The sequence below is a fragment of the Pseudomonas paracarnis genome, assembly GCF_904063055.1.
Classification (GTDB): domain Bacteria; phylum Pseudomonadota; class Gammaproteobacteria; order Pseudomonadales; family Pseudomonadaceae; genus Aquipseudomonas; species Aquipseudomonas paracarnis.
Window position 1 is genome coordinate 1 of record NZ_CAJFCN010000008.1, and the last position, 56,656, is coordinate 56,656.

The 56,656-nt window shown below is 58.4% G+C and carries 55 protein-coding genes and 2 tRNA genes (1 of these 57 cut by a window edge); 39 read left to right on the plus strand and 18 right to left on the minus strand.

Going from position 1 to position 56,656, the window contains the following annotated elements; genetic code table 11:
- The 5 genes from JMV15_RS28400 to JMV15_RS17605 all read left to right on the plus strand — a co-directional run.
- The coding region (locus JMV15_RS28400) for a hypothetical protein (protein WP_235991959.1) at positions 1–271 on the plus strand (271 nt) is incomplete at its 5' end.
- 182 nt (positions 272–453) lie between these two features.
- Positions 454–1,341, plus strand: coding sequence for a threonine/homoserine exporter RhtA (gene rhtA, locus JMV15_RS17590; RefSeq protein WP_038449645.1), 888 nt, complete (start codon positions 454–456; stop codon positions 1,339–1,341).
- A 163-nt stretch (positions 1,342–1,504) separates the two neighbouring features.
- On the plus strand, positions 1,505–1,786 hold the full coding sequence (locus JMV15_RS17595; RefSeq protein ID WP_003190182.1) for a hypothetical protein: 282 nt from the start codon (positions 1,505–1,507) through the stop codon (positions 1,784–1,786).
- 98 nt (positions 1,787–1,884) lie between these two features.
- Positions 1,885–2,616, plus strand: a complete 732-nt coding sequence (locus tag JMV15_RS17600; protein WP_038449643.1) for an SDR family oxidoreductase — start codon at positions 1,885–1,887, stop codon at positions 2,614–2,616.
- Positions 2,617–2,650: 34 nt separating this feature from the next.
- A complete protein-coding gene (locus JMV15_RS17605) occupies positions 2,651–3,241 on the plus strand; it encodes a 2-hydroxychromene-2-carboxylate isomerase (protein ID WP_038449641.1) in 591 nt (196 codons plus the stop codon).
- A 38-nt stretch (positions 3,242–3,279) separates the two neighbouring features.
- Here JMV15_RS17605 and JMV15_RS17610 read toward each other — a convergent pair whose 3' ends face one another.
- The 3 genes from JMV15_RS17610 to JMV15_RS17620 form a co-directional block, all read right to left on the minus strand.
- Positions 3,280–5,088: an aminopeptidase P family protein gene (locus tag JMV15_RS17610; RefSeq protein WP_032901925.1), complete on the minus strand. Its 1,809-nt coding sequence runs from the start codon at positions 5,086–5,088 to the stop codon at positions 3,280–3,282.
- 48 nt (positions 5,089–5,136) lie between these two features.
- Entirely contained in the window at positions 5,137–6,297 is a 1,161-nt protein-coding gene (locus JMV15_RS17615) for a cysteine desulfurase family protein (protein WP_014717820.1), read from the minus strand.
- A gap of 232 nt (positions 6,298–6,529) precedes the next feature.
- Positions 6,530–6,796, minus strand: coding sequence for a lipoprotein (locus JMV15_RS17620; protein WP_032904559.1), 267 nt, complete (start codon positions 6,794–6,796; stop codon positions 6,530–6,532).
- A 267-nt stretch (positions 6,797–7,063) separates the two neighbouring features.
- Between JMV15_RS17620 and JMV15_RS17625 the strand changes: the two genes are divergently transcribed.
- Entirely contained in the window at positions 7,064–8,161 is a 1,098-nt protein-coding gene (locus tag JMV15_RS17625) for a sigma-54 interaction domain-containing protein (protein ID WP_201491841.1), read from the plus strand.
- On the opposite strand, the gene JMV15_RS17630 is transcribed toward JMV15_RS17625, so the two are convergent.
- Positions 8,150–8,515 (minus strand): antibiotic biosynthesis monooxygenase, encoded by a 366-nt coding sequence (locus tag JMV15_RS17630; protein ID WP_019817256.1) that lies wholly within the window; start codon positions 8,513–8,515, stop codon positions 8,150–8,152. The genes JMV15_RS17625 and JMV15_RS17630 overlap by 12 nt on opposite strands.
- Positions 8,516–8,614: 99 nt before the next feature.
- Here JMV15_RS17630 and soxR point away from each other — a divergent pair, with 99 nt between their 5' ends.
- The gene (gene soxR, locus JMV15_RS17635) at positions 8,615–9,070 is read left to right on the plus strand and encodes a redox-sensitive transcriptional activator SoxR (RefSeq protein WP_014717816.1); all 456 of its coding nucleotides are present in this window, start codon (positions 8,615–8,617) and stop codon (positions 9,068–9,070) included.
- A gap of 74 nt (positions 9,071–9,144) precedes the next feature.
- On the plus strand, positions 9,145–9,603 hold the full coding sequence (locus tag JMV15_RS17640) for a VOC family protein (RefSeq protein WP_032901927.1): 459 nt from the start codon (positions 9,145–9,147) through the stop codon (positions 9,601–9,603).
- Between the two features lie 101 nt (positions 9,604–9,704).
- On the opposite strand, the gene JMV15_RS17645 is transcribed toward JMV15_RS17640, so the two are convergent.
- Genes JMV15_RS17645 through JMV15_RS17660 form a run of 4 tightly spaced genes read right to left on the minus strand, consistent with a single transcriptional unit; the run spans position 9,705 to position 14,176 of the window.
- Positions 9,705–10,937, minus strand: a complete 1,233-nt coding sequence (locus JMV15_RS17645) for an MFS transporter (RefSeq protein ID WP_038449639.1) — start codon at positions 10,935–10,937, stop codon at positions 9,705–9,707.
- The gene (locus JMV15_RS17650) at positions 10,934–11,650 is read right to left on the minus strand and encodes a 2OG-Fe dioxygenase family protein (RefSeq protein ID WP_019817257.1); all 717 of its coding nucleotides are present in this window, start codon (positions 11,648–11,650) and stop codon (positions 10,934–10,936) included. The genes JMV15_RS17645 and JMV15_RS17650 overlap by 4 nt, the downstream gene beginning before the upstream one ends.
- 4 nt (positions 11,651–11,654) lie before the next feature.
- Entirely contained in the window at positions 11,655–13,022 is a 1,368-nt protein-coding gene (locus JMV15_RS17655) for an ATP-grasp domain-containing protein (protein ID WP_038449637.1), read from the minus strand.
- Positions 13,019–14,176, minus strand: a complete 1,158-nt coding sequence (locus JMV15_RS17660; RefSeq protein ID WP_014717811.1) for a KamA family radical SAM protein — start codon at positions 14,174–14,176, stop codon at positions 13,019–13,021. Before JMV15_RS17660 ends, JMV15_RS17655 begins: the two co-directional genes overlap by 4 nt.
- 759 nt (positions 14,177–14,935) lie before the next feature.
- On the opposite strand from JMV15_RS17660, the gene JMV15_RS17665 reads away from it, so the two are divergent.
- Genes JMV15_RS17665 through JMV15_RS17700 form a run of 8 tightly spaced genes read left to right on the plus strand, consistent with a single transcriptional unit; the run spans position 14,936 to position 21,080 of the window.
- Positions 14,936–16,138, plus strand: a complete 1,203-nt coding sequence (locus JMV15_RS17665; protein WP_014717810.1) for a PepSY-associated TM helix domain-containing protein — start codon at positions 14,936–14,938, stop codon at positions 16,136–16,138.
- Positions 16,135–16,671: a hypothetical protein gene (locus tag JMV15_RS17670; protein WP_019817260.1), complete on the plus strand. Its 537-nt coding sequence runs from the start codon at positions 16,135–16,137 to the stop codon at positions 16,669–16,671. Before JMV15_RS17665 ends, JMV15_RS17670 begins: the two co-directional genes overlap by 4 nt.
- The gene (locus tag JMV15_RS17675) at positions 16,668–16,991 is read left to right on the plus strand and encodes a hypothetical protein (RefSeq protein WP_020301064.1); all 324 of its coding nucleotides are present in this window, start codon (positions 16,668–16,670) and stop codon (positions 16,989–16,991) included. Before JMV15_RS17670 ends, JMV15_RS17675 begins: the two co-directional genes overlap by 4 nt.
- A complete protein-coding gene (locus JMV15_RS17680) occupies positions 16,988–17,548 on the plus strand; it encodes a DUF6162 family protein (protein WP_014717807.1) in 561 nt (186 codons plus the stop codon). Before JMV15_RS17675 ends, JMV15_RS17680 begins: the two co-directional genes overlap by 4 nt.
- 19 nt (positions 17,549–17,567) lie before the next feature.
- Positions 17,568–18,488, plus strand: a complete 921-nt coding sequence (locus JMV15_RS17685; RefSeq protein ID WP_014717806.1) for a metal ABC transporter substrate-binding protein — start codon at positions 17,568–17,570, stop codon at positions 18,486–18,488.
- Positions 18,485–19,231 (plus strand): metal ABC transporter ATP-binding protein, encoded by a 747-nt coding sequence (locus tag JMV15_RS17690; RefSeq protein ID WP_014717805.1) that lies wholly within the window; start codon positions 18,485–18,487, stop codon positions 19,229–19,231. Before JMV15_RS17685 ends, JMV15_RS17690 begins: the two co-directional genes overlap by 4 nt.
- A complete protein-coding gene (locus JMV15_RS17695; protein ID WP_032901932.1) occupies positions 19,228–20,127 on the plus strand; it encodes a metal ABC transporter permease in 900 nt (299 codons plus the stop codon). The genes JMV15_RS17690 and JMV15_RS17695 overlap by 4 nt, the downstream gene beginning before the upstream one ends.
- Positions 20,127–21,080, plus strand: a complete 954-nt coding sequence (locus JMV15_RS17700; protein WP_038449634.1) for a metal ABC transporter solute-binding protein, Zn/Mn family — start codon at positions 20,127–20,129, stop codon at positions 21,078–21,080. The genes JMV15_RS17695 and JMV15_RS17700 overlap by 1 nt, the downstream gene beginning before the upstream one ends.
- Before the next feature lie 146 nt (positions 21,081–21,226).
- On the opposite strand, the gene JMV15_RS17705 is transcribed toward JMV15_RS17700, so the two are convergent.
- The gene (locus JMV15_RS17705; RefSeq protein WP_003190151.1) at positions 21,227–21,940 is read right to left on the minus strand and encodes a UTRA domain-containing protein; all 714 of its coding nucleotides are present in this window, start codon (positions 21,938–21,940) and stop codon (positions 21,227–21,229) included.
- A gap of 351 nt (positions 21,941–22,291) precedes the next feature.
- On the opposite strand from JMV15_RS17705, the gene JMV15_RS17710 reads away from it, so the two are divergent.
- From JMV15_RS17710 to JMV15_RS17745, 8 genes are all read left to right on the plus strand, one after another.
- The gene (locus JMV15_RS17710) at positions 22,292–23,368 is read left to right on the plus strand and encodes an ABC transporter substrate-binding protein (protein WP_014717801.1); all 1,077 of its coding nucleotides are present in this window, start codon (positions 22,292–22,294) and stop codon (positions 23,366–23,368) included.
- 177 nt (positions 23,369–23,545) lie between these two features.
- Positions 23,546–24,352: an alkaline phosphatase family protein gene (locus JMV15_RS17715; RefSeq protein WP_038449632.1), complete on the plus strand. Its 807-nt coding sequence runs from the start codon at positions 23,546–23,548 to the stop codon at positions 24,350–24,352.
- Positions 24,349–25,194, plus strand: a complete 846-nt coding sequence (locus JMV15_RS17720; RefSeq protein ID WP_014717799.1) for an ABC transporter permease — start codon at positions 24,349–24,351, stop codon at positions 25,192–25,194. Before JMV15_RS17715 ends, JMV15_RS17720 begins: the two co-directional genes overlap by 4 nt.
- Positions 25,181–25,981: an ABC transporter permease gene (locus tag JMV15_RS17725; RefSeq protein ID WP_003190144.1), complete on the plus strand. Its 801-nt coding sequence runs from the start codon at positions 25,181–25,183 to the stop codon at positions 25,979–25,981. Before JMV15_RS17720 ends, JMV15_RS17725 begins: the two co-directional genes overlap by 14 nt.
- Entirely contained in the window at positions 25,978–26,967 is a 990-nt protein-coding gene (locus tag JMV15_RS17730) for an ABC transporter ATP-binding protein (protein WP_019817262.1), read from the plus strand. Before JMV15_RS17725 ends, JMV15_RS17730 begins: the two co-directional genes overlap by 4 nt.
- Positions 26,968–27,000: 33 nt before the next feature.
- Entirely contained in the window at positions 27,001–27,654 is a 654-nt protein-coding gene (locus JMV15_RS17735; RefSeq protein WP_014717797.1) for an HAD family hydrolase, read from the plus strand.
- A gap of 361 nt (positions 27,655–28,015) precedes the next feature.
- Complete coding sequence (locus JMV15_RS17740) at positions 28,016–30,097, plus strand: carboxy terminal-processing peptidase (RefSeq protein WP_224796967.1); 2,082 nt, start codon at positions 28,016–28,018, stop codon at positions 30,095–30,097.
- Positions 30,098–30,214: 117 nt separating this feature from the next.
- Positions 30,215–31,984, plus strand: a complete 1,770-nt coding sequence (locus tag JMV15_RS17745; protein ID WP_038449628.1) for a bifunctional diguanylate cyclase/phosphodiesterase — start codon at positions 30,215–30,217, stop codon at positions 31,982–31,984.
- On the opposite strand, the gene JMV15_RS17750 is transcribed toward JMV15_RS17745, so the two are convergent.
- The 4 genes from JMV15_RS17750 to JMV15_RS17765 form a co-directional block, all read right to left on the minus strand.
- Complete coding sequence (locus tag JMV15_RS17750; protein WP_005786715.1) at positions 31,981–32,352, minus strand: hypothetical protein; 372 nt, start codon at positions 32,350–32,352, stop codon at positions 31,981–31,983. The two genes, JMV15_RS17745 and JMV15_RS17750, sit on opposite strands and share 4 nt — an antisense overlap.
- Complete coding sequence (locus JMV15_RS17755) at positions 32,349–32,687, minus strand: helix-turn-helix domain-containing protein (protein ID WP_014717794.1); 339 nt, start codon at positions 32,685–32,687, stop codon at positions 32,349–32,351. Before JMV15_RS17755 ends, JMV15_RS17750 begins: the two co-directional genes overlap by 4 nt.
- Before the next feature lie 96 nt (positions 32,688–32,783).
- Complete coding sequence (locus JMV15_RS17760) at positions 32,784–33,239, minus strand: YkvA family protein (protein WP_014717793.1); 456 nt, start codon at positions 33,237–33,239, stop codon at positions 32,784–32,786.
- 1,009 nt (positions 33,240–34,248) lie between these two features.
- Positions 34,249–34,989 carry an FKBP-type peptidyl-prolyl cis-trans isomerase gene (locus JMV15_RS17765; protein ID WP_003190133.1) on the minus strand — a complete coding sequence of 247 codons (741 nt, stop codon included), beginning with the start codon at positions 34,987–34,989 and terminating at the stop codon, positions 34,249–34,251.
- A 247-nt stretch (positions 34,990–35,236) separates the two neighbouring features.
- Here JMV15_RS17765 and JMV15_RS17770 point away from each other — a divergent pair, with 247 nt between their 5' ends.
- Complete coding sequence (locus tag JMV15_RS17770) at positions 35,237–37,045, plus strand: di-heme-cytochrome C peroxidase (protein ID WP_038449624.1); 1,809 nt, start codon at positions 35,237–35,239, stop codon at positions 37,043–37,045.
- 29 nt (positions 37,046–37,074) lie between these two features.
- A complete protein-coding gene (locus JMV15_RS17775; RefSeq protein ID WP_038452121.1) occupies positions 37,075–38,208 on the plus strand; it encodes a catalase family protein in 1,134 nt (377 codons plus the stop codon).
- Positions 38,209–38,297: 89 nt separating this feature from the next.
- Here JMV15_RS17775 and JMV15_RS17780 read toward each other — a convergent pair.
- Together JMV15_RS17780 and JMV15_RS17785 are read right to left on the minus strand one after the other, a co-directional pair.
- A tRNA-Asp gene (locus JMV15_RS17780) sits at positions 38,298–38,374 on the minus strand.
- Between the two features lie 19 nt (positions 38,375–38,393).
- Positions 38,394–38,469: transfer RNA gene (locus JMV15_RS17785), tRNA-Val, on the minus strand.
- Between the two features lie 979 nt (positions 38,470–39,448).
- Here JMV15_RS17785 and JMV15_RS17790 point away from each other — a divergent pair.
- The 13 genes from JMV15_RS17790 to JMV15_RS17850 all read left to right on the plus strand — a co-directional run bounded on the left by JMV15_RS17790 (position 39,449) and on the right by JMV15_RS17850 (position 52,559).
- The gene (locus JMV15_RS17790; RefSeq protein ID WP_042558395.1) at positions 39,449–40,297 is read left to right on the plus strand and encodes a transporter substrate-binding domain-containing protein; all 849 of its coding nucleotides are present in this window, start codon (positions 39,449–39,451) and stop codon (positions 40,295–40,297) included.
- A gap of 7 nt (positions 40,298–40,304) precedes the next feature.
- Complete coding sequence (locus tag JMV15_RS17795; protein ID WP_131672230.1) at positions 40,305–40,964, plus strand: amino acid ABC transporter permease; 660 nt, start codon at positions 40,305–40,307, stop codon at positions 40,962–40,964.
- A complete protein-coding gene (locus JMV15_RS17800) occupies positions 40,964–41,611 on the plus strand; it encodes an amino acid ABC transporter permease (protein ID WP_042558394.1) in 648 nt (215 codons plus the stop codon). The genes JMV15_RS17795 and JMV15_RS17800 overlap by 1 nt, the downstream gene beginning before the upstream one ends.
- Before the next feature lie 4 nt (positions 41,612–41,615).
- Positions 41,616–42,422 carry an amino acid ABC transporter ATP-binding protein gene (locus JMV15_RS17805; RefSeq protein WP_042558393.1) on the plus strand — a complete coding sequence of 269 codons (807 nt, stop codon included), beginning with the start codon at positions 41,616–41,618 and terminating at the stop codon, positions 42,420–42,422.
- Positions 42,419–43,651 carry a M20 family metallo-hydrolase gene (locus JMV15_RS17810; RefSeq protein ID WP_042558392.1) on the plus strand — a complete coding sequence of 411 codons (1,233 nt, stop codon included), beginning with the start codon at positions 42,419–42,421 and terminating at the stop codon, positions 43,649–43,651. The genes JMV15_RS17805 and JMV15_RS17810 overlap by 4 nt, the downstream gene beginning before the upstream one ends.
- A gap of 16 nt (positions 43,652–43,667) precedes the next feature.
- Complete coding sequence (locus tag JMV15_RS17815; RefSeq protein ID WP_042558391.1) at positions 43,668–44,378, plus strand: DUF1989 domain-containing protein; 711 nt, start codon at positions 43,668–43,670, stop codon at positions 44,376–44,378.
- Positions 44,379–44,460: 82 nt separating this feature from the next.
- On the plus strand, positions 44,461–45,066 hold the full coding sequence (locus tag JMV15_RS17820; protein ID WP_042558390.1) for a cupin domain-containing protein: 606 nt from the start codon (positions 44,461–44,463) through the stop codon (positions 45,064–45,066).
- Positions 45,067–45,562: 496 nt separating this feature from the next.
- Positions 45,563–46,570, plus strand: coding sequence for a BMP family protein (locus JMV15_RS17825; RefSeq protein ID WP_162184574.1), 1,008 nt, complete (start codon positions 45,563–45,565; stop codon positions 46,568–46,570).
- Positions 46,570–48,087 (plus strand): ABC transporter ATP-binding protein, encoded by a 1,518-nt coding sequence (locus tag JMV15_RS17830; protein ID WP_042558389.1) that lies wholly within the window; start codon positions 46,570–46,572, stop codon positions 48,085–48,087. Before JMV15_RS17825 ends, JMV15_RS17830 begins: the two co-directional genes overlap by 1 nt.
- A complete protein-coding gene (locus tag JMV15_RS17835) occupies positions 48,084–49,184 on the plus strand; it encodes an ABC transporter permease (protein ID WP_042558388.1) in 1,101 nt (366 codons plus the stop codon). Before JMV15_RS17830 ends, JMV15_RS17835 begins: the two co-directional genes overlap by 4 nt.
- Positions 49,174–50,100, plus strand: coding sequence for an ABC transporter permease (locus JMV15_RS17840; protein WP_042558387.1), 927 nt, complete (start codon positions 49,174–49,176; stop codon positions 50,098–50,100). The genes JMV15_RS17835 and JMV15_RS17840 overlap by 11 nt, the downstream gene beginning before the upstream one ends.
- A 38-nt stretch (positions 50,101–50,138) precedes the next feature.
- On the plus strand, positions 50,139–51,053 hold the full coding sequence (locus tag JMV15_RS17845; protein ID WP_223816864.1) for a polysaccharide deacetylase family protein: 915 nt from the start codon (positions 50,139–50,141) through the stop codon (positions 51,051–51,053).
- Between the two features lie 486 nt (positions 51,054–51,539).
- Positions 51,540–52,559 (plus strand): GlxA family transcriptional regulator, encoded by a 1,020-nt coding sequence (locus JMV15_RS17850; protein WP_169864294.1) that lies wholly within the window; start codon positions 51,540–51,542, stop codon positions 52,557–52,559.
- 89 nt (positions 52,560–52,648) lie between these two features.
- Here JMV15_RS17850 and JMV15_RS17855 read toward each other — a convergent pair whose 3' ends face one another.
- From JMV15_RS17855 to JMV15_RS17865, 3 genes are all read right to left on the minus strand, one after another.
- Positions 52,649–53,989 (minus strand): MFS transporter, encoded by a 1,341-nt coding sequence (locus JMV15_RS17855; RefSeq protein ID WP_042558386.1) that lies wholly within the window; start codon positions 53,987–53,989, stop codon positions 52,649–52,651.
- 297 nt (positions 53,990–54,286) lie between these two features.
- Positions 54,287–55,498, minus strand: coding sequence for a M24 family metallopeptidase (locus JMV15_RS17860; protein WP_042558385.1), 1,212 nt, complete (start codon positions 55,496–55,498; stop codon positions 54,287–54,289).
- A gap of 999 nt (positions 55,499–56,497) precedes the next feature.
- Positions 56,498–56,656, minus strand: the 3' end of a protein-coding gene (locus JMV15_RS17865; protein ID WP_052491505.1) for a type 1 glutamine amidotransferase family protein. 450 nt of this gene lie beyond the right edge of the window; the window shows 159 of its 609 coding nt (coding positions 451–609); its start codon lies beyond the right edge, outside the window; the stop codon is at positions 56,498–56,500.

Here is a 56,656-nt window from a genome sequence, read left to right on the forward strand (position 1 = left end):
AGGCGCGCATTCTACAGCAGCCTCATTTGCTGTCAAGTGGTTATTTTCAGAAGTTTTCGAAGATTTCTTCAACAACTTCAACCACTTGCGCTTGCGATCTCTCGTAAGCGGGAGGCGAATTCTACAGCGTTACACGCTGCTGTCAACACCTCTTTTTCAACTTCCTTTTGGCTTCGATGAACTGAAGCAACTTGCTGTCGAGAACTGCGTAACTCGTTGTTTACCAAGGAGTTTTCCGTTTCGACTGCGCCGGAAGTGGGGCGAATTATAGGCTTCCAGAATCTGCCGTCAACCCAATTATTCGGTTTTTCTATCAAAAACCTCGAAAAACCGATGCTTCCACTATATAGATAGCTATGAGTCAGCATTTGAGCAATATATTGCTCATTCATTGACAGTTAAGCATCATAGCGCCACGTATTTATCGATCATGACTTCGGAAGAACTACCGCAATGACCACCCCTCCTCGTAGCCTGGCATCCGCATTGTTTCCGATCGGCCTGCTATTGATCGCCATGGCGTCCATCCAATCCGGTGCGTCATTGGCCAAAAGCATGTTTCCTATTGTTGGCGCACAAGGCACCACTGCTCTACGTTTGATTTTCGCCAGTGTGATCATGCTGGTGCTATTACGCCCATGGCGCGCCACGCTGACGGCCAAGTCCTTGCGCACGGTGATCATTTACGGGATGGCGCTGGGCGGCATGAACTTCCTCTTCTATATGTCCCTTCGTACCGTACCGCTGGGGATTGCAGTAGCACTCGAATTCACAGGCCCGCTTGCCGTCGCTATCTATGCCTCGCGCAGAGCTGTCGACTTCCTGTGGATTGCCCTGGCGATCATCGGCCTGCTGCTGTTAATTCCGATGGGCGAGGCCAGTAGCGGTATCGACTGGGTCGGCGCAGCTTACGCACTGGGCGCAGGCGGATGCTGGGCCCTCTATATTTTATTCGGCCAAAAGGCTGGGAACGACAATGGTGTTCAGACCGCTGCACTCGGCGTGATGATTGCGGCCCTGTTCGTCGCACCGATCGGCATCGTGCATGCGGGCGCCGCGCTGCTGACGCCCGCCCTGATCCCTATCGCCATTGGCGTCGCAATTCTGTCCACCGCCTTGCCCTACACCTTGGAGATGGTCGCACTGACTCGCCTTCCCGCTCGCACATTCGGCACGTTGATGAGTATCGAACCGGCGTTCGGCGCCCTCTCCGGCCTGTTCTTTCTGCATGAGCATTTATCCCTGGCCCAATGGCTGGCCATCACCTGCATTATCCTGGCTAGCGTAGGCGCGACGTTGACGATGCGCAACGAATCCAAACCACTGGTGCCTGCCGACTGATCATCTTTAAAGCCAGCTCTGGTATTTGCCGCTCATTTAGGCCATGTTTAGGCCGTAACCGAATGTCATTCATGGAGAATTTCGACACGGACAGCATGAACGCTTCGCTCGAGAGCGAGTAAAGCGGCTCTGTTCTTTTGCAGGGCGGCTATTAAGGATGGGAATGAAACGAATTTTGATACTGTTGCTGGTTGTGGGCATCGCTGGCTGTGCTGCAACCACAAAAACAGAAGTGAAACGGGGTAAAAAAGGGCTGCATATCAACTGTTCAGGCCTGTCCTCCTCCTGGGACCAGTGCTACACCAGTGCAGCCAACTCATGCGGTGCCAAGGGCTACCGGGTGATAGCCAAATCCGGCGATAACTCCGAAGAGCCTGGGGACTATCCTTTCGGCCTCAACCCTGCCGGCTATACCAGCCGCAGTATGATCGTCATCTGCAAATAGCTGCCCGAGCAGTCTTTCCTGACTGCTCATCTTAAATTCAGGCCAGTTGCGGCCCGAAGGCTAAACTCCTGCTCGACCATCGAACCAATGGAGTTCCCATGCCGCACAACAAGAAAATCGTACTAGTAGTGGGTGCCGGTGACGCGACCGGTGGCGCCATAGCCAAACGCTTTGCCCGCGAAGGCTACATCGCCTGCGTCACCCGTCGCAGCGCCGACAAACTGCAGCCCCTGATAGACAGCATTCAGTTGGCGGGCGGTGAAGCCCATGGTTTTGCCTGTGATGCACGTAAAGAAGAGGACGTGATCGCTCTGGTCGAGCAAATCGAAACCGAGCTGGGACCTATTGAAGCGTTCGTCTTCAACATCGGCGCCAATGTGCCTTGCAGCATTCTGGAAGAAACCGCACGCAAGTACTTCAAGATCTGGGAGATGGCGTGCTTCTCCGGCTTCCTGAACGCACGGGAAGTCGCCAAGCGGATGGTCACGCGTAACCGCGGCACTATCCTGTTCACCGGAGCCACCGCCGGCTTGCGCGGAAGCGCGGGGTTTGCCGCCTTCGCCGGCGCCAAGCATGGGATACGCGCCCTGGCACAAAGCATGGCGCGGGAGTTAGGCCCGATGAACATCCATGTCGCCCATGTGGTGGTGGACGGTGCCATCGATACCGACTTCATTCGCGAGAACTTCCCGCAAAAATACGCACTCAAGGATCAGGACGCCCTCCTCAACCCTGACCATATTGCCGACAACTACTGGTTCCTGCATCGCCAGCCACGGGACGCCTGGACGTTCGAACTGGACCTGCGCCCCTGGAATGAAACCTGGTGACTCCCTCTATAACAATAATCAGTGAGTACAGACCATGAGTAAAACCCTGGAGTTCTTCTTTGATCTCGGCAGCCCCGCCACTTACCTGGCCTATACCCAGTTGCCGGCGCTGTGCGCTAAAACCGGCGCACAGGTGGTGTATCAACCGATGCTGTTGGGCGGTGTATTCAAGGCCACGGGCAATGCCTCGCCGATCATGGTGCCCGCCAAGGGGCGCTATATGCTCGATGACCTGGCGCGTTACGCCAAACGCTACAACGTGCCGCTCAGGTTCAACCCGCACTTTCCCATCAATACCTTGGTGCTGATGCGCGCCGTCACCGGCATTCAAATCCACCAGCCTGAGCGCTTCCTCGACTTCATCGACTGCCTGTTCCGCGCACTCTGGGTGGAAGGCCGTCACCTGGGCGACCCAGAGGTCGTGGCCAATGTGCTCACCGAACAGGGGTTCGATCCCGAGCAGGTACTGGCCCTGTCCAATGATGCAGCCGTCAAGGACGCTCTCAAGGAAAAAACCGAACAAGCCATTAAGCGCGGCGTGTTCGGCGCTCCCAGTTTCTTTGTAGGAAACCAGCTGTTCTTCGGCCAGGACCGCCTGGACTTTGTGCGTGAAGCCCTCAGCTAGGTGTTGATTGCAGCCGGCAATGCCTTGGCTGCAACCGATCAAATCGCCGCAGTGCGCACCTGCAACCATTCAAGCGCTGCACCATTGAGCAGCGGGCTCAAACGCTCACGCACCTGGGCGTGATACGCGTTGAACCATTCACGCTCATCCGCCGTGAGCAACGACGGCTCCAGGCAGCGGGTATCAATTGGGCACAGGGTCAGGGTTTCGAACTTGAGGAATTCGCCAAACTCGGTCTTGCCCGCTTCACGGTTCAACACCAGGTTCTCAATGCGCACGCCCCAACGGCCAGGGCGATAAGTACCCGGTTCAATTGAAGTAATCATCCCTGGCTGCATCGCCGTTTGTGGCGCCGCAGCAGCCTGATAGGCAATGACCTGCGGACCTTCATGTACGTTGAGGAAATAACCCACGCCGTGGCCTGTGCCGTGACCGTAGTCCACGCCTTCTGCCCATATCGGCGCACGGGCAATGGCATCCAGCAACGGTGAAAGAATGCCCTTGGGGAACTGCGCACGGGACAGAGCAATCACACCCTTGAGCACCCGCGTGCAATCGCGTTTCTGCTCCTCACTCGGTGTACCGATAGGCACCATCCGCGTGATGTCCGTGGTCCCGCCCAGGTATTGGCCGCCCGAGTCGATCAACAGCAAGCCATCACCTTCGATCAGCGCATGCTCTTCTTCGGTGGCGTGGTAATGCGGCATCGCGCCGTTGGCGTTGAAGGCGGCAATGGTGTTGAAACTCAGCGATACATAGCCTGGGCGGCGGGTACGTGCAGCGGTCAGGTGTTCGTCAATCGTCAGTTCGGTAATGCGCTCGCGACCCAGGGCGCTGTCGAGCCAGGCAAAGAATTCGCACAGCGCCGCACCATCCTGCTCCATGGCTTGGCGGATATGTTCCGCATCCGCCAGGCTCTTGCGGGATTTAGCCAGTGTGGTGGGGTTGAGGCCTTCAACCAGCTTGACGCCCGCGTCGAGGTTTTCCAGCAAGCCGGCGGTGACGCGGGCAGGGTCTACTTGCAAACTTGCGCCCGCCGGTACCGCTCGCAGCGCTTGCGCCACCTCGCTGTAATCACGCAGGGTCACGCCATCCTGCTCAAGCACCGCCCGCAGTTGCGCATCGACCTTGCCCAACGCCACAAACAAAGTGGCCTGTTGCTGATTGATCAAGGCAAAGGACACAAACACCGGATTGAACGACACATCAGCGCCGCGCAGGTTGAATAGCCAGGCGATGTCATCCAGCGTCGCGATGAAATGCCAATCGGCGCCCTTGTCTTTCAAACTGGCACGCAAGGCGGCCAGTTTCTCGCCACGACTGACGGTGGCTTGGGGCGGCAGATGCTGATAGATCGGCTGGTTCGGCAACGCTGGGCGGTCTTGCCAGACTTCATCGAGCACATCGATATCGGTACGCAGACGCGCGCCACGCTCGGCCAATTTGCCACCCAGGGTACGTGCCGAGGCCACGGCCATGACCGCACCGTCCACCGCCACCACGCCACCCTCAGGGGTTTGCTCGGCCAGCCACTCCAGCGGCCCGGGCTGACCCGGTTGCAGCTTCACCAGCTCGATACCGCTGCCCTTGAGCTCCTTGGTCGCCTGTTCCCAATAACGGCTATCCGCCCAGACCCCGGCGAACTCCGCCGTGACGATCAGAGTGCCCACCGAGCCATGAAAACCGGACAACCACTGGCGCCCTTGCCAGTAACCCGGCAAATATTCGGACAAATGCGGGTCCGCCGATGGCACCAGCAAGGCATGAATGCCTTCGCGGCGCATCAGTTCACGGGTGTGCGCCAGGCGCTGGGGAACCGTTCCATGGGTCAAAGGCTGCGTACTCATTGTGTCTCCTGCTAACCACTAATAATTGTTATGTACTGCGATGATAAATCAGACTGCCCAGAACGCTGGCGCACTCGCCAATGCGGCCTTGATCAACTGCGCGGCCTGGTCGATATCCTGTTCGGTGGTAAACCTGCCCAGGCTCAAGCGAATAGTGCGAGCGGCACTGCGAGCGTCATGCCCCAAGGCCAGAAGCACATGGGACGGCGCATTGCTGGCCGAATTGCACGCCGAAGTCGCGGAAAAGGCAATGCCTGCACTCAATGCGGCTGAATTGAATTCGCCTTCGCTGAAGGTAAGGCTCAATGTGTGTGGAATACGCTGGGTTGAGCTGCCATTAAGACGCAAGCCGGCAACCGACGCCAATTGATCCAGCAAGCGCTGGCGCAGCGCGACAATCGTGGCCTTCTCATCCTCGAAAGACGCCGCCGCCAGAGCAAACGCCGCGCCCATGCCGGCAATCTGATGAGTCGCCAGGGTGCCGGAGCGCAAACCGCCTTCGTGGCCCCCCCCGTGAATCTGCGCCAATACCTTCTGCTGCGCCCGAGGCCCGACATATAACGCGCCGATACCCTTGGGCCCATACAGCTTGTGAGCAGAGAACGACATCAAGTCCACCGGCCACCGGGCCAGGTCGATAGCCACTTTGCCTGCCCCTTGCGCCGCGTCCACATGGAACAACGCGCCGTGCTCACGTACCCGCGCACCAATGGCCGGGATATCGTTGAGGGTGCCCAGTTCGTTGTTGACCAGCATCAGCGAGACAAGAAAGGTATCCTCGCGCAAGGCTTCGCTGACCGCTTCGACGCTGATCAAGCCGTCTGCATCCGGTACCAGGTAAGTCACTGCCACTCCGGCTTCCTGCAATTGCCGCGCGGTGTCCAGCGTGGCCTTGTGTTCGATCTGGCTGGTGATGATATGCCCACCCGCCACACCACGGGCCTGGGCCACGCCCTTGAGCGCAAGGTTGTTGGATTCCGTGGCACCGGAGGTCCAGACTATCTGCTCGGGCTCGGCCACCACCAACTCGGCTACCTGGCGACGCGCCTGTTCAACCTTCTGCCGGGCCGCTTGGCCGAATGCATGGGAACTGGACGCAGGGTTGCCGAAGTGGGCGTTGAAACCCAGACACTCGACCATCACCTGGATAACTCGCTCATCCACCGGCGTGGTGGCGGCGTAGTCGAAATACAGCGGACGTTTATTCATGAGGTTAAAACTCGCAGAGCGTATTCCCAAGAACAGCGTCTCGGGGGGCATCGACCAGAACAGAGGTCGTCAGGTTTAACCGATCGAATGCCATTAAAGAAGGTAACTTTATTTAAATGTGCGTAGGAACGCTCCTGGAATTGAGCTTAACAGGCTGAAGTAGCCCCATGGCAAACAAAAAGCCCGAGGTTCCTTGTGGGAAACCTCGGGCTTTTTGCTGCATGAAGCGCGCTCAACTGGGCCGACCATGCAAAACCACGCTGCGCTCGGCGTTCATTTCACCCTGGTGATCAAAGCCGAAGGGCTTTGGCTGGCCAAGCAACGCGGCGCGTTGGCGTTGATAGTCGTCAAACGACAAGCCGCGACGGCCCAGGGCCTCCAAAGCCAACTGCTTGGTTTCCTCGGCCGTATAAGGGCGCATTTCCGGGGATGGCTGGGTCGCACACCCCGCAAGGACAGAGGTGACAAGTAAAAGGGAGACAGCGAGGAAACGGTTCATGGCGATGGCCCTGCGAAGATGGTTTCGAGTCAATGAACACAGGCTACTCCCGCCCCTTCTCGCTGAAAAATCATCGTCCGTGATAGTCGCTATCACGCGTATCGGCGTCCACAGGGGGAACGCCTTTATATTCATTTAAGTTCTATAAATATAGAAACACCTTCATTTACGAATTAAGACGATACCTCTATAAAGACCTTGCGCGCAGCCCACTGTCCACCCGGCAACAGCCCTTCAACAAAGCTTGAATTCCCATGAGAGGTCACCATGCAGCTGTTCACCCTGCCGCCCTCGCCTGCCCTCGCGACCTCGATCCGCGCCACAGCCCAGGTCTTCGAAGACCCAAAGTCCCAGGCCCTGCTCGACCATATCCAGCAAGTGGCCCCCAGCGAGGCCAGCGTGCTGATCATCGGCGAAACCGGCACCGGCAAAGAGCTTGTTGCGCGGCATATCCACCACCTCAGTACGCGGCGAAATCGGCCCTTCGTGGCAGTGAACTGCGGGGCTTTTTCGCAAGCACTAGTGGAAGCCGAGTTGTTCGGCCATGAGAAAGGCGCCTTTACCGGTGCCCTCAGCGCCAAGGCCGGCTGGTTCGAAGAGGCTGACGGCGGCACCTTGTTTCTGGATGAGATCGGCGATTTGCCGATGGCCATCCAGGTCAAACTGCTGCGGGTGCTACAGGAGCGTGAGGTGGTGCGCCTGGGTTCGCGCAAAAGCATTGCAATCGATGTGCGAGTCCTGGCCGCCACCAATGTACAACTGGAACAGGCCATCAACGCCGGGCATTTCCGTGAAGACCTCTACTACCGCCTCAATGTAGTCAGCCTGGAACTGAGCCCGCTGCGCGAACGTACCGGCGATATCCTGCCGCTGACCCGGCACTTCATCCAAGCCTACAGCCAGCGCCTGGGCTACGGTCCGATCAGCGTGAGCCACGAGGCCGAGCACAAGCTCAAGCGCTACAGCTGGCCGGGTAATATCCGTGAGCTGGAAAACGTGATTCATCACACCCTGCTGGTCTGCCGCAACGCTGTGATCGAACCCGACGACCTGCGCCTGTCGAACCTGCGCATCGAACGCCAGAACGACAGCGACACCGATACCTGTGCAGAAGCCCTGCTGGCGCGGGCGTTTCAAAGGCTCTTCGAGGAACAGTCCGGCGCCCTGCATGAAAAGGTCGAGGACGCCTTATTGCGCGCTGCTTATCACTTCAGCCACTACAACCAAGTACACACCGCCACCTTGCTGGGACTGAGCCGCAACGTCGCTCGCGCTCGCCTGATCAAGATCGGCGAACTGGCGGTCAACAAGCGCAGGCCCGGGAAAAATGCGCAAGGCGAACGGATGCTGCACCTATCCATTTAGTCGGCAGTGCAAGGCATCGTCCTGACTGCGCTCAAAACTGCGCAGTACCTGGAATGCGCCAAAGGTCACGGCCGTGGCCCGGTGGGCGCGGATCAGCGTCCAGAAATCTTCGCCGCCCTGCTCAAAACATTTGAAGGCCGCCTCACCCTCTTCCCGCGATTGCCATTGCAAGTAATTGAGCACCCTGCGTCCGTCATCGCTGACCTGTACGCTGGCACTCAAGAAGCCGCCATGGCGCACGGCCAGACGCTCGCTCTGGGTGGTCAAGGCGGCCACCAGGGCGGATTGCTGACGGGGTTCGATGTGAAATTCGATCAGCTGAGTGAAGCTGCGACTCTTCTCTGATACCTGCATGAAAACCCCCTCTCTCTGTAGGAAGAATCTTGCGATTCGATGCCACGCAGGGTAAAACCTCTAGTTAAGTCGAGGTCAAGCACTGTTTGGGAGCCTTACATGCTCAGCAACGAACTCAGCGTCGGTCAGTTGGCCGCTCGCAGCGGCGTGGCGGTCACCGCGCTGCACTTCTACGAATCCAAAGGGCTGATCAAGAGCAATCGCAATGCCGGCAATCAACGACGATATCCACGGGATGTACTGCGCCGGGTGGTGCTGATCAAAATCGCCCAACGTCTGGGCATTCCGCTGGCGACCATTGGCGAGGCCTTGCGGGCCCTGCCCGATGGGCGCACACCGAACGCTCACGACTGGGAACGGCTGTCGGCGTTGTGGCGTGAAGATCTGGATGAGCGCATCAACAAACTGATGCTGCTGCGCGACAAGCTCAATGGTTGCATCGGGTGCGGGTGCCTGTCGATGGAGGCGTGCCCGCTGCGCAATCACGATGACCAGCTGGGTGAGCGTGGCCCTGGTGCGCAGTTGCTGGAGCCCACGCCTGATGCTGATCGGTAAAGCCAGTTGCGCAATGCAACGTGACCTATAGTGAAAAGGCTGTAACCCCATAACCACAATCAAAGGAGAACGTTATGAGCGTTAAACCTATTCCCGAGGGTTATCATGGCATTACCCCCTATCTGGGCATCAACGAGGCCGCAAAGGCGATCGAGTTCTACAAGAAGGCCTTTGGCGCCTCAGTGTTCATGCGCCTGGACATGCCCGACGGCAGGGTCGGCCATGCGGAGCTGCGTATTGGCGAAGCGGTGATCATGCTGGGCACGCCCTGCGATGAAACGGCCCTGCGCAATCCGGACGCGCATCCCAGTGTCGGTTTGCACCTGTATGTGAATGATGTGGACGCACAATTCAAACAAGCGGTTGATGCCGGCGCCAGCGCAGTGTCCGAGCCGCAGGATCAGTTCTATGGGGATCGCTCGGCGAGTGTGAAGGATCCGTTCGGGCACCTGTGGTTCCTGGCCACCCATAAGGAGGACCTGACCGAGGAGCAAATCCGCCAGCGTGCCATGGAGATGTTCAAGCAACATTAACCCTGTGGGCGTGAGCTTGCTCGCGCCTGCAACACGCCACGCCTTGCCCCAGGTTCGGCCTGCTCCGGCAAAGTAAAGGCCTGCGTGGCGTTTGGAACACTTCAAGGGTTTGTCGATCTGACACCCCGGTAGGCACTGCGCCCCAGCCATATCGTCATGACCAACAAGGCGGTCAATGGCAGCCCATGGAACAACACGATCACCTGGGCCGGCGTCCACGTCACATAGAACGGCCCGACCACCAGCATGCCCACGCCAAAACCGGCCATCTGGATCAGGGTCAAGAGGCTGAACAGCGGCAAGCGCAAGCTATCGGGCTCGCTTTGCGCACGGGAGATCAACGCCACCTCGGACAATCCATCGCCCAGCCCCGCCCACACCACCAGCAACAGCGCCAGCCACAGTTCGGTCTGCTGGAATGTCAGGATAAAGCCGCTGGACATCAACGCCACACCGAGCATGAACAAGCGCTCCATGCCTTGGGTGCCACGACCTTTCAACACTGCACTGGCGATGCGCGCGCCAACAAACTTGCCACAGGCCCACACGGCCAGCAGATAGCCCATGACCGTTTTGGCCGTGTCCGGTGAAATGTACTGCGACAGCACTGGCCAACCGACGTTATGGGCCGCGCTGCCGAGGGTGTCTAACATGCTGATCAGCAACATCGCAGCCAGCACCGGCGCACCGCGCAACCCCTTGGTCAGCTCATGCCATTCGGCGGCGAGTCCGCGATGCGCGGCAACAGCAACGCTAAACAACGCGCGCAAGGGCAAGACCAGGCAAGCGGCAATCACATAGGTGCCGATGTTGACCGCAAACACCGCTTCAAATCCGCCCGTGGCGATCAGCAAGCCGGAGAGCAAACTGCCGAAGACCGCGCCGGTGGCGGCCGCCGAGGTGATCCATGCGTTGGTATTCACCCGCTGCTCAAGCGCGACCCAAGTGGGCAACTGACTGTTGAGGCCAATGGCAAACAGCGAATTGCACAGGCCGATACCGAAGGCGATAAAGGGAAGAAGGGTAAGTTGATGGGCCGGTAACAACACCAGCAGCGGCATCAGCAACAGCGCCCGGGCCAGGTCCAACCCCGCCAACGTCCCACGCCCGGCAAACCGCCGGAAAAACGGAATGCCAAACAGGCTCGAGACAATCCCGCCGGTGACCCGGCACGCCAGGAAGATGCTGACAAACACCACGCTCTGGCTGAGCCAGTACACATAAGTGGACAACGCCACCATGTTAAGGAATGCGCCAAAATCCGACACACCGCGGGCAAAGATGATCAGGCGAGCGTTGCGGGTCGACAGATTCAGTTGTTGATCGTGACTCATGCAGGCTGTGCCCCCTCGACACTGCGCAGGCTTACCAAGAGCACATCGCGCCAGGCCGGTTCCGTCTCTACCCGCGGTCGCACCTCCCCGGCCCGATGGTAGAACCCACGGTCGTTGATCACGATAGTCTCCAGAAATTTCTCCATCGGCAGTTTCAGTAGCCGACTGTGCTCCGTTTCGTCGGCAAACACCTCCGACACCACCGGCACCGTGTTGCATTCGCCAATAAAGTGCATGAACACCCAATCCAGGCCGTCCTGGTGAATCCCCGATGTGGTCGGGCTGCTCGATGACACGTCCGCCCGCACCCGGAACTGATGGATATCGATCGTATAGGTCTGTTCGCCCAGGTGCGGGGCAATCACCGCGAGGTCCGTCGCCAGCAGCTTGTGCATGAGGGGATGCTCGATAAAGCCCTCCTCGCTATAGCTCAGGTGATTCACGCCCTGGCGATAGTTCACCGCGTAGGTGACCGGCGATTTGAACGCCGTATTCCTGTCGATCTGCAATTGCCGTGACGGTAACAGACGATAGCGCAAGATGCGCCGTTCGCGGTGGGTGTAAGTCCTGAACGCCTCGTCGCGCACCAGGTTATCCCAATACGCGCGAAAGCTTTGTTCCTCACCGGGTTCAACGTTGACCAGTTCGCGAAAGTCCGGGCGATGACAGAAGTGATGTTCGCGCAAAAGCGCCGAGATCTGAGGGATGTCCATATCGCTATCCTGCAACCGGTGGATCGATGAGGATGCGCAGATGTTGCTGCAACGCATCGTGCAAGGCATGGGCGTTGGCGGCATTGCCAACCTGGGCCCAGCATTTGAGCAAATAATGCTCCTCGATATCCGCGTCAATGTAGTGGCCGGGGTCCTGCGGGGCGTATTCCAGCACCGAGCGGTGTTGGTCGAGGAACTGCAGGCCGTCAATGCCCCTGAAAAGGCCACTGTGCTGCGGATAAATCGCCAGCATCGCGTAGTGTTGCCCCGCATCGGCAACCTTATGTGCGCCAGCCTCCAACTGTGCATTGATGCCCTTCTCGCCCAACAACAAACCCATGTACAGCTGATAAGGATCGATACCGGCCAGGTCGCGGAACGCCGAGTTCACATACAGTCCGCCCAGGCGCGGGTTGATCTCGATGGCCACCGGCCCTGCGTCCGTCATGCGAAACTCGAAATGCACCACAGCGTTGGTCAGGCCCACCGCGTGCAGGCAGTCCACCGCGTACTGGCGGATCTGCTCGCACTGGGCCTGGCTGAACGACGTCGGCGGGGAAATCAGCAGGTTCTCCAGGACCGTGCCGCTGCGCTCGGTCAGCAGCAGTTTTTCATTGATCAGCAGCGGATGGACACGCTCGCCGACAATCACACATTCCACACTGCCTTCGATGCCAGGAATATAACCTTCCAGCAGAATGCTGTGGCCTGGCAAGTATTCACGCCGCAGCCCATCCTCAAGCGGCAGGGCGTGCGCACAGCCGTAGAAGTCCGCATAAGCGGCGGCGCCATGATCACTTACGAAATGCCAATAGTGGCTGCGTAGCTCCTCCCAACTCGAGCATTTTTTGATAAACGCCGAAGCCCCGCCAAAGGGCGGTTTGGCGATCAGTGGATAACCCACGCGCTCGGCGCCTTGCTGGAGTTCCTGTTCGTTGTTGCACAGCACGAACGGTACCGAACGCAATTCATGCTGTTTCAACACGCGGCGCATCAAGAACTTGTTATTGCACGCGGCAATCGCCTCCGGGTGGCTGTAGACCAAGCCCAACCGCTGACACGCCTGCGCAACGATACAGCCCACCTCCCCTTGTGCGGACGGGTGCCCGGCCTGGCAGAAAATCCCACGCACCTGATAACGCCCGTCCAACTGTCCGACCAACTCCAGGACAGACTGCTCACTGAGCGTTTCGAGCAGGAACACTTCGTCACTGTCGTCCCTGAGACGTTGCAGGTGCTTGCGCCCCGCCACGGCGGCCGTCAAACACGCCAAACCGTGGGCGCGGGCCACCGTGAAATGCGGTTCCCGGTAGCGGTAGCGAGCGCAAGCACTGTCATCTACATCAATAAACAGAATCGCATCCTGTTTCATACCGCATCCTGCCAACTGCACCATTGGCCCTCCCAGTTGCGAAAACGGTAAGTCCGCTGCCCATCGCGGACTTCAAAATGCGGTAAGTCTTCAGGCTTTTCAAAGTCCAACAATGGCACGGTGAACTTGCCTTGTGCATGCGGCAGTACATACTCGGGCAGGGCAATATTCGATACACGGCGTTTGAGCCGATCCATGATGGCGATGGCTTGGCTGATCGACGCCTTATATTCTGAAGCACCGGGTGAAAACGGCATGAAGTGATATAAGTAATATGGCTTTACGCCCAAACGATAAAGATCAATGAATAATTTATGCAACGTCGCTTCATCATCATTCACGCCACGCAACAGCGGCATGTTAGAGAATACAATCGGGACCACACCCTGAATCCGTTTAACCGCGACGGCAAAATCAGCACTGAGCTCAAGCGGGTGGCAGACATGCACACCAAATGCATTGACCTTGTACTTCTCCAGCATCGCCACCAACTCATCGGTCACGCGAAACGGGTTGAAACTCAAGGCCCGCGAATGAATGCGTATCAGCAGATCATCACGAATGCCGCGCAATGCGGCCAGCATCTCCTCAAGCTTGCGGTCGGCCAGCATCAGTGGGTCACCGCCGCTGAGAATCACCTCTTCAATCGCTGGATTACCGCGGATGTACTCCACCGAATCCTTGAACGAGTCAGTGTTGGCGTTAGCTTTGTCGGTGCCCACCTGCAGCGTGCGCAGCGCCTCGAAACAGAACTGGCAATAGGCATTGCACGTGTTGGTGGTGCGCAGGATCACGCGGTTGTCGTACTTGTGCTGGCAGATGGGCGTCTTCATCTCATGATTGAGTTCCCAGTTTTCGGAACTGCCGTCGTAGTCGCCCTGCACCTGTTCGCTCCAATACGGTACTACCTGGCGCCACAGGGGGTGGTCCATCACCTCTGCGCTGGTGAGTGAACGCTTGATTAAATCAATGTAATAAGGCGTGATCTGCATCTTGCGATCTTGCAAGTTGTGCTCGATATGCGCCGTTGTGGCCTCGTCCCATCCACCGCAGGCATTGCGCAGTGCAGGTTCATCGCGGATGGCATTCTTCTGCTGCCAACGCCAGTCTTGCCATTGAACTGAACGATGCATGGCTTGATCAAAAATCGACATGAGTTTGAACTCTCTGTTAAGGCATAGGGACGCGTACTTTTCCAGCACAGGAAAAGTATGATTCGCAGCAATGACAATCGACGGGCAGGCGACAGACCACAATCAAGTAACTAACTTGATCACCGGCACCAGAGAGATATAACGGTTCACCACGTGATGGCGCGAATAAACGACTAGCACGGTCATGCGATTAACTTCCTTTTATACTATTGCGACTTCCAAGTCCGCACTCACTAAAGCCGATGCCCGCCAATGTGTCAATACAATAACCTTGTCATTCCTCTGGAATTAACCTGCACCCGCGCCAACACCCCGTAATGACAAGGGGCGCTTTCGTTCAAGCCCAGCTATTTGAAAAACAAATAATACTGAAAGCAACACGCTCAGTGAGTATAGAGAACGTTATTTCTACTTATATAACTACGTAGCCGCACTTCAGCTGAGCCAGGGGTTGGCCGCGAGGAAGTGGCGCTCAGATGCGTGGCTGCTGACGACATCACACAGCGGCATGATCACGTCCTTGGAGGTCTGCCCCGGCCTAACGCAAGCCGCTGAACGCCTGCGGGCTGGCGTACTGCGTGTTCGATCAGCGCATAAATGCGGCCTGAATGTGAACCTGAAACATTTTCTTTCATATCCACCTTAGGGATTTCTCATGCTCATCCGTCTTAACTTAGATACAGCCTGTCGCGTCAGCAAAAGCTACGACTGGCCTTTTCCGGGCCTCTATTGCCCCCTCCGATCAAGACCCTCATTCATATGTCGAAGAAGTCACGCTCCAAACTCTGGTTTCTCGTCCATAGCTGGCTGGCGTTGCCCATCTGGTTCTTTGTACTGATCGTCTGCGTCACCGGCACCCTGGCCGTGGTGAGCCAGGAAATCGTGTGGCTGGCCAACCCGGATATCCGCGCCAGCAAGCCGTCGGATGACGCTCAGCCGCTGAGCTTTGACCAGGTGATCGCGGCCATCAAGCACGATGAGCCCAAGGCCATCGTCCAGTCCATCATCCGCCCGGATGAATCGCACTTCGCGCTAAGCGTCGGCCTCAGCTACCCGGACGGGCGCTCCGTGGAGGTGTATGCCAACCCCTACACCGGCGCGATCCAGGGCATCAGCCCCTCGTTCAACTTCCAGCAATTCACCCGCGCCCTGCATGGTTGGTGGCTGGTGCCGTTCACCAATGGGTACAGCTGGGGCTGGTACCTGGTGTCTGCGTTGGGCTTGCCGCTGCTGGCTTCACTGGTCACCGGGCTGGTGGTGTACAAGCGCTTCTGGAAAGGCTTCCTGCGCCCTACCCTGCGCATCCGCCACGGTGCGCGGATCTTCTGGGGCGACTTTCATCGCCTGAGCGGCATCTGGTCGATCTGGTTTATCGCGGTCATTTCTATCACCGGCACCTGGTTCCTGATCGAGGCTGTCCTGGGCGACAACCAGATATCCATTTCCAGTGAACCCATCGTGCCAGTGATCGCACGGGATAAGGTGCCGCTGTCGGCGCCAGGCGTGCCGGCACCGATGATCCCTATCGACAAGGCGATCGACATCGCCGCCGAGCGGATCCCCGGCCTGGACGCCAGCTTTGTGTTCATGCCAAGCAACGCCTACAGCCACCTGCAGATCGGCGGGCGTGGCTGGTACCCGTTGATGTTCCAGACCGCACAGCTGAACCCCTATGACGGTGAAATCGCGGTCTCGAACCTGTTGTCCGACCGTACTCCGCTGGAATTCGTCACCGAGTCGATGCGTCCACTGCACACCGGGGACTTTGGCGGTTTGTGGATCAAGCTGATCTGGGCATTCTTCGGCCTGGTGCTGAGCATGATGGTATTGAGCGGCTTGCTGATCTGGACCAAGCGCACCGCTCTGGCCACCCTCAACGCCCTCAAGCGCGAGGCCAAGACACAACGTCAGCACGCGCCCATCCCGACCATGCACGCCGACACCTCGGAGGCCCAGCGATGAGCAAGGTTGCAACCGTACCGCCGTCCCCGCTGCGCGCCTTTTGGCTGAAATGGCGTTTCCATATCAACATCCTGCTGTTGCTGGTGCCGCTGGGGTTCATGCCCAAATACTTTGCCGACGCCGCGTTGTTTCGCGGGGATACCGGCATCGGCGAGCGCGTGGCCGGGCAGGTGCAAGTCGGTCCCTGGAGCCTGACGCTGGCTGAGTTTCGCAACGAAGGCCCGAGCCCGAACCCGGCTGGCCCGATGAAGTTCTTCAACGCTGCCCTGTGCGATACCTGTGCCGAGCAGGTCAAGGCCACTTACCTGCGTATCGGCAAACCCCGCAGCCTGCGCGCCGCCGGAGTGATCTTCTTCGGCACGCCGTACCGCATGGGCGCCGCCCTGCCGATCCCAGAACGCACCCCAGCGGACGCCGAAATATGGGTGACCATGGAAGGGTGGGACGGCAGCATGCACCAGGGTTCCATCCCGCTGAGCCAGGCCTCGCCTGCCACCATTGCCTGGCTGAACAAGCAAGGAGTCAAACCATGACGTTCAAGCGCTTCACCCGCGCCGCGCTGTTGCTGTGCGCCGGCCTGAGCACCACCGCCTTCGCCCACAACCCGATGTGCGAATGCAAAGAAATCCCCGGCGAGCAGATACAGTGCAAAGGCGGTTTTTCCGACGGCAGTGGCGCCCCCGGCGTAACCCTGGATGTGATCGGCTACGACGAAACCATCCTGGTGCCGGGCAAGCTTGGCGAGGATTCGACCCTGACCTTCAAGAAGCCCGCCGCCGAATTCTACGTGCTGTTTGATGCCGGCCCCGGCCACGTGGTGGAAATCGACCAAGCGGATATCCCGTCGCAATGAGTACCACACAGGTTGTACGCCCCGCCGGCGCGGGCCACGAAACCCTTTATGTGTTGCTGTTGTGCCTGATCATCCTCGCGGTGGCGGGCACGGTCGTGGCGCTGCACGGGGAAACCCAGGAAGTCGCGGCAGTGCCCAGCCACCAGCTGGACGCCCGCCGCGACCTGAGCGCCGCCGAGCAAGGCATCTACGCCGACCTGCGGGTGACCCTGGATGAAATCCACCTGTTGCAGCAGGAACACAGCGCCCTGCCGACGCCTGAGCAACTGGCCGAAGAAGGCTTCGCGCCCTTTGCCCAGGATGCCAGTTCGGTCAGCCGTGGCGGCCATCGCTGGCAGCTGCTGGCACCCGCCGCCTACCTGGGCTTGAGCCAGGCGCCGGCCACCAGCGGTTCGCTGCTGATGCGCGTGCAAGGCAGTGAGCCGGATATCTGGCTCAACCGCAGCGCCAACCTTGCCGCCCCTTCCGACCTCACTGACCAGGCGCTGATCGCGGCCGGCTGGCAGCAGGTGGTCGCGCAATTCGATGCTGGCGTCACCCGCCAGCACCGTCACTGAACGAGAAGACCGATTGCCCATGTCCATGTCATCGCCCCTGTTGCGCCTTTTACTGGTTGGCCTGTTCAGCCTGATGCTCACCCCCCTTGCCAATGCCGAGGCGGCCAAGCGCCTGCGTATCGGCATTACCTTGCACCCCTATTACAGCTACGTGGCCAATATCGTGGGCGACAAGGCCGAGGTGGTGCCGCTGATTCCCGCCGGTTTCAACCCGCACGCCTACGAGCCGCGCGCCGAAGACATCAAGCGCATCGGCACCCTGGATGTGATCGTACTCAACGGCGTCGGCCACGACGACTTCGCCGACCGCATGATCGCCACCAGCGAGCGCCCGGATATCAAGGTGATCGAAGCCAACGCCAACGTGCCGCTGCTCGCCGCGACCGGTAACGCAGCACGCGGTGCGGGCAAGGTGGTCAACCCGCACACCTTCCTGTCGATCAGCGCGTCGATTGCCCAGGTCAATAACATTGCCCGTGAGTTGGGCAAGCTCGACCCGGACAACGCCAAAACCTACACCCAGAACGCCCGCGCCTACAGCAAGCGCCTGCGTCAGATGCGCGCCGACGCCCTGGCCAAGCTGACCAGCGCGCCCAACCCCGACCTGCGTGTCGCCACCGTACACGCGGCCTACGACTACCTGTTGCGCGAGTTTGGCCTGGAAGTCACCGCCGTGGTCGAGCCGGCCCACGGTATCGAGCCAAGCCCCAGCCAGCTGAAAAAGACCATCGATGAACTGCGTGCTCTGGATGTGAAAGTGATCTTCTCGGAGATGGATTTCCCGTCCACCTACGTCGATACCATCCAGCGTGAATCCGGGGTCAAGCTGTACCCGCTGTCGCATATTTCCTACGGCGAATACAGCGCGGAGAAGTACGAAGTGGAGATGACCGGCAACCTCAACACGGTGGTACGGGCGATTCAGGAGTCGGGAGCATGACCGCCGCGCAGCACCTGAACGCCGTCAACGTCGGCCCCACCCTGAACTTCGACCAGGTCTCGCTGACCCTGGGGCGCACCGTAATCCTCGATGGCGTGAGTTTCCAGGTACAACCGGGCAGCATCCACGCACTGGTAGGTCCCAACGGCGGCGGTAAAAGCTCGCTGATCAAGACCCTGCTGGGGCAGACGCCGCACCAGGGGCGTTTGAGCCTGGAATGGCCAACCACACCCGGCACCATCGGTTACGTGCCCCAGGCGCTGGAATTTGACCGCGGCTTGCCGATGACCGTGGACGATTTCATGGCTGCCATGTGCCAGCGTCGCCCGGCGTTTCTGGGCCTTTCCAGGCATTACGCAGCAGCGATTGGCGATGCCCTCGAGCGCGTTGGCATGCAAGACAAGCGCAAGCGCCGCATGGGCGCGTTGTCCGGCGGTGAGCGCCAGCGCGTACTGCTGGCCCAGGGGCTGATTCCGGCGCCGCAGTTGCTGGTGCTGGATGAGCCGATGTCGGCCCTCGACGAGGCGGGTATCCAGGTGTTCGAACGGCTGTTGAACGACTGGCGCCTGGCCGGGATTACCGTGCTGTGGATCGAGCACGACCTGGAGGCCGTGGGCCGCCTGGCCGACCGCGTCACCGGTCTTAACCGCCGCGTGCTGTTCGACGCCACACCGAAAGAGGCGCTGACCCCGGACCGCCTGCTCACTCTGTTCTCCACCCACCCTCGGAGCCCGGCCCCATGAGTTATGAAGCCTTTCGCTTGATGGTCCAAGGCTGGGCCTCTGCCGGTTACCTGCCCGAAGCCCTGGCCTACGGGTTTGTGGTCAACGCCCTGCTCGCCGGCTTGTTGATCGGCCCGGTGCTGGGCGGCCTGGGCACGCTGGTGGTGGTCAAGCGCTTTGCGTTTTTCTCCGAAGCGGTCGGCCATGCCGCGCTGACCGGCGTGGCCGTGGGCATCCTGCTGGGCGAACCCTATACCGGGCCTTATGGCAGCCTGTTTGGCTACTGCCTGCTGTTCGGCATCCTGCTCAATTACCTGCGTAACCGCACCGGCCTGGCGCCCGATACCTTGATCGGCGTGTTCCTGTCCGTGTCCCTGGCACTGGGGGCAAGCCTGCTGCTGATCCTGGCCGGCAAGATCAACGTGCACATTCTCGAGAACGTGCTGTTTGGCTCGGTGCTGACGGTCAACGGCAACGACCTGCTGGTACTGGCCATTGTCGGCTCGCTGGTGATGGCCCTGGCATTGCCGCTGTACAACCGCATCATGCTGGCCAGTTTCAACCCGCAATTGGCAGCAGTGCGCGGGGTGGCGGTGAAAAGCCTGGACTACCTGTTCGTGATCCTGGTGACCCTGATCACCGTGGCCGCGGTCAAGGTCATCGGCGCAATCCTGGTCGGTGCCTTGCTGGTGATTCCTGCCGCTGCGGCGCGCCTGTTGAGCCAGTCACTCAAAGGGTTTTTCTGGATCTCGGTGCTGATCGCTACCGTCAGCACCCTGTGCGGCATCCTGCTGCCGATTATCTTCGACCTGCCCATCCCATCCGGTGCCGCCATCATTCTGGTTGCCGGTATCGCCTTCGCCTTCGCCGCCATCGCCCGTGGCGTTGTGCCCAGCCTCAAAGGGAATCTTGGATAATGCGCCCTGTCTTTCGCCCACTGGCCCTGGCCATCGCTTGCTTGATGAGTACGTCGGCACTGGCCGTCGACGGTTTCGACGCCAAGGACTTCAAAGTCAACCAGGGCCTCGGTCACGCAGCCCTGACCAAGACCAAGCCGCCGGTCAAGGTGCTGGCGTCGCTGCCGATTACCTACGGTTTGGCCGAGGCGCTGCTCACAGGCACCAACGTAGCGCTTGAACGCGCCGCGCCGGCCAACCTACCGGGTTCGCGGCAGGTGTCCTACTTCACCGGCCGCGGTGCTGCGGCATTGAACAAGTTGGCGCTGGACGCCGACGCGGCCATCGGCCTGCGCTCGCTGTGGGCCGATGACCCGCTGTACCCCGTGGCGCGACGCAGCAATATCCGCATCGTCGAAGTCGATGCCGCACGCCCGGTGGACGGCGGCTTGCCGGGTATCGCAGTACAACCGGGGGTCACCGATGGCTTGAACAGCCAACCCTGGCAATCGAGCAACAATATGGGCCGCATGGCCGACGTGATGGCCGCCGACCTGAGCCGCCTGGCGCCGGCTGCCAAACCCAGGATCGACGCTAACCTGGCCGCGTTCAAACAGCGTTTACTCAAGCTCACCGCCGACAGCGAGGCGCGATTGGCCAAGGCCGACAACCTGAGTGTGCTCAGCTTGAGCGATCACTTCGCGTACCTGGTCAGCAGCCTGAACCTGGAAGTGCTCAGCACCGATGCACGGCCCGACGCCGAGTGGACGCCCGAGGCGCTGCAAAAACTCAGCAGCGCGTTGAAGGATAACGATGTGGCGGTGGTGCTGCATCACCGTCAACCCAGCGATGCAGTCAAAACCGCCGTCACTGCCGGCGGCTCCAGACTGTTGGTGTTGAATGTGGACGGCGCCGACCCGGTGACGGAGTTGGAAACCAATGTAGACCAAGTGATCAAAGCACTTACACCCTAGGCAAGCCACCGATCCGTCAGAGATAAACTCGGTTCAATGTGGGAGCTGGCTTGCCTGCGATGGCATCGACTCGGTGCGCCTGATAAACCGAGGCGTCCGCATCGCAGGCAAGCCAGCTCCCACATGGGTTCGCGGTGCACCAGCCGCTACACCACATCCACACCCACATGAATCGCATCATGCCGCCAGAACTCCAGGTCGCAGTCGATCAGGCGTTGATGCTGGTCGTAATTGACCCGGGCGATGCGCAAGCCCGGGCTGCCTACCGAGACGCGTAGCGCAGCGGCCGCTTCCACCGGTAGCGAGGTGGGCACAATCTCGAAACGCACCCGCCCGTAGTGCAAGTCATATTTGCTGGCATACAGCTCAGTCATCGACTGATTCAAATCACACGCCAGGATCCCCGGAAAATACTGCGGGTTCAGATAGTGCTCCACATACAACACCAGGCGCCCGTCAATCCTGCGCCCCCGGCAAATCTGGATCACGCTCGACAACGCCGGCAACTGCAACCACGCGCACACCGCCGCCGACGCCGGTTGCAAGCGTGCTGAGATGACCTGCGTGGAAGCCTCGCGCCCCTGGTCGCTGACCATGGCGTGAAAGTGGCTGCGCTGCATCAGGTTATAGGCCAGCCGTGGCGGCGAAACGAACCAGCCCCGACGCTCTTCGCGGTAAATCTGCCCTTGGGCCTCAAGCTGTAACAAGGCTTCCCGCACGGTAATCCGAGTGGTACCAAACAACTCGCTGAGCTTGCGTTCGGCGGGCAGTTTGCTGGCAGGCGGCAACAGGCCGTGGTCGATCTGCTCCTGCAGCGCCAGGCCGATGGAAGTTACCGCCTTGATTGCCTCATCACGCATCAACGTTACCTATCTGGACTAGACCAGCACCGTTCAGGTGCACAAAACGCGCTCTATCTGGGCTTTTGCTGCTGGGTGCCAGCCTAGGCACTCCAGATGACCGACAGATGACAAAGGCTGTCGACTGCGTCTTCCACACCCTGCAATACATCGGCCAAGTCCAAGGCCTGCGGGCACTTGGGCATGGTCTACGCTAAGTCAGAGCTGAACGACATCAGCGCTTCAAAAACGACATCGACATGAAACTGTCATCCAGGGGGCCTAGATTGGCTCAGGTATTGCTGACCTAGACCAAACCACCGCTAACGTTCAGATAAAACGCCGCGTTGAAAACGCCCAAAGGAGCTTCGGATGAAACAGCTTTTCCTGGCATCACTGTTAGGCTCGACCATTGCCATGTGCACCGCCGCCATGGCTGCTGATACCGATCTAAAAACCTTGGAAGCCGCCGCCAAAGCGGAAGGCGCCGTCAACAGCGTCGGCATGCCCGATGACTGGGCCAACTGGAAAGGCACCTGGGAAGACCTGGCCAAAACCTACGGCCTCAAGCACATCGACACCGACATGAGCTCGGCCCAGGAAATCGCCAAGTTCAAAGCCGAAAAGGACAACGCCAGCGCCGATATCGGTGACGTGGGCGCGGCCTTCGGCCCGATCGCGGTAAAGCAAGAAGTGACCCAGCCGTACAAACCATCCACCTGGGCACAGGTGCCGGATTGGGCGAAAGACAAGGACGGTCACTGGGCCCTGGCTTACACCGGTACCATTGCCTTTATCGTCAACAAGAAGCTGCTGCACGGCTCCGAAGTGCCCACCACCTGGGCTGACCTGCAAACCGGTAAATACAAGGTATCGGTGGGTGACGTGAGCACCGCCGCCCAGGCTTCGAACGCAGTACTCGCCGCGGCCATCGCCAACAAAGGCGACGAGAAAAACATCGCGCCGGGCCTGCAATTTTTCACCAAGATCGCCCAGCAAGGTCGCCTCTCGCTGTCCAACCCGACCATCGCTACCATGGAAAAAGGCGAAGTCGAAGTGGGCCTCGTCTGGGACTTCAACGGCCTGAGCTATAAGGCCAAGATGGCCAACCCCGATGACTACGTGGTGCTGATCCCCTCGGATGGCTCGGTGAAATCCGGCTACACCACCCTCATCAACAAATACGCCAAGCACCCGAACGCCGCCAAGCTCACCCGCGAATACATCTTCAGCGATGCCGGCCAGCTCAACCTGGCGCGCGGCAATGCGCGTCCGATCCGGGCTGAAACCGACTTGAAACTGCCGGCAGACGTTGCCAAAAACCTGATCCCGGGCGAGCAGTACACCAAGGCCAACCCGCAGCCGATCAAGGATGCCGATGCCTGGGAAGCGACGTCCAAGAAGCTGCCACAGATGTGGAACGAGCAAGTCATCGTAGAAATGAAGTAATCGGTCTCTCTGATCCAAAGGCGGTCAGTGTGGGAGCTGGCTTGCCTGCGATAGCGGTCTGACATTCAACATTTGTGTCCACTGATACACCGCCATCGCAGGCAAGCCATCTCCCACATTTGATCCCATTCCACGTTGATACTGAGCCATACCCTCTGTTGCGGAGCCCCAGCCCCCATGAAGCACACTGTCATCCTTGTGGTGCTCGACGGCCTCAACTTCGAGGTTGCCCGGCACGCCATGGGGCACTTGCAGGCCTATGTCGGCGCCGGACGCGCAGCCCTCTACACACTGGAATGTGAACTGCCTGCCCTGTCCCGCCCGTTGTACGAGTGCATCCTCTCCGGCGTGCCGCCGATCCAAAGCGGTGTCGTGCACAACAACGTCTCGCGCCTGTCCACCCAGCGCAGCATTTTCCATTACGCCACCGACGCCGGCTTGAGCACCGCTGCGGCGGCTTACCACTGGGTCAGCGAGTTGTATAACCGCACGCCCTTTCTCGCCGCCCGCGATCGTCATACCGACGACAAGGCGCTGGCGATCCAGCATGGGCATTTCTACTGGAATGACCACTACCCCGATTCCCACCTGTTCGCCGACGCCGAAAGCCTGCGGCTCAAGCACGCGCCAAACTTTTTGCTGGTGCACCCCATGAACATCGACGACGCCGGTCACAAGCATGGCCTCGACACCGCGCAATACCGCAACAGCGCACGCTCGGCTGACATTATCCTGGCCGACTACCTGCAAGACTGGCTCGATGCCGGCTACCAGGTACTGGTCACCGCCGACCACGGCATGAACAACGACCGCTCCCACAACGGCCTGTTGCGCGAAGAACGGGAAGTGCCACTGTTTGTCATCGGTGACGCCTTCAGCCTGGACACCGACGCTGCGCCGAAACAAACCGACCTGTGCGGCACCATCTGCGAACTGCTGGGCGTGCCCCACAACAAGCCTGTGTGCCGGGAGCTGCTCAAGTGAATGCATTGACCCGCGGCAAATGGCTGGCCCTGCTATGCCTGCTGCCCTTCGCACTGTTCTTTATCGTGTTCGAGATCGCGCCGCTGGTATGGGTGCTGATCAGCAGCCTGCAAACCGAAGAGTCCGGCTGGAGCCTGGAAAACTTCACCCGCATCTTCACCTCGAAGTTCTACCGGCAGGCCATCCAGTTCAGCCTGGAGATCAGTTTCTACTCCAGCATCTTCGGCATCATCATCGCCACCCTGGGCAGCTACTCATTGCGCCGAGTGGATTCGCCGCTGCGCAACTTCGTCACCGCATTCGCCAACATGACCAGCAACTTCGCCGGCGTACCCCTGGCCTTCGCGTTCATCATCCTGCTGGGGTTCAACGGCAGTATCACCCTCATGCTCAAGCAGGCCGGGATCATTGAGGACTTCAACCTGTACTCGAAAACCGGCCTGATCATCCTCTATACCTACTTCCAGATTCCCCTCGGCGTACTGCTGCTCTACCCGGCCTTCGACGCATTGCGCGAAGACTGGCGCGAGTCGGCCGCCCTGCTCGGTGCGAATGGCTGGCAGTTCTGGCGGCATATCGGCCTGCCGGTGCTCACCCCGGCGCTGCTCGGTACCTTTGTGATCCTGTTGGCCAACGCCCTCGGCGCCTATGCCACGGTATATGCACTGACCACCGGCAACTTCAACGTACTGCCGATTCGCATTGCCGGCCTGGTCTCCGGCGATGTGTCGCTGGACCCGAACATGGCCAGCGCCCTGGCCGTGGTGCTGGTGGCGCTGATGACCGTGGTCACGGTGGTGCATCAACTGCTGCTCAAGAGGAGCTACCATGTCTCGCGCTGAAGCCGGCCCGGCCTCCCTCTACCATCGGGTGGTGGTGTACCTGTTGTTCCTGATCCTGGTGCTGCCTTTGGTAGGCACCTTTGTCTACTCGATTTCCAGCAGTTGGTCGGCAACCATCCTGCCCGCCGGCTTCAGCGTGAAATGGTATGTACAGCTGTGGAGCGACCCGCGCTTTCTGATGGCCTTCGGGCAATCGTTGCTGGTGTGCGTGGGCGCACTGATCCTTTCGGTGGTGTTGATTTTGCCGCTGCTGTTCGTGGTGCACTACCACTTTCCCAAGCTCGACGCGTTGATGAACATCCTGATCCTGCTGCCCTTTGCGGTGCCGCCGGTGGTGTCCTCGGTGGGGCTGCTGCAACTGTACGGGTCCGGGCCGCTGGCGATGGTGGGCACGCCGTGGATTTTGATCGGCTGCTACTTCACCGTCGCGCTGCCGTTCATGTACCGCGCGATCACCAACAACCTGCAAGCCATCAACCTGCGCGACCTGATGGACGCTTCGCAACTGCTCGGCGCCAGCACCTGGCAGGCCGCGATCCTGGTGGTGCTGCCCAACCTGCGCAAGGGCCTGATGGTGGCGCTGCTGCTGTCGTTCTCGTTCCTGTTCGGCGAGTTCGTGTTCGCCAACATCCTCGTCGGCACCCGGTACGAAACCCTGCAGGTGTACCTCAACAACATGCGCAACAGCAGTGGCCATTTCACCAGCGCCGTGGTGATCTCTTATTTCTTCTTTGTGCTGGTACTGACCTGGGCCGCCACTCTCTTGAACAAGGACAAAAGCCAATGAGCTTCGTCAGCGTCCAACACCTGCAAAAAAGCTACGCCGGCACCCCGGTGTTCAGCGATATCAATTGCGAGGTCGCCAAAGGCGAGTTCGTCACCCTGCTCGGCCCGTCCGGTTGCGGCAAATCCACTTTGCTGCGCTGCATCGCCGGGCTTACGCCGGTAGACAGTGGCCAGATCCTCCTGGATGGCCAGGACATCGTGCCCCTGAGCCCACAGAAACGCCAGATCGGCATGGTGTTCCAGAGCTACGCGCTGTTCCCCAACATGACCGTGGAACAGAACGTCGCCTTCGGCCTGCGCATGCAAAAGGTCAACGCCGACGACAGCAACAAGCGCGTGCAAGAAGTGCTGCAACTGGTGGAGCTCAAGGACCTGGCCGGCCGTTATCCGCACCAGATGTCCGGTGGCCAGTGCCAGCGCGTCGCCCTTGCCCGCTCCCTGGTGACCCGCCCGCGCCTGCTGCTGCTGGATGAACCGCTGTCGGCATTGGATGCACGTATTCGCAAGCACTTGCGCGAGCAGATCCGCCAGATCCAGCGCGAGCTGGGGCTGACCACGATCTTCGTGACCCATGACCAGGAAGAAGCGCTGACCATGTCCGACCGCATCTTCTTGATGAACCAGGGCAAGATCGTGCAGAGCGGTGATGCCGAAACCCTCTATACCGCGCCGGTGGATGTGTTCGCTGCCGGGTTTATCGGCAACTACAACCTGCTCGATGCCGACAAGGCCAGCCAACTGCTGCAGCGGCCGATCAGCGGGCGCATCGCGATTCGCCCCGAGGCCATCGAGTTGAGCCGCAGCGGCGAGCTCGATGCGTTGGTGCGTAGCCACAGCCTGCTGGGTAACGTGATTCGCTACCGCATCGAAGCCCGTGGCGTCGAGCTGGTGGTGGACGTGCTCAATCGTTCGGCCGACGACCTGCACCCGGACGGCCAGCGCCTGGCACTTTCCATCGACCCCAGCGCACTGTGTGAAGTAGCCTGACAGGCAGCGACCTATTGAGAGAGAGCATCACCGATGGCATTGGTAATTTTTGATCTGGACGACACCCTGATCCACGGCGACTGCGCCACGCTGTGGAGCGAACAGATGGGCCGCCTTGGCTGGGTGGACCCTGAGTCGTTCATGCGCAGGAACAACGAGCTGATGGATGCCTACAGCCAGGGCAAGCTGCGGATGGAAGATTTCATGGATTTCAGCCTGGAGCCGATGATCGGCCGTACCCCGGAAGAAATCGAGCACTTGGTGGAGCCGTGGGTCGAGGACGTCATCGAGCCGCTGATCTACAGCGACGCCACCAAGACCATCGCCCGCCACCGCGCGAACGGCGACCGAATCCTGGTGATTTCGGCTTCGGGCACTCACCTGGTCACGCCGATTGCTGCGCGTATCGGTATCGAGGAAGTGCTGGGGATTAACCTGAGCGTCAGCCATGGGGTATACGACGGCAAGACAGAGGGTGTACTGACTTACCGTGAAGGCAAGATCACGCGGTTGCTGGAATGGCTGGAGCAGGAAGGCGAAACCCTTGAAGGTGCCTATTTCTATTCGGACTCGCGCAATGATTTACCGCTGCTGCTCAAGGTGGATCACCCGCAGGTGGTGAACCCGGACCCGGTGTTGCGCGCCCATGCCGAACAGGCCGGCTGGCCGATCCACCACTGGACCTGAATCAATAGACATCAACCTGTGGGAGCTGGCTTGCCTGCGATAGCGGTGCGCCAGATGAAGAATTCTTCACTGTTGCACCGCTATCGCAGGCAAGCCAGCTCCCACACTGACTGCATTTCAATCTAGGATTCGGTCAGGCTATTGGCAATATGGACTACACCGGACGTAGGACGAGGTTGTTCTAGCCCCCCACATCACCGTCAACGCCTTGCAATGCTTTCACAGTGCCTCCATAGTGAGTCTGGACTGAGCCCGGTGCTGTAGCGCCGGGCTTTTTGCATTATGCGACCGGACCATATGGAACCGGCTCCCTCAAAGACGGCCTAATATGCGTTATCAATTGCCCCCGCGTCGAATCAGCATGAAGCATCTGTTCCCCAGCACCGCCCTCGCTTTTTTCATTGGTCTCGGCTTCGCGTCGATGTCGACCAATACGTTCGCAGCCAATAGCTGGGACAACCTTCAGCCTGATCGCGATGAGGTGATTGCCAGCCTTAACGTCGTCGAGTTGCTCAAGCGCCATCACTACAGCAAGCCGCCGCTGGACGACGCTCGCTCAGTGATCATCTACGACAGCTACCTCAAGCTGCTGGACCCCTCGCGTAGCTACTTCCTGGCCAGCGATATCGCTGAGTTCGACAAGTGGAAGACCCAATTCGACGACTTCCTCAAGAGCGGCGACCTGCAGCCCGGCTTCACCATCTACAAGCGTTACCTGGACCGCGTCAAAGCGCGTCTGGATTTCGCGTTGGGTGAGCTGAACAAAGGTATCGACAAGCTCGATTTCACACAGAAAGAAACCCTTCTGGTGGACCGCAAAGACGCTCCTTGGCTGACCAGTACCGCGGCGCTGGACGACCTGTGGCGCAAACGCGTCAAGGACGAAGTGTTGCGCTTGAAGATCGCCGGCAAAGAGCCCAAGGCCATTCAAGAACTGCTGACCAAGCGCTACAAGAACCAGCTGGCACGCCTGGACCAGACCCGTGCCGAGGATATCTTCCAGGCCTACATCAACACCTTTGCGATGTCCTACGACCCGCACACCAATTATCTGTCGCCAGATAACGCGGAAAATTTCGATATCAATATGAGTCTGTCCCTGGAAGGCATCGGTGCCGTCCTGCAAAGCGACAATGACCAGGTGAAGATCGTACGTTTGGTGCCGGCAGGCCCTGCTGACAAAACCAAGCAAGTGGCACCGGCCGACAAGATCATCGGCGTGGCCCAGGCCGACAAAGAGATGGTCGATGTGGTCGGCTGGCGCCTGGACGAAGTGGTCAAGCTGATCCGCGGGCCTAAAGGCAGCGTGGTGCGCCTGGAAGTGATTCCACACACCAATGCACCGAACGACCAGACCAGCAAGATCGTGTCCATCACTCGTGAAGCGGTGAAGCTCGAAGACCAGGCTGTGCAGAAGAAAGTCCTCAACCTCAAGCAGGATGGCAAGGACTACAAGCTGGGCGTGATTGAAATCCCGGCCTTCTACCTGGACTTCAAGGCGTTTCGTGCCGGGGATCCGGACTACAAGTCCACCACCCGCGACGTGAAGAAAATCCTGACAGAACTGCAGAAAGAGAAAGTCGACGGCGTGGTCATCGACCTGCGCAACAACGGCGGCGGCTCCCTGCAGGAAGCCACCGAGCTGACCAGCCTGTTTATCGACAAGGGGCCGACCGTGTTGGTACGCAACGCTGACGGCCGTGTCGACGTGCTCGAAGACGAGAACCCGGGGGCCTTCTACAAAGGGCCGATGGCGCTGCTGGTCAACCGCCTCTCGGCCTCGGCCTCGGAGATTTTCGCCGGCGCCATGCAGGACTACCACCGTGCATTGATCATCGGCGGCCAGACCTTCGGCAAGGGCACCGTGCAGACCATCCAGCCGCTGAATCATGGCGAGCTTAAACTGACACTGGCCAAGTTCTACCGGGTATCCGGGCAGAGCACCCAGCATCAAGGCGTACTGCCGGATATCGATTTCCCGTCGATCATCGACACCAAGGAAATCGGCGAAAGCGCCCTGCCTGAAGCCATGCCGTGGGACACCATCCGCCCTGCGATCAAGCCGGCGTCGGATCCGTTCAAGCCCTTCCTGGCGCAGTTGAAGGCTGATCATGACACCCGCTCCGCCAAGGATGCCGAGTTCGTGTTTATCCGCGACAAGCTGGCCCTGGCCAAGAAGCTGATGGAAGAGAAGACCGTCAGCCTCAACGAAGCGGATCGCCGTGCACAGCATTCCAGCATCGAGAATCAGCAACTGGTACTGGAAAACACCCGCCGCAAGGCCAAGGGTGAAGACCCGCTCAAAGAGCTGAAGAAAGAAGATGAAGACGCGCTGCCGACCGAGGCGGATAAAACCAAGCCGGAAGACGACGCTTACTTGGCCGAGACTGGCCGGATCCTGCTGGATTACCTGAAAATCACCAAGCAGGTGGCCAAGCAGTAAATGATGGCGATTTAATGTGATCGCTCCTCGGAGTGTCATCATATAGACATCATTCTGTCGTGAAATAAAAGGACCGCAGGTTTACGCCTGCGGTCCTTTTTTTTGATCGAGACCGCCATGACCATGACCGAACAGCTGAATGCATTGGGCTCAATCCTGGCTCAAGGCAGTTTGCACAGCCTGTTCCAACCGATCATCTGCCTGTCGGAGCGGCGCATCCTCGGTTATGAAGCCCTCAGTCGTGGCCCGTCCAACAGCCCGCTGCACTCCCCCGTTGCGCTGTTTTCGGTGGCCAGCCATGCCGGGCGCCTGAGCGAACTGGACATGGCGTGTCGAGAGAGTGCGTGCCGGCGCTTCAGCGAGCAGAAACTGCCCGGCAAGCTGTTCCTCAATATCTCGCCGGAATCCTTGATGGAGCACGCGCATCAGCCAGGGCGCACCCTGCAACTGTTGCGCGACTTCGGTATTTCTCCCAGCCAAGTGGTGATCGAGCTCACCGAGCAAGCGCCCACCGACGATTTCGCGCTGTTGCAAACTGCCTTGCACCACTACCGCGACATGGGTTTTGCCATCGCACTGGATGACTTGGGCGCCGGTTATTCCAGTTTGCGGTTGTGGTCGGAACTGCGCCCGGACTACGTGAAGATCGACCGGCACTTTATCGACGGCATTCACCAGGACGCCCTCAAGCGCGAGTTTGTCGGCTCGATCCTGCAGATCGCCAGGGCATCCCGCGCCCAAGTGATTGCCGAGGGCATCGAACTGCCAGAAGAACTGGCGGTGTTGACCGAGATGGGCGTCGACCTGGTCCAGGGCTACCTGCTCTGCCGCCCTCAGGAAAAGCCGCCGCAGGAAGCGCGCCTGATGCTGCCCAAGCCGGATAACGCCACGCTGGCCCTCAATGACGAAGGCAGTGACCTGAGCGCACTGCTCAATGAGCAACCCGCCGTGGATCAAGACACCGCCACCGCCCAAGTGCTGGAATCGTTCCGCCGCCAGGCCAACCTCAACTCGCTGGCGGTGTTAGACGGCCGTGGTTGCCCGGTCGGCATTGTGCACCGGCACTCGTTGTCGGACGCGTTGCTCAAGCCGTTCGCGACCGATCTGTTTGCACGTAAACCCATCAGTCGCTTGATGAGCGATGATTTTTTGGCGGTGGAACTGAGCCAGTCCTTGCAACAGGTCAGCCGCTTATTGACCAGCCGCGCGCGGCAACGCATCGAAGAGGATTTCATCATCACCCTGAACGGTGATTACCTGGGGCTGGGTCGGGTCATTGACGTGCTCAAGTTGATCACGGAGCTGAAAATCCAGCAGGCCCGCTACGCCAACCCGTTGACCTTGTTGCCTGGCAATGTGCCGATCCAGCAATGCCTCACCCGGCTGCTGCAGCAACAGCGCGAGTCGGTGATCTGCTATGTGGATATCGACAGTTTCAAACCGTTCAACGACATCTACGGCTACGGGCGCGGGGATGAAGTGCTGCTGTGCCTGGCGCAGTGCCTCAACGACCGGGTAGACCCCAGCCGCGACTTTGTCGGGCACATTGGCGGCGATGACTTTCTACTGGTGCTGGGCCCGCAGGACTGGCGCAAGCGGCTCAACCAACTGCTGGACGATTTCCACACCCAATGCCGACGCTTCTACCGCGCTGAACACCTTGAGGCTGGGTGCTTCGTGGCCCTCAATCGCCAGGGCGTGCGCCAGGAGTTTGCGTTGCTGTCGCTGTCCATCGGTGTAGTGCATTTGTATCCTCAGGCCTGCGCACAACTCGATGCCAGCCAGTTGGCAGAGCTGGCGTCACAAGCCAAGCACCAAGCCAAGGATGTGGCGGGCTACAGCATCCACGTGATCGACAGCATGGACACCTGCCCCCAGGCGCTTTAGGCCTCGGCAGACTCCGGATACTCGTACTCGAACACCCGCACCACTTCAGAAGCATGCCAGGACGCGGCGGCCACACCATCGGAAGGCCCGCTGAACCGCCCCAGACGCTCCACACATTCGAAAAAACCGGTGCGCGGCAGGCGGCTGGCGCCCTGGCTGATCACTAGGGAACTGCGCAGCGGCTGCTCGGCCTTGGCATCCAGCGCCGCCAGGTGCTCCAGGGCCGCAGCCAGGGTCTGCATGGCCGGCGTCGGGAATTGCAGGCGCTCAAGCAGCGCACGGTAGGTGAGCAAATGGCGCTGGCGCCGCGCCTGATCCAGTTCGTTGAGCAACCCATCCCAGTGTTGACGACTAATACGTAAGCTCAAGACTCATCCCTCCAACCTGCAACGCCCAATTCCCAGGCCAGGCTGCGGCGAATGGCGGCATCCGGCTGGCGTTCACCACTTTCTATCAATCCAAGATACGAAGGGCTGATGCCCACGGTACGCGCCAGAGCCTCGATTGCCAGGCCCTTGGCCTCACGCAGGCCGCGCAGGGCTGCAAGCGGACGCAGGTCCTGCTCGATAGCGGTGGGTGCAACAGAAGGAGAAGCGCGTGTTGGTTGCAATTGACCGGCAGCTTTTAGCAGCGCCTGGTACTGGTCCCATGGCAACACCGCGTATTCGGGTGCGCCATCGCGTGAAATGATCTGGATATCCATGACTGCCCCGTAGGATAAAAACACTTACTAAGTAAGTTATTTCCTTAGGAGTGTAATCCTAACAGCCACAAAGGTCGCAGGGGATACCGGGCAACATTAGTTTTTTTGCGGGTTTTCCCGGGCCAGCAGCTCAGGCGTCGCTGGCAGGCGCTCAACCACCGCAAGTTTTTCCGGGCGCTGCCCATCGCGCCAGGCACGAAACGCGCTCAGTTCGCCGCTCAGGGTCTTCATGACCCATGCCAGCACGGCGATGTCATCGAGCATGCCGAACATAGGGAGGAAGTCCGGAATGGCATCAATCGGGCTGAGAAAGTACATCAGCCCCGCTACCACCGAAATCAGCGCCTTGGGGCTGATGGCACGGTATTCGCCACGCCAGTAAGCCAGGCAAAGGGCCTGAAGTAATTTGAGATCGTCCTTGAGCTGGCCGAGCCGATTGCCTTGGCTTGAGCCTTTGGCTGCAACGGCAAACAACAAGGTTGGCAAGCGCCCGCGACCCAGCAAGCGTGCGGCCATAGGCAGGAAGCGGGTGAAAGTGAACGGTGGTTTCATAGGGCACTCCAGTTCCAGGCGATATAAAAGGTTATCCACACAAATTGTGGATAACCTTGTGAACAGAGCCTGTTTTATCGGCTGAAAGCCACGGACTACAAGGCCTACAGTCAGATCGGGCGTTTTTTGCGCACATAAAAAAAACCCAAGAATTCATTGACTTGGCATGTATGTGCGGCTACCCGTGCTCGAGTCTTATATCAGACTGTGTCCGGTTGCAGACGTTCGTTTGGATTTGCAGAGGCTTCAACGTAGGGGCTGGCTGGCGTGCGATAGCCATAGACATCTACACGACCCGGTACGACGTGGCAGCCTGCCAGCCGATGCCTATCTCCCAGACACCCCCGGCTCCAAATGTGGGAGCTGGCTTGCCTGCGATTGCCTTAGGCATCAACACAACTTTACAGGCTGTAGCAGCCAACGCTAACCACGATGCGAAGCGAGCCGCTCTTGATCTTGATCTGCTTTTGATCTTAGGCGCCCCGTTAAACCACGCTGGCCGGAATTCGACAGGGATTTGGGGGGTAAACCGGCAGGGATGCCGGTTTAGCCGCCCCGCGCCATGGATGGCGCGTGGCGGCGGCCCCCCAAATCACTGGCGGATTACGGGCACACCGAGCCTAGGCGAGGTGCCGAGTGGTGGGGCAAGAGCGTTTTGCTTACTTTGCCGCTCTTGCAAAGTGAGCCGCCGTCAGGGCGGAACCCTATGTGGCCGTTACCGCAGCAATGGATATGTACACAATCCAACTGTGTTGACTGCCAGGCCGCCTTCGCGAGCAAGCCCGCTCCCACAGGTTGATCGTGGTGTGTCAGTTAGTAGGTGTAGGCTGGCAGGCCGTCATCGCAGGCAAGCCAGCTCCCACATTTGGAGTGCTGAGCGTCTGGCGGTCATCACAGCGATGCGGCAACCCGACAAGCCAGCGCCCACAGAAGATTTTTGCATCCTTTGATACAAACCCGAAAACAACAACGCCCCGTCGAGACGGGGCGTTGTGTGTTCAGGCGCCGATTACTTCTTGGCGGCTGGTGCAGCAGGTGCGTCAGCCGCTTCTGCCTTGGCTGGGTCCTTGATGGCCAGCAGTTCCAGGTCGAATACCAGCACCGAGTTGGCCGGGATCGCCGGGCTCGGGCTCTGGGCGCCGTAGGCCAGGTCGGACGGGATGTACAGCTCGACCTTCTCGCCAACGTGCATCAGTTGCAGGCCTTCGACCCAACCCGGGATCACGCCGCTGACCGGCAGGTCGATCGGGCTACCGCGATCTACGGAGCTGTCAAAGGTAGTGCCGTTGGTGAGCTTGCCGGTGTAGTGAACAGTCACCACGTCGGTCGGCTTAGGCTGGGCGCCGTCGGCCTTCTTCACGATCTTGTACTGCAGGCCGGAAGCGGTGGTGACAACACCGTCTTTCTTGGCGTTGTCTTCGAGGAATTTCTTGCCAGCGGCTGCCGACTCTTCGCTCATTTTGGTCATGCGCTCTTCAGCACGCTTTTGCAGTGCGGCAAACGCTTCAACCAGCTCATCGTCCTTGAGCTTCTGCTCTTTCTTGCCGACGGCATCTTCGATGCCCTGGGCAACAGCTTTGGAGTCCAGGTCGTCCATGCCTTCTTGGGCAAGGCTCTTGCCCATGTTCAGGCCGATGCCGTAGGAAGCTTTCTGCGCCGGGGTTTTCAGCTCTACGCTGGTCTGCGAATCACAACCCGCAAGTACCAGGCTAACCAGGGCCACCGCCGCCGCCAACCGATGCTGTTTCATGCTATTTCCTTGTTCATGCGCCATAAGGGCATTCGAATAAAGTCGCGAGCTTATCAGGCGGCCACGACCAATGGCTACCGGCATGTGAGCAGGAAACTTCTGATAAGTTCACGTGTTTAAAAGCATTTCCATTTATCATGGGGCCCCGCGACGGATCGCGGGACCGCCTGATAGCGGGCCAATTGCTACTTGCCGCACCTGTGGCGCAGTGGCATAACAACGCGACAATTCGACAAGGATAGTTATCTTGCGCATTTTTTCCCGTGTTTTACTCCTGATACTGATCGCACTGGGCCTGATTCTGGCCGTGGTGCTCTACTACACCCTCAACCCCAAGCTGCCGGACTACGTGCCAGTAAAGCAGGTGCACTACCAGGAGCAATGGAGTGCCGACGACCGCCAGACCTACTACTTCACGCCCCAGGGCACCCAAGTAAAAGGCCTGCACTACGACTGGTTCACCGCCCTGGAACTGCCGTTTTCCGAGCAACGCTTTGCCGCGCCGGAGTACCTGGCGCGCTTTGGCTTCCTGGTCGACCCCAAGCAGACGCCCACCGCGCAAAACCCTGGCAACCTGCCAGTAGGGTTCGCCCGGCACCAGAACGCCGACAGCAGGGCTCAGTACCTGGATATCACCTGTGCGGCCTGCCACACCGGCGAATTGCACTACAAGGGCCAGGCCCTGCGCATCGACGGTGGCTCGGCGCAACACGTACTGCCCTCCAGCGTTCCCACGTTGCGCGGTGGCAGTTTCGGCCAGGCCCTGGTCGCCAGCCTGGCCGCTACCTATTACAACCCATGGAAGTTTGAGCGCTTTGCTCACAAGGTGCTGGGGGATCAGTACGATACCCAGCGCGATCAACTGCGCAAGGACTTCAAGCAATCGCTGAACCAGTTCCTCAAAGTCGCCTGGAATGACACCCACCGTGGCCTTTACCCCACCGAAGAAGGCCCGGGCCGTACTGACGCCTTTGGACGCATCGCCAACGCCAGTTTTGGCGACGCCATTTCTCCCGACAATTATCGCGTCGCCAATGCGCCGGTGGACTACCCGCAGTTGTGGGATATCTGGACCTTCGACTGGGTGCAGTGGAATGGCTCGGCACAGCAGCCCATGGCGCGCAACATCGGCGAAGCCCTTGGCGTAGGCGCGACTCTGGCGTTCTTCGACGCAGCCGGGCAACCGCTCAAGGGCGATGCCCGCTACCCATCCAGCGTACGGGTGCGCGACCTGCACCTGATCGAAGAAACCCTGCAACGGCTCAAGCCGCCGACCTGGCCGCAAGACTTGTTCGGTGCCATCGACAAACCCCTCGCCGCCCAGGGCCGCGCACTCTTTGCCGAGAACTGCGCCGGCTGCCACCTGCCCACCGTTACCGAAGAAAACGGCCGACCGGTGCAGCAGTTGAAAATGCTGCTGGTGGACTACATCGGCACCGACCCCGGCACAGCCAACAACATTGCCGACCAACGCTATGACCTCAGCGCGCTGCAATGGGACCCGGCCGAACTGGCCCGGCTCAATGTCGAACTGCACCCCACCCCCACCGCGCCGCTGGACCTGAAAAAAATGTCGGTGGCCCAAGGCCTGGCCTATGTCACCGCCTTCGTCGAAGAGCATGCCTACCGTGCGGCGGGCGTGACCCCGGCCGAGCGCCCGGGCCTGGACGGGTTCGGCCTGCCCATCGGCGTACGCGAGTTGCGTGCCTACAAGGCGCGGCCACTGGCAGGCGTATGGGCCACCCCACCGTTCCTGCACAACGGTTCGGTGCCGACGATCTACCAACTGCTCTCGCCCCAGGACGAACGCAGCACCACTTTCTATAAAGGCACCTTCAACTACGACCCGCGTCACCTGGGGTTTGAGACCACCGCCTTCAAGAACGCCTTCCTGTTCGATACCAGAGTCACCGGCAACCACAACAGCGGCCACGAATTCCGTGCCGGCGAACGTGGCAATGGCGTTATCGGCCGTGGCCTGCTGCCGCAGGAACGCTGGGCGCTGCTCGAATACCTCAAAGTGCTGGGCGGCCCGCTGGAGCAACAACTGCCATGATTATCCGATCGCAAAACAAGGACCGCTCCATGCTTGCTCGTCTCTGGCTGCGCCTTGGCGCCTTTGTGGGCAAAACCCTGCTGTGGCTGCTGGGCCTGGGCCTGCTGGGCTGGGTGTTGGCCACGGCCTGGTTCGCCTGGCAGCACAGGGGCCCGGTGTCGGTGAAGGAACAGATCCCGCCGGGTGAGGCGGCGATGACCCAAGGCATCATCCAGACCGCCGTGCGCATCGTTGACCAGCATCGCGAAGGCACTCGCTACCTGCGCGATGCCCATGCCAAGGCCCATGGGTGCGTGAAAGCCGAGGTCAGCGTTCTGGCGAATCTCGACCCGGCCTTGCGCCAGGGTGTGTTCGCCGAGCCGGGCAAGACCTGGCAGGCGACGATGCGCCTGTCCAACGGCAACGCCTACCCGCAATTCGACAGCATCCGCGATGCCCGCGGCTTGGCGATCAAGCTGTTGGATGTGCCGGGCAAGCAACTGATGGCCGACCAGCAAGCGCGCACCGAGCAGGATTTCGTGATGTTCAGCCATCCGAACTTCTTTGTCAGCGATGTCGCGGAATACGCGCAGAACATCGGTGCGCAAGCGGATGGCAAGAAGGTCCTGGCGTTCTTTCCCAAGCTCGACCCGCGCAGCTGGCAAGTGCGTCACTTGTTTATCGCCCTGGCAACCCTGGCGCCCGCCCCGGCCAGCCCGACGCAGACGACTTACTTTTCAGTGTCGCCTTATAAGTTTGGCGCGGCCAACGCCAAGTTTCGCGTGGCGCCCGACCCGCAAAGCTGCCCGGATTATGTGCTGCCCAAACAGAACCAGGACCTGCCCAACTTCCTGCGCAGCGCGCTCAACCAGCAACTGTCCACCGACCGCGTAGACGCGTGTTTTGTGCTGCAGATCCAGCGGCAAAACCCGCAGGCCTTCATGCCCATCGAAGACACCAGCATCGAGTGGAAGGAAAGCGACGCGCCGTATGAAACGGTGGCCAAGGTCAGGATTCCCGCCCAGGACTTCGACACGCCGGCGCAGAACCTGGCGTGCGATAACCAGTCGTTCAACCCCTGGTTCGGTTTGGAAGCGCACCGCCCCATCGGCGGGATCAACCGACTACGCAAAGCGGTGTACGAAGCCGTGAGCGATTACCGCCACAGCCGCAACGCGCCGTAAGGTGCGTTAAATCGCAGGCGAAAAAAAACCCGCTCAATGAGCGGGTTTCTTATGGCTACCTGGCGTTCAGCGTTCCAGGTGACCGAATATGGCGCAGCGGACGGGACTCGAACCCGCGACCCCCGGCGTGACAGGCCGGTATTCTAACCGACTGAACTACCGCTGCGCGTAACACTTGAAGCGAATGGTGGGTGATGACGGGATCGAACCGCCGACCCTCTGCTTGTAAGGCAGATGCTCTCCCAGCTGAGCTAATCACCCTTCGTTTCGGTGTGGGCGCATCATACACCAAAAAATCGTAATGTCTTGATTTAAATGCAATTTATTTAAAAAAAGTTTAGCGCACGATTTTTTGCCATATTTCGGACAGAAAAAAGCCCGCTCGATGAGCGGGCTTTCTTTGGCTACCTGGCGTTCAGCGTTCCAGGTGACCGAATATGGCGCAGCGGACGGGATCATAACTCATCCTCTAAATCATTGAAAGCTTCAGCTTTCTGTCGCTCAGCATACCGCTGATGGACTTGATTATGTACTCATTATTTTAAGTTGGGAATTACGATGCTCAGCGACTCTCTGAATGGCCCGAATAGATTACTTTGGACCAGCTTGACGTTCGCGAGCACCTGATACGTCTTGGTAACGTCAAAACCTCGGAGCCGGAACCCAGTCGCTATGTAGTGGTCGACTGATCCCAGCCAGATGTAGCATTGCCCATTACCGTTGCTGCGGCTCTACGTAAAGCAGTTGACTAAAGCCAGAAATCGGCCAATTGCGGACATTCCGTGCTAATCACTGTAGGTCAATGATCATGCGTTCGGTTTCAATCGAATGCCTCGCAATCGTAGCCTGCCGTCTCAGAGTTCAAACTTCCGGCTCTCGCCAACCCTGCAAAGCGTGCCAAGGCGTTCAAGCTGACCAAAGCTGCCATTAGTGACCGACTGCTTTCGAGCTCTGAATAGTTACTCGTTAGGACATATGTAAGCACTGCGTTTTTTCCCCCGCCCCACGAACAAGCACCCGAGCAGCGTCGGCACATCCAAGCACTACAGACACCACCCACACACTGCGCACCACATCAATGCGTAACACCTGCTATCGCACGCAATTAGCGCACCTCTCCCGACTTCCCATCCTCTCCTACGCCCCTATTCGCGCAAGCTACCTCCTGGCACGCTTCATGCTCTTGTATTAATATTCAAGTTACTTGAATAACAATTTGAGGAATTCAAGGGGAATACCAATGACGCGTTTCACTCTAAAAGCACTCTCGCTGTCGCTCGTCACGCTGTGCAGTATTTCTCTAGCGCACGCAGACGATTTGCTGCAGCGCATCAAGCAGAAAAACGAGATAGTCGTTGCCACCGAGGCGCGTTTCGCGCCGTTCGAGTCGGTAGAAAATGGCAAGATTGTCGGCTATGGCGCAGACCTGATGCATTACGTACTGGATGCTGACTTGCCCGGCGTTAAGGTGCGCCAGCTCGATCTACCGTTCCAGGGGATTTTGCCAGGCTTGGATACCCGTAAATTCGACTTCGTCGTGACATCAGTGACAGTCAATAAAGCGCGTTTTGAGCAATTCGCCTTTACCGTCCCCATTGCCGAGTCCACCGTTGCATTGCTCAAGCGCGCCGACGATAACAATATCAAGGCATTGACCGACTTGAACGGTCGGGTGATTGGCTCTCAGGCAGGTTCCGGCCAGCTGGCAGTGCTACAAGCACTGGACACCAAGCTCAAAGCTGAAGGCCAACCGGGCCTCAAGCGGATCAAAGAGTATGTGAGCTTCGATGAAGCTTATGCGGATCTGGCCAATGGTCGTCTCGATGGCGTGGCACAGTCGCTTTCCAACCTAGGCCCATTGATGAAAGCTCGTCCGGGGCTTTTCACAACGCTGCCGGAGATGGTGGGTCCAGTGACGTATTTCGGCTGGGTCGGTCGCAAGGATGCTGACAGCGCAAGCCTGGTGAAGCTATTTAGCGAGGGCATTGCCCGTGCAGGAAAAGATGGCACCTTAAAGACGCTGCAAGATAAGTGGTTTGGTTTCACCATGGACTTGCCTGCTGATGCCATGCCAGTACCGAGCATCTGAGCCGCTGATGATGAATGATTTCAGCAGCCGTCTCGCGCTCTATTGGCCTGCCTTGATCGACGGTGCAACAACCACATTGTGGTTGTGCGCCATCGGCATGCTGCTGGGTTTCATTCTCGGCGTAGTAATTCATCTGATTGCCAATGGTCGCAGCCCTGCCGGCAGAGCATTCACCCGGGTGTATGTCAGTTTCTTTCGTGGCACGCCCATGCTGGCGCAGCTGCTGCTTCTGTTCTATCTCCCATCAGCCCTGGGCCTGGATGTGCCACCCATGGTGGCTGCTGCTGTAGCCCTAGCGCTGAACACGGCGGCTTATCAGTCGCAGATTCTGAGCAGCGGTTTCGCCGCAATCCCCAAGGGCCAGATGGAAGCGGCGGCCGTGTTTGCCATCGGCAAATACAACACGCTTTTTCATATCCAACTGCCACAAGTGTTGCGCCTCACCTCACCCGCGCTGATCTCCGAGTTGATCGATGTGATCAAGGTTTCAGCCGTGGTTTCGGTCATTTCCATCACTGATTTGATGCGCGTCAGCCAGCAGCTGGTTTCGCAGACTTACCGCCCGCTTGAGGTGTATCTGGTGGCGGGCTTGTTTTATCTCGTGCTGACAAGCCTGTTGAGCGTGCTCGGCAGCCTGCTGGAACGTCGCTGGAAGGAGCTCAAGTGATGCAAGAATTATTGAGTTATCTCCCGGATTTCGCCAATGCACTGCTTGTCACGCTGGGTATTAGCCTGACTGCCGCTGCCATGGGCTTACTGCTGGGATTCGGGATCAACGCCTTGCGCATGGCGGCCCCAGGATTTGTAGCGATCTATCGCGTTTACGTGTGGCTTATTCGCGGAACACCTTTTCTCGCCCAACTCGCGATTATTTATTTCGGGCTGCCAGTCATCGGTCTACGGCTGGAAGCCGTCGAGGCAAGCATCCTCTCGCTGGCCTTATACAGCGCTGCTTATTTTGCTGAGCTGTTCCGCTCTGCCTGGGCCAGTGTGCCCAACGGTCAAGTAGAAGCAGCGCGGGTGCATGGCATTTCGCGCAGCCGGGTGTTCTGGCACATACAAGCGCCGCAAGCGCTGGCATTCGCCCTCCCGCTATTGGGCAATCAGGTGATCCTGACCATCAAGGAAAGCGCCGTCACCTCGATTATTACCGTGCCAGAACTGACCATGACTGCCGGACGCATCGTATCCACCACCTTTTCCTACGTATTGCCGTATGCCCTGCTGGTGTTGAGCTACTGGCTGCTGACCTCGTCGGTCGCAGCTGTAGCCAGCGCACTGGGGCGGCGCATGACACGCCATCTACGAGGCTGAACAGATGAATACCCTTCCGCTTCTCAACTTGCGTGGCGTTGGCAAATCCTATGGCTCGCACCGTGTGCTCAGTGAGTTTGACCTGAGCGTACAAGCCGGTGAAATCGTGTCTTTGATCGGGCCTTCAGGATCAGGAAAAACCACCGCCCTGCGCTGTATGAATTTCCTTGAGCGCTATGACGAGGGAGAGATATGGATCGATGGTCAACTGCTGGGCTATAGCGGACCGGGCAGACGTGAAGCCGACCGCGACAGCGAAGCCAAGATCGATGAGGTGCGCAACCCGCTGTCCATGGTGTTCCAGCAATTCAATCTGTGGCCGCACATGACCGTGCGCGACAACGTCATGGCGCCTTTGGTACTCGGCAAGAAAATCGCCAAGGCCGAGGCGCGCAACCTGGCTGATCAGGCACTGGCACGGGTCGGCCTGAGCGCCAAGGCGGATGCGTACCCCGCTCGCCTCTCCGGCGGACAGCAGCAACGCGTCGGCATTGCCCGGGCACTGGCAGTAAAACCGCGGTTGATGCTGCTCGACGAACCGACCTCGGCGCTGGACCCGGAATTGGTCGAGGAAGTACTGCAGGTCATTCGCAGCCTTGCGAACGATGGCATGACCATGGTGATGGTGACCCATGAAATGAGCTTCGCTGCACAGATATCCAGTCAGGTAGTGTTTATGGAAGCAGGAAAAATTATTGAAACCGGTACTCCGCAGGCACTGTTTCAGGCACCAAAGACGGAACGCTTACAGCAGTTTCTCAGCCCCTGGTTTAACCGCAGCCTCACTCCACGCGTGCAGGTGACCCCATGATTGCCGATCAAGTGATGCAGGCCGTTTCATCGGAACGACTGCAGCGTTTGTTGGAGACCCTGGCAACCTTCGGGCCCGGCATCGATGGCGGAATGAACCGTCAGGCGTTGTCCGAAGAAGACTTCCTGGCCCGCGCCTGGCTGATTGAAGAAGCCCGAAAACTGGACTGCAAAGTGTGGACCGACGCCAGCGCCAACCTGTTCATACGCCGCGAAGGCCGTGAGGACTTAACGCCAGTGATGACCGGGAGCCACGTCGACACCCAACCCACAGGCGGGAAGCTTGACGGCTGTTACGGGGTGATGGCCGGGCTTGAATGTCTGTATGCGTTGGCAGAACTCAACGTCAGCACCCGTCGCCCGATCGAAGTGGTGGTCTGGACTAACGAAGAAGGCAGCCGCTTCAGTCCAGGAGCGATGGGCTCCAGCGCCTACGTAGACCCGGCGCGACTGGAGACTTATCGAAACAACCTTGACGCTGCGGGTATATCGGTAGGAGAGGCACTGGACGCTCACGCCCTGCGCTTTGCCGAACTGCCACAGCGCGAAAAAATCGCCACACACGCCTTTGTCGAGTTGCACATTGAGCAAGGCCCGATATTGGAGCAAGCCAATGTCCCGCTGGGAGTGGTTTCGGGTATTCAGGGCGTGCGCTGGTATCAAGTGCGCTGCAAGGGTGCTTCGGCACACGCAGGAACCACGCCGACGCACATGCGGCGCGATGCGTTGTTGCTCGCCATGGAATCCCTCGGCCGCATCGACGCGCTGGCCGAACAACTTGCCGGTGACGACAAGCGCCTGACATTCGGACGCTGGAACGTCTCGCCCAATGCAATCAACACGATTGCCGGTGAAGCAACCTTCAGCATCGACTTCCGCCACGCCGATCCGGCTGTACTCGAAGCCTTCGATAATGCCCTCAGTGCCTGCCTGCCTGCCGACGCCGAACTGACCAGCCTGTTCAGCCACAGCCCGACCGCGTTCGATCATCAGGTCATCAATGTGTTGGAGAACGCCTGCGACGCCACAGGACTGACTTGGCAATCGATACGTTCTGGCGCCTTCCACGACGCCATGTATCTGGCCGGGCACTGTCCGACAGCAATGCTTTTTGTACCCAGCCGGGACGGCATAAGCCACAACCCGAAGGAATTCACAGATCCCGCGCAATTGAAAGCAGGCGCCCAGGCATTGGCCTGGAGCCTGGTTGCACTTGCAGAACAACCCTGAACCCATAGGAACTCATATGACCAATATTACCCATAGCCACGACTATCCGGCCTGCTGCCAGCCCGACAATGGCTCCTCGCTGGGCATCAACGCCACGTTGAAAGAACCGATCTCGGCCGATGGCACTCCAGTCCTGGGCGAAAGTTACACAGTGCCTGCCCGTTGTGGCCGCGCCGTCCGCCTGAAAGCTGGCCAGGTCATCAAAATCGTCAACACTCACGGCACCCAGGTATGTGACACCTGGTTGTTCAACAGCGAAGACATGAGCGAATTCCTATCGATGGAACATGCTCGCGCGCATTGCAACAGCATCATTCCCAAGACTGGCGACGCGCTGTTCAGTAACCGCCGCCGCACGATCGGTACCTTGTTGACCGACACCTCACCCGGCATTCACGACACCTTGATGGCTGCGTGTGACCTGCACCGCTACACCAACCTGGGAGTCGAGGGTTATCACGACAGCTGCGCGGATAACATGCGTCTGGCCTTGCAGGCTATTGGTCTGCGCTCCCATGAAGTTCCGCAGCCTTTCAATCTGTGGATGAACATTCCGGTCAAGCCTGATTACACTGTTGAATGGCTGCCGCCGGTATCCACAGCCGGGGACTACGTTGAAATCCGTGCAGACATGGACGTTATCGTGGTGATGTCAGCCTGCCCTCAGGACATTGTGCCTATCAATGACCTTAACCCGGTGGAAGTTACCTTCTCGGTTCACGGCTGATCTTCAGTACCCCAGTAGACGACAGGCTCCCGTAACCCTAGGATGCCTGTCGCTCACTTCGTACAAACTTTTCGAGGGATGCATGTCCACACCCAGCAAAACGCCAGTAGCCAAATCCCAGCATTCCGATGCCCTGCCGAGTTTGAGCGTTCGCCTTCGCCATGCGCGTAAGGTGGCAGGCTTAACTCTCAAGCAAGTTGCCCAGGCTGCCAACTGCTCCGAAAGCCTGATTTCCAAGCTGGAAAACGACGCCGCATCGCCTTCACTGGCCATGCTGCACCGCCTGGCACTCGCGCTAGGCAGCAACGTGTCCGAGCTGACATCCGAAGACTGGGAGTCTGAAGAGCCCGTGCTGCGCGCCGGCGGTCGACAAGTGAGTCGTTTCGCACAAGGCACCGCCAAGGGCTATATCGATCTGGAACGCATCACCCATCTGCAAAAAGGCGGGCTGCTGCAAGGCGATATTCATATCGTTTCCCCTGGCATGGTCAGCGACATGATCGAGCATGCTGGTGAAGAGATGGGTTACGTGATCGAGGGAAGCCTCGACCTGACTCTCGGCGAGACCACCTACACGCTGAATGCTGGCGACTCCTTTCACTTCCCCAGCAACGTACCCCATGGCTATCGCAACTCGACCAAGAGTGTCGTTCGCATACTTTGGATCAACACGCCCGCTACCTTCTAACAAACTGCTTTCGGTACTTGGCAACGTCCGCCTCGTCGACACCGCCGCTGACAGCAGCGCCCACCACCCCGCAACATGCGCCGCTCTGATTTGAAATGCATATCTGCAGAGAAAATCGGGAGCGCAGCCTTTTTGGCAAAGTAGTGTCAGCACGCCGCCTCGCAACGCCGTTGGCTCATACAGGTGTTGCATTTGCGGTGCTGTAGGCGATGTCAGGATCGGTGACAAATCATCCGGCCACAACGCCCTCAACGCGCCTTTAACGTCAGAACCAACAATATTCATCAAGCACCTTGAATAAATATCCTGCCACCGTCTTCTATTAGTGCAGCCTACGCCCAGACGCCTCAATCCGGCGCAATTCAGGTTGGCGAAAGACCTTGGTTTTGTGGTGCTACAGGGCAATAGATCGTGCCTCCGAATCAGGCATGAACATTGCTTTCACATTATTCAAGTAACTTGAATTAAATGTAAGCCACTATAATCAGGGGACCGTATGACCCAATCCAGCGTCACGACTCGCTTCACTTTGCTCGCTCGCATTGCAGCGATAACCACCCTCTCCTTCTCGTGTGCCTACGCGGGGACAGTGGCTGCGGATCCGTTGAAAGTTGCCATTGTGCTAGCCGGCAACATCACCGACCGTTCCTTCAACCAGTCCGGTTATGAGGGTGTAATTCAGGCACGCGACGCACTGAAGATAGATGTGGCCTACAGCGAAAAGGTCCCGCAACCAGACCAGGCTCAAGCCTTGGCAGACTACGCCCGACGCGGCTATGACGTGGTGATTGGTTATGGGGGCGAGTTTCAGGATTCAGTGGACCGGGTTGCCAAACGCAACAGCAAGACCCAGTTCCTGGTGGTAAACGGCACCAAAAGCGGCGGCAATGTCTCGACGCTGGCGTTCGATATGAAGGACATGGGTTATGTCATTGGCTACATCGGCGGCAAAACGTCGTTGAGCGGAGTGGGTGGTTTTGTCGGTGCGCAAAAAATCAAAGCGTACTCCGACCTCAACGACGGTTTCGTCGAAGGCTTCAAGGCCGCCCGACCACAGGGCCAGGTCCTGAGTGCATGGACCAACGACTGGGATGACCTGGCCAAAGGCAAAGAAGCGGCCTTGAATCTAATTGGGCAGAAAGCCGATGTGGTGTTCCCAACCATGGATAACGCTGTACTTGGCAGTCTGCAAGCAGTCCGTCAGGAGAACAAACAGGGGTTCGGAATTTACTACGATGCGTTGAGTGACTGGCCGGATAACCTGCTGCAATCAGCCGTGCTAGATATGCGCGGTGCGCTGCTGACGGTGCTTACTCAGGCGCAAAGCTCGTCGCTGGGCGGCAAGTCTTATGTGTACGGCTTTGAAACGCCCAAAGCCTTCCGCCTCGGTAGCTACGGCAAAGCAGTATCCGAGCAGACCAGGACCGATGCCGCGGCATTGATCGAGACCATCAAGCAGCGCAATGCCAGCCAGCCAGCAGTCGCGGCGGCGGTAAAACCCTGATGAGCTATTTACAACTGGAGGGAATCGGCAAGCGATTCGGCGACTTCACGGCCCTGAAGGACGTCACTCTGGGAGTAAGCAAAGGCAGTATCCATGCGCTGTTGGGTGAGAATGGTGCGGGTAAAACCACACTGATGAACATCCTCTACGGCTTTTACCAACCGGACTCCGGTGTGGTTCGCCTTGATGGTAGGGAGCTGTCAATCGACTCGCCCCGTCAGGCCCTGTCCGATGGTATTGGCATGATCCACCAGCATTTCATGCTGGTGGATAACCTGAGCGTTCTGGAGAACGTCGTCCTCGGCCTGCCGGGCGGCCTGCGGCTGAAACTCACTGATCACCGTCGCAAGCTGATAGAACTGAGCGCTCAGGTCGGCCTGAATGTCGATCCTGATCGCCTGATCTGGCAACTTCCGATAGGCATGCGTCAGCGGGTGGAAATCCTCAAGGCGCTGTATCGGGACGTGGAAGTGCTGATTCTGGATGAACCCACCAGCGTTCTGGCCCCTACCGAGATCGACGCATTTCTACAAATTCTGGATAACCTGCGCTCGATGGGCAAAACCATGTTGTTCATCACGCACAAGCTCGATGAGGTGTTTCGGGTTTGTGATCGGGTGACGGTACTGCGCCGGGGCAATGTCGTCGGACACGCTCAGGTCAGTGAAAGCACGCCACAGGAAATTTCCCGGTTGATGGTCGGCCGTGAATTGGCCCAGCCCGTTGAGCTTCCCATGGTTGTACAGGGCCCGGTTGTGCTCAAGGTACGAGCTTTGTCGGCCAATAATGATCGCGGCATTCAGGCGTTGAATTCTGTCAGCTTCGAGATTCGAGCGGGGGAAGTGCTGGGTATTGTCGGCGTTGACGGCAACGGCCAGGCGGAGCTTGCGGATACGATCGCCGGAATGCGCCATGCGCAATCCGGGGAAGTCTACATGCGCGGCCAGTCGATGCTTGGCCACGATGTCGCCAGCCGCCGTAAACGGTTCAGGGTCGGCTATGTTCCCGAAGATCGCCACAGCACCGGGCTGGTACTGGATTTCACGCTGTGGGAAAACGCCATGCTGCGCGATCACCGACGCTCACCGTTTTCGCGTTTCGCCCTGCTCAAAACAAAACGCGCGCGGGAGATCACCAAAGACTGGTGCTCCCGATACGACGTGCGCATGCACTCGGTTGACCAGCAAGTACGGTTCCTCTCAGGAGGCAACCAGCAAAAGCTGATTTTTGCCCGGGAAGTCGAATGCGACCCTGATCTGCTAATCGTCATGCAGCCGTGCAAAGGCTTGGATGTCGGTGCTATCGAAGCCGTGCAAGGGGTCGTGCGCGAACAGCGGCAAGCGGGCAAAGCGGTGCTTTACATATCGACGGAGCTGGAAGAAGTCATGGCGATTTCTGATCGTATTGGCGTGATGTGCGCAGGTCATCTGACGGGTGTACTGAATCGCGCCGACGCCACAGCGGACCTGATTGGTTCACTGATGACCAGCACGGCTTCACAAGAGGTTTTGTCATGAATGAAGTCTGGCGCTGGCTGCATCGCCTGCGAATGGTCTGGGCGGTGCTTGCAGCCTTTGCCCTGGGTTCGCTGCTCATCGTAGCGGCTGGCAAAAATCCCATGGCTGCTTATCAAGCGTTGTTTAAAGGAGCCTTTTTCGACTATCACGGCCTGGCCGATACCCTGGTCAAAATGTGCCCGATGCTGCTCGCCGGGCTTGCGGTGATCATTCCCATGCGTTGCGGGCTGCTCAATGTCGGTGCCGAGGGGCAGATCTATATCGGTGGACTGGCAGCGGCAGCCGTCGCGCTGTATCTGCCGCAGATGCCTGCGATGCTGCATGTGCTGCTGTGCCTGCTGGCAGGCATGCTGGGCGGTGGCCTGTGGGGCTCGATTCCAGGGTATCTAAGGGCAAAACGCGGCATCAATGAAGTCATCGTGACGCTGCTGATGAACTACGTGGCGATCAATATCGTCAGCTATTTCGCAGGCGGTCCAATGATGCAGGAAGGCGCGCCCTACCCTTACTCAGCAGAAATCAGCGAAGACTTATGGCTGCCTCTGCTGCTGTCGGACACTGACACTCACATCGGTGTGCTGATTGCGGCGCTCTTGAGCTTGATGACCTTTGTCGTCTTCAAATACACCACCATCGGCTTTTCAATGACGGCGGTAGGCAAAAGCCCGCAAGCCGCGCGCTACGCTGGTATGTCCGTGAACCGCAACCTGATCGGCAGCATGATCGCAGGTGGCGCCATCGCTGGCTTGGCGGGGGCGATAGAAGTACTCGGGGTCAAATACCGGTTGTATCACCTGTTCAGCCCCGGCTATGGCTACGACGGCATCGTGGTTGCCTTTATGGCCAGCCTGAATCCTTTGCTGGCGACATTTTCGGCGTTTTTCCTGGCAGGCCTGAGCACTGGCGCGCAGTACATGCAACGCGCCATCGGCCTAGATGTGACAGCGATAGAAGCATTGCGCGGGCTGATCGTGATCTTTGTCGCCGCCGGGCTGATCTGGAAATTAAACCTGCAAAAGCGGAATAACCCGTTGGCGAAAACGGCCAGCATCCCGAACCAGCAAAACACAGCGGAGGGTTTGACCGATGGACGCTAGTTATCTGGATATTCTTGCCACCGGACTGCGCCTCGCCGTCCCGCTAATTTTCGCGGCATTGGGCGGCATCTGGTGTGAACGTGCCGGGGTGTTCAACCTGGCGCTGGAGGGCAGCGTCCTGGGCGGCGCGTTCGGTGCGGCTCTAGGTGCGTTTTTCCTGCAAAGCGTGTGGGGAGGTTTGCTGGGTGGATTACTTGCGGCGGGACTGGTCGGACTGCTATTGGCAACCATGACGGTGCGCCTGGCAATCAACCAAATGGTTGCGGGTATCGCCATCAACATGCTGGTCATTGGCATGACCTCTTTCTTCGCACGCATGGCGTTCAGCGAGCAAGCTGCTTCAGCATTGTTGCCGGGCTTCACGACATTGCCTGTTCCGGGGCTGGCGTCGATCCCGGTGATCGGCGATATTCTGTTCCAGCAGAATTTACTTGTCTATCTGCTATACGGCCTGGTGCCACTTGCCTGGTGGCTTCTATTCCGCACTTCGTGGGGCCTGAACCTGCGCGCCACCGGTGAGTATCCAAGAGCCGCCGATAGCGCCGGATTGAACGTATTCCGGATTCGTTTTTTAAGCGTTGTGGGCTCTTGTGTGATCGCCGGACTGGGTGGCTGCTATTTGGTGCTGTCACAAGTCTTCATGTTTACCGAGCACATGAGCGCGGGCAAAGGCTTCATTGCCCTGGCGGCATTGATTCTAGGTCGATGGAATCCAGTGGGCGCACTAGCTGCCTGTCTGTTGTTCGGCCTGGCCGATGCACTGCAACTGCGTTTGCAATTTGGTCATCCGGATGTGCCCTATCAGCTGTTCGTGGTGCTGCCTTATGTCGCATCCATTGCCGCACTGGTGATCTTCGCCGGAAAGATCAGGCCTCCGGCCGCCGCAGGTGAATACTTCAAGCGCGGTGGCAAATAGCATTTCGCCTCGACTTTCAGTTTTTAACAGGTACCGACATGAGCAAACCTGCAAGCATGATCAACAACCCTATTCCGTGGCCTGGCGGCGCGCGATGCGCCGTGGCGATCACCTTCGACATGGACGCCGACAGCTTCCTGCACCTGCATCGCCCCGCAGACAGCCATAAGCGGGTCAGCACCATTTCAACCCTGCAATACGGACCGAAAGTCGGCGTACCGCGAATCCTGCAATCCTACCGGGACCTGGGTCTGAAACAGACATTCTTCGTTCCTGCCTGGTGCATTGAGCAATATCCGGCCGCGGTCGAAGCGATGGTCAAGGACGGTCATGAAATCGGACACCATGGCTACATCCATGAGCACGTCAACGAAATCAGCGAAGAGGAAGAGCTGTTCTGGCTGCGTAAATCTATCGATATCATCGAACGCCACACAGGCCAGAAACCCCGAGGTTTCCGCGCCCCGCTATACAACTTCTCGCCCGCTACCACAGACCTGTTGATTGCCGAAGGCTTCAAGTACGACGCCTCGTTGATGGGCGACGATATCCCGTACATCCTGCAAGGCAAAACCGGCCAACTGGTAGAGCTACCGACCCATTGGGCGATGGATGACTGGCCGCCGTACGTGCACATGAGCGACATCGACTACAGCATGCCGATCCGTTCGCCTCAGGAAGCCATCTCCGTTTACAAGGCCGAGTTTGATGCGATGTGGGAGCACGGAGGGCTTCTGGTTGCAGTCTGGCATCCGTTCGTAAGCGGCCGCCTCGCCCGCTGGCATGAGGCGGTGCGCTTCATTGAATACATGCAGGCCAAAGGTGGAGTGTGGTTCGCCACGCTGGAAGAAATCGCCGCGCATGTAAGTCAAGTACATGACCAAGGGTCGGCAAATCTGCGGGTGGAGCGTATGCCGCCGTACGACGGCCCCGTCAAGTTTGACAAATATTAGCCAAAACGCTGATTAGCGGTCGCCATCAGGCGACTGCCTGACCACCACAGGCAATTCCTTAAACCTATAAAAATACACAGTCAACTCACTTACCCACATGTCCATTTCGGCGACGAGTCGTTAACTACAACTGACAGAATTCGCAATTGACTAAAATGCCCGCGCGTCGAATTCACAGCAGCGCACTTCAACGTCGAGTATTAGAGGGTTACCTAGACAAAGCTGCTATTACGCCCAGCGATTTAACAAGTGGCCATTACGGAGCACCACCCCAATCACATTTTCTGGTACGGACGCCATGGCAGATGGGTAACAAAATGGACGCTCCATGCCCAAAATAAAAAAGCAAAAAGGCCGTTACGCATAGGCCCGACATGCAGGGTAAGATCAAGAGCCAAAACCTGCTAACAATCCCAGAACCAGATGATGCCGAATGTCGGCAGATTGCTGCAGAACGCGTCACTTATACCTTGAGGAGCGCTATCGATGGCGAAACTCCACGCGTCCCTCCACCCTGTCGCAGGGCGTTCGGTTGATGAACATCGGCCATTGAAAACCGTTGGTTTTTTGGTCATACCAAATTTCACCACTATCGGCTTCGCTTCCGCTGTGGAAACCTTGCGCATAGCCAATATGGCGGCGCGTCAAACGATGTTCCGCACGGTTATCATCGCTGCCAACATGGAGCCGGTCATGGCCAGCAACGGCATGCGCCTGCTGCCCGACTACACCATCACCGATGCACCAAAGCTGGATATGCTGTTCGTTGTCGGATCAAACCCTATCGTCTCTAATCACAGCAGCCTACCGCTACTCAACTGGCTCCGTAAGCTGGCGCATGATCAAGTGCCCCTAGGCGGGATTTGCACTGGAAGCCACTTATTGGCGCGCGCAAACTTACTTAAGGGTTATCGCTGCACTATTCACTGGGAAGACATCGAAGCTTTGAAGGAGCGTTTCCCGGGCATCATTATTTCCAATCAGTTGTTTGAGCTTGATCGCGATCGCTACACGTGCTCAGGCGGCGTGGCCTCTATGGACATGACACTGCAGTTGATAGCGCGCGAACCCGGTGGTCGCGAAATTGCAGCCCATGCAGCCGAGTTGCTACTGTGTGATCGGGTCCGGGGCGCGCAGGAACAGCAGCGTGTGCCATTACGACAGAAACTGGGCACCTCTCAACCTAAGCTCAGCCAGATGGTGGCAATCATGGAGGCCAATCTTGAGGAGCCGTTGGGCCTTGAGGAGCTCGCGCGATTGAACGAAGTGTCGGTACGGCACCTAGAGCGGTTGTTTCACAAGCACCTACAACGCACGCCGAGTCAGTATTACCTGGAACTGCGCCTGTCGCGAGCGAGACAATTGCTACTGCGCAGCGAGTCGCAAGTTCGTGATATCGCCCTCGCTTGCGGCTTTATCTCCCCTGCGCACTTCTCCAAATGCTACAGCCGTTTCTTCGGGATATCACCCCTCGGCGAACGCAAGCAAGTGGCTGCGATGCATTAATTTATAGGGCGTATCCTCATCGCAATGGCGACCGCGAGGACTCCACTGAACAGGCTATGCCCCCTATATATTGGGTTGTGACGTTCGGGTCAGTCTTGCAAAGCTTTATGCGCAGTCTCGCGGCTCGCCAGCATGGCAATTAACGCTACAGCGGCGGCCGCCAGCAGATACCAGGCTGGTGCCATTTTATTACCGGTCAGCTGAATCAGCCAAGTCGCAATAAATGGCGCCGTACCGCCGAACACCGCATTGGCGATATTGAAGCTGAAGGCAAAACCACTGAAGCGCACGCGGGTCGGGAATATCTCGGCGAGGAAGCACGGCAAGGTGCCGTCGTTCATCGCCAGGATCGCGCCGAAGGCTATCTGGATCATCAGGATGACGATCAGCGGCTGGTTGTTCAACATGCCGAACAGCGGCCATGTAAGCGCCAGAAACAGCACCGATGCGGTCAGCAACATGGCCTTGCGTCCGAACAGATCCGACAGCTTGCCCATCAGGAAAATCAGCCCGATGTAGGTCGCCAACGACACAGTCGACGCCATGAACGAATCGCTCTCGCTCATGCCCATCTCGGTAGACAGGTAGGTCGGCATATAACTGAGCAACAGGTAGAACGCTACCGCATTCAAGCATGTCACACCGATGCCGATAATCACGCTACGCCGGTGTAAGGTCAAAAGTTCGCGAACCGGAGCGTGGGTCGCGCATTCCTTGGCCTCGAGGCGTTTTTCCATCTCTAGAAATTTGGGTGTGTCTTGCAAACTCATACGGATGTAACGCCCGACTAGACCGAACGGCGCCGCCAGCAGGAAGGGCAAACGCCAGCCCCAACTGTGCAGATCCTCAACGCTCATCCACGAATGCAAACCGGCCACGAACACTGCGCCGAACAACAAGCCGGCAGCAGTACTCGCCGGCACGATGCTGGTATACAAACCGCGTTTACCCTCAGGGGCATACTCGGCCAGAAAGGCTGATGCCCCAGCGTACTCTCCGGAAGCGGAAAAGCCCTGAAACAAGCGGATTAGTAACAACAGAGCGGGTGCCCACAGACCAATATGGTTGTAAGTCGGCAGGATACCGATGCAGAAGGTCGAGATTGACATGATCAGAATCGACCAGGACAACGCGCTGCGCCGCCCGTACTTGTCTCCGAAGTGACCCCAGACTAGCCCTCCCAGCGGGCGAACGAAAAACGACAGCGCAAACACCGCGAAGGTTGCCAGCAGCCCGGTCGCCTTGTCGGTCTGCGGAAAAAACGTCAGTGCAATCACGGTTGCCAAATAGCCGTAGGCCGCGTAGTCGAACCATTCGACGAAGTTGCCCATGAAGCTGGCACTGGCCGCGCGCCGCAGTGCCTTGCGCTCGGAAATCCGTTCAAGCTGCTGTTCCAGGATCGGCGTCAGACTTGCGTTTTGGGTGCTCATTGCGCACCTCCGGGGGTAGAGGTGCTGTTATCGGAATGAAGAGGCAACGCTGTATCGCTACCAGAAGCGGTATGGAAATTGAACTGCTTCGAGCCCGTGGCCGGAATCGTGACGTAGTACATGACAAATACCCTCTATTGTTTTACTTGGCAGGGTTAAGGGTCAGTAAATGATGCGCGATATTATCGTGCACGCGTTGGTTTTTCCGGTTTAACTCAGCCGCCGGGACGGTATTTCCTATACTTTTACTATTAACAAAAGAAAACGCCGCACAGGTTCACTGTGCGGCGCCTAATCTCACTTCTTGATGATGTTATGTTCCGGGCCATACGGGAATTTGGTGATGTTTTCCCCGCCCTGCTCGTTGACGATCAATATGTCATGTTCGCGGTAACCGCCCGCGCCCGGAAGGCCTTCAGGCAGCATGATCATCGGTTCAATGGAAACCACCATCCCCGGCTCCAGTACCGTGTCAATGTCTTCGCGCAGTTCCAACCCAGCTTCGCGGCCGTAGTAATGGCTCAGTGTACCGAAGGAGTGGCCGTAGCCGAAGGTGCGGTATTGCAGCAGATCGTGCTCAAGGAAAATCTCGTTGAGTTGCAGAGCGATATCGCAGCAGCGCATGCCCGGCTTGATTAGTTTCAGGCCGGCCTCGTGCACTTTAACGTTCACTTCCCACAAACGGAGATGCTCGTCGGAGCAATGGTCCAGGAACATTGTGCGTTCCAGCGCAGTGTAATAACCAGCGATCATCGGGAAGCAATTGAGGCTCAGGATGTCGCCCTTGTTAACCTTGCGCGAGGTCACCGGGTTATGAGCACCGTCGGTGTTGATGCCAGACTGGAACCAGGTCCAAGTGTCCATCAGTTCGGAGTCCGGGAAGGTGCGGGCAATTTCGCGCACCATCGCCTGGGTAGCGTGCAAGGCGACTTCATACTCCGGCACCTGATCACGCAAGGCTTCCACGACTGCTGCGCCACCGATGTCTGCCACGCGGGCACCATGACGGATGATTTCATGCTCTTCGGCGGATTTGATCATGCGCATACGCATGCAAGGTGCACCGATATCCACCAGTTCGGCCTGCGGGTAACGACTGGCAAGTTTGTCGCGATTGAGCAGGTTCAGATGGTCAAATTCGATGCCAATGCGTCCAGCTTTCGGCAAAGCTTGCTGAATCGCGACGAAATAATTATCGCGCTGCCAGTCTGTGTAAATGATGTTCTCAGTGCCCACGGTGCGGCGCCAAGGCTGACCGCCATCGATGTTGGCGCTGATGGTAACGGCACTGTCTTGGGTAACGACCAGCGCGTACGGGCGACCGAAAGAGCAAAACAGGAAATCGCTGTAGTAGTTGATGTTGTGATAGGACGTGAATACTGCCGCATCAATATTGTTTTGCGCTAGATACGCTCGCAATTTGGCCTGTCGATTGGCGTACTCCTGAACCGAAAACGTCGATTTTACTTTTTCGCCGTTCTTGATCTGGATCGTTTTAGGCATTTGCATGTCATTTATCCTTGTCGTTGATTGAGCGACATAAGACGCCACTCTGGCTGGCCGCTGAACATCATTCGAACAGATGCGAACTAGGATTTTTTGTGCGAATCCGACCTGTAATTGGCCAGACCCGCTATTTTCGAAGGCGAACTCAGGCCTAATCAAAAAAAGTGCTCCACAGCGCGACGTTTTGGATGGCATACGTCCATCAACACTCAGCACGTCGCGCGTGAGGCTGCGACGGACAGGTTGTGCGGGCTATTCGACGCCAGGGGACGCCAGTCAAATCTCAGGCAACTACGTCATCATCTCGATACGTCGAGCTAGCTTGGAAAAGGCAGAATGTCTGGAGGTCGGTAATTGAACGTCGCCGATTTGTGACGTCAGCTTGGCTGATTTCGCGTGCGCCTTGATTAGTGAATTGCAACATCATCAGCCGCACTGACGCCAGATATAGATAGCACTACTTCCAGCAGACAGGCCTATCGGAGTTATGCGCGCCCAGCTGCCCACCATCATGACTTTGCCTTGTGGAGTAACATCAGACTACAGATTATTACGTAGGCGCCTGGAGCGGACAGGATCAAACATTAGCAGGCCGCCTGACCGCTAGCCTGTAGGGGTCTGCCAAGTGCAGCGTATTTGCGCTGTTATCGGTGATCAGAGCGAAAAAGCGCTTGAGTTCCGAGTAGCCCAACACATCTCAGATGTGCAGACCGGCTTCCAGAATGGGCGATGGATGCGATTCATTAGCGGATATCATGATATTAACGATAACATCCTTGCCGAGGCAGATCTTCATGCTAGCCCGATCAATCTCAGGATAAGGGTATGGCCACGGTGGTAGAGAGATTACCGAAACAAGCTTGGCGATGGATAATTTCGGTCTAGAAGTAAATAACATTGATATGCGAACGGTTGAGCACTTTCGAATCGGCCACACAAAACACCCAGGGCTCTGTCTCTTAAATCTACATCGATAAGCCACTTCATAACGGTTATCTGGAATTAAGTTCGGACCTGAGGGATCGTACCACTTGCGCCTAGTTTAACTGCCAGATTCTTTTCAACTTCTAACATCATGTATCCCCCATACTCTTGTGCTAGAAATTCGCACATGAGCCCTTGAACAGCTTGGCGGCCAATACATGTTAGGCGTCCACGGTC

What these genes read in the sequence shown, in the direction of transcription:
- JMV15_RS17825 (WP_162184574.1), top strand. Translation starts at nt 45,563, where the DNA reads ATGACCCAATCCAGCGTCACGACTCGCTTCACTTTGCTCGCTCGCATT.
- JMV15_RS17755 (WP_014717794.1), bottom strand. Translation starts at nt 32,687, where the DNA reads ATGGATATCCAGATCATTTCACGCGATGGCGCACCCGAATACGCGGTG.
- JMV15_RS17610 (WP_032901925.1), bottom strand. Translation starts at nt 5,088, where the DNA reads ATGAGTACGCAGCCTTTGACCCATGGAACGGTTCCCCAGCGCCTGGCG.
- JMV15_RS17790 (WP_042558395.1), top strand. Translation starts at nt 39,449, where the DNA reads ATGACGCGTTTCACTCTAAAAGCACTCTCGCTGTCGCTCGTCACGCTG.
- rhtA (WP_038449645.1), top strand. Translation starts at nt 454, where the DNA reads ATGACCACCCCTCCTCGTAGCCTGGCATCCGCATTGTTTCCGATCGGC.
- JMV15_RS17815 (WP_042558391.1), top strand. Translation starts at nt 43,668, where the DNA reads ATGACCAATATTACCCATAGCCACGACTATCCGGCCTGCTGCCAGCCC.
- JMV15_RS17705 (WP_003190151.1), bottom strand. Translation starts at nt 21,940, where the DNA reads ATGCGTGATGAGGCAATCAAGGCGGTAACTTCCATCGGCCTGGCGCTG.
- JMV15_RS17855 (WP_042558386.1), bottom strand. Translation starts at nt 53,989, where the DNA reads ATGAGCACCCAAAACGCAAGTCTGACGCCGATCCTGGAACAGCAGCTT.
- JMV15_RS17775 (WP_038452121.1), top strand. Translation starts at nt 37,075, where the DNA reads ATGCTTGCTCGTCTCTGGCTGCGCCTTGGCGCCTTTGTGGGCAAAACC.
- JMV15_RS17675 (WP_020301064.1), top strand. Translation starts at nt 16,668, where the DNA reads ATGACGTTCAAGCGCTTCACCCGCGCCGCGCTGTTGCTGTGCGCCGGC.
- JMV15_RS17860 (WP_042558385.1), bottom strand. Translation starts at nt 55,498, where the DNA reads ATGCAAATGCCTAAAACGATCCAGATCAAGAACGGCGAAAAAGTAAAA.
- JMV15_RS17740 (WP_224796967.1), top strand. Translation starts at nt 28,016, where the DNA reads ATGAAGCATCTGTTCCCCAGCACCGCCCTCGCTTTTTTCATTGGTCTC.
- JMV15_RS17655 (WP_038449637.1), bottom strand. Translation starts at nt 13,022, where the DNA reads ATGAAACAGGATGCGATTCTGTTTATTGATGTAGATGACAGTGCTTGC.
- JMV15_RS17730 (WP_019817262.1), top strand. Translation starts at nt 25,978, where the DNA reads ATGAGCTTCGTCAGCGTCCAACACCTGCAAAAAAGCTACGCCGGCACC.
- JMV15_RS17680 (WP_014717807.1), top strand. Translation starts at nt 16,988, where the DNA reads ATGAGTACCACACAGGTTGTACGCCCCGCCGGCGCGGGCCACGAAACC.
- JMV15_RS17805 (WP_042558393.1), top strand. Translation starts at nt 41,616, where the DNA reads ATGAATACCCTTCCGCTTCTCAACTTGCGTGGCGTTGGCAAATCCTAT.
- JMV15_RS17600 (WP_038449643.1), top strand. Translation starts at nt 1,885, where the DNA reads ATGCCGCACAACAAGAAAATCGTACTAGTAGTGGGTGCCGGTGACGCG.
- JMV15_RS17830 (WP_042558389.1), top strand. Translation starts at nt 46,570, where the DNA reads ATGAGCTATTTACAACTGGAGGGAATCGGCAAGCGATTCGGCGACTTC.
- JMV15_RS17715 (WP_038449632.1), top strand. Translation starts at nt 23,546, where the DNA reads ATGAAGCACACTGTCATCCTTGTGGTGCTCGACGGCCTCAACTTCGAG.
- JMV15_RS17795 (WP_131672230.1), top strand. Translation starts at nt 40,305, where the DNA reads ATGATGAATGATTTCAGCAGCCGTCTCGCGCTCTATTGGCCTGCCTTG.
- JMV15_RS17850 (WP_169864294.1), top strand. Translation starts at nt 51,540, where the DNA reads ATGGCGAAACTCCACGCGTCCCTCCACCCTGTCGCAGGGCGTTCGGTT.
- JMV15_RS17605 (WP_038449641.1), top strand. Translation starts at nt 2,651, where the DNA reads ATGAGTAAAACCCTGGAGTTCTTCTTTGATCTCGGCAGCCCCGCCACT.
- JMV15_RS17640 (WP_032901927.1), top strand. Translation starts at nt 9,145, where the DNA reads ATGAGCGTTAAACCTATTCCCGAGGGTTATCATGGCATTACCCCCTAT.
- JMV15_RS17650 (WP_019817257.1), bottom strand. Translation starts at nt 11,650, where the DNA reads ATGGACATCCCTCAGATCTCGGCGCTTTTGCGCGAACATCACTTCTGT.
- JMV15_RS17615 (WP_014717820.1), bottom strand. Translation starts at nt 6,297, where the DNA reads ATGAATAAACGTCCGCTGTATTTCGACTACGCCGCCACCACGCCGGTG.
- JMV15_RS17685 (WP_014717806.1), top strand. Translation starts at nt 17,568, where the DNA reads ATGTCCATGTCATCGCCCCTGTTGCGCCTTTTACTGGTTGGCCTGTTC.
- JMV15_RS17660 (WP_014717811.1), bottom strand. Translation starts at nt 14,176, where the DNA reads ATGTCGATTTTTGATCAAGCCATGCATCGTTCAGTTCAATGGCAAGAC.
- JMV15_RS17735 (WP_014717797.1), top strand. Translation starts at nt 27,001, where the DNA reads ATGGCATTGGTAATTTTTGATCTGGACGACACCCTGATCCACGGCGAC.
- JMV15_RS17665 (WP_014717810.1), top strand. Translation starts at nt 14,936, where the DNA reads ATGTCGAAGAAGTCACGCTCCAAACTCTGGTTTCTCGTCCATAGCTGG.
- JMV15_RS17710 (WP_014717801.1), top strand. Translation starts at nt 22,292, where the DNA reads ATGAAACAGCTTTTCCTGGCATCACTGTTAGGCTCGACCATTGCCATG.
- JMV15_RS17745 (WP_038449628.1), top strand. Translation starts at nt 30,215, where the DNA reads ATGACCATGACCGAACAGCTGAATGCATTGGGCTCAATCCTGGCTCAA.
- JMV15_RS17695 (WP_032901932.1), top strand. Translation starts at nt 19,228, where the DNA reads ATGAGTTATGAAGCCTTTCGCTTGATGGTCCAAGGCTGGGCCTCTGCC.
- JMV15_RS17725 (WP_003190144.1), top strand. Translation starts at nt 25,181, where the DNA reads ATGTCTCGCGCTGAAGCCGGCCCGGCCTCCCTCTACCATCGGGTGGTG.
- JMV15_RS17670 (WP_019817260.1), top strand. Translation starts at nt 16,135, where the DNA reads ATGAGCAAGGTTGCAACCGTACCGCCGTCCCCGCTGCGCGCCTTTTGG.
- JMV15_RS17645 (WP_038449639.1), bottom strand. Translation starts at nt 10,937, where the DNA reads ATGAGTCACGATCAACAACTGAATCTGTCGACCCGCAACGCTCGCCTG.
- JMV15_RS17835 (WP_042558388.1), top strand. Translation starts at nt 48,084, where the DNA reads ATGAATGAAGTCTGGCGCTGGCTGCATCGCCTGCGAATGGTCTGGGCG.
- JMV15_RS17620 (WP_032904559.1), bottom strand. Translation starts at nt 6,796, where the DNA reads ATGAACCGTTTCCTCGCTGTCTCCCTTTTACTTGTCACCTCTGTCCTT.
- JMV15_RS17820 (WP_042558390.1), top strand. Translation starts at nt 44,461, where the DNA reads ATGTCCACACCCAGCAAAACGCCAGTAGCCAAATCCCAGCATTCCGAT.
- JMV15_RS17595 (WP_003190182.1), top strand. Translation starts at nt 1,505, where the DNA reads ATGAAACGAATTTTGATACTGTTGCTGGTTGTGGGCATCGCTGGCTGT.
- JMV15_RS17800 (WP_042558394.1), top strand. Translation starts at nt 40,964, where the DNA reads ATGCAAGAATTATTGAGTTATCTCCCGGATTTCGCCAATGCACTGCTT.
- JMV15_RS17845 (WP_223816864.1), top strand. Translation starts at nt 50,139, where the DNA reads ATGAGCAAACCTGCAAGCATGATCAACAACCCTATTCCGTGGCCTGGC.
- JMV15_RS17765 (WP_003190133.1), bottom strand. Translation starts at nt 34,989, where the DNA reads ATGAAACAGCATCGGTTGGCGGCGGCGGTGGCCCTGGTTAGCCTGGTA.
- JMV15_RS17690 (WP_014717805.1), top strand. Translation starts at nt 18,485, where the DNA reads ATGACCGCCGCGCAGCACCTGAACGCCGTCAACGTCGGCCCCACCCTG.
- JMV15_RS17810 (WP_042558392.1), top strand. Translation starts at nt 42,419, where the DNA reads ATGATTGCCGATCAAGTGATGCAGGCCGTTTCATCGGAACGACTGCAG.
- JMV15_RS17700 (WP_038449634.1), top strand. Translation starts at nt 20,127, where the DNA reads ATGCGCCCTGTCTTTCGCCCACTGGCCCTGGCCATCGCTTGCTTGATG.
- JMV15_RS17840 (WP_042558387.1), top strand. Translation starts at nt 49,174, where the DNA reads ATGGACGCTAGTTATCTGGATATTCTTGCCACCGGACTGCGCCTCGCC.
- JMV15_RS17625 (WP_201491841.1), top strand. Translation starts at nt 7,064, where the DNA reads ATGCAGCTGTTCACCCTGCCGCCCTCGCCTGCCCTCGCGACCTCGATC.
- JMV15_RS17630 (WP_019817256.1), bottom strand. Translation starts at nt 8,515, where the DNA reads ATGCAGGTATCAGAGAAGAGTCGCAGCTTCACTCAGCTGATCGAATTT.
- soxR (WP_014717816.1), top strand. Translation starts at nt 8,615, where the DNA reads ATGCTCAGCAACGAACTCAGCGTCGGTCAGTTGGCCGCTCGCAGCGGC.
- JMV15_RS17760 (WP_014717793.1), bottom strand. Translation starts at nt 33,239, where the DNA reads ATGAAACCACCGTTCACTTTCACCCGCTTCCTGCCTATGGCCGCACGC.